This window comes from Mycobacterium sp. IDUB_37, assembly GCF_055419245.1.
Map to the genome: position 1 here is coordinate 720,839 of NZ_JBVAXG010000003.1, position 54,054 is coordinate 774,892.

The following is a 54,054-nucleotide window of genomic DNA, read 5'->3' on the forward strand; positions in this document are numbered from 1 at the left end:
CTGGTCACCAGGACCGAGACGGGTCCCAGTTCGCTGCGAACCTTGCCGAACGCCTCTTCGACGGCAACCCGGTCGGTGACGTCGGCGCCGAGGCCCAAAGCCGTCGCCCCCTGCGCGCGCAGGTCCTCGGTGACCCGTTGCGCTGCTTGCTCATTCACGTCGAGGACCGCAACGCGAAGGCCGCGCCGGCCCAGTTCGTGACAGGTCGCCTCACCGATGCCGGACCCACCGCCGGTCACCACCGCCACCTTGCTCATGTGTCGCCCATCCATCCTCTCTGCTCTACTCGTAGACGACCCGCACGGTCGGACTGGTTGGCAGGGCCTGACACGTCAGCACCCAACCGTCCTCGACCTCGTCGTCCTCGAGTGCATCGTTGTTGAGCATCCGGGCGCTACCTTCAGTCAATTGCGCCATACACGTTCCACAGGAACCGATTTCACATGACGACGGCGGGCTCAGCCCCGCCATCCGCGCGGTCTGCAGCAGCGTCTCACCCGCTTCATAAGGCACAGTCGTGGTGCGCTTGTTCAACCGGATGGTCACCGTTTCGGTGACCGCAGTGGCAGACTCAGTCGCGCTCGCGGGGATCTCGTGCATTACTTTCACAGTATCAACTACTTGCGACTAGTATCAAGTACTAGATACACGTGCCATCAGCGCTCGGCGTGGTCGGTGAAGAACTCGTGGCCGGTGCCCTTTTCGACGACCCGGCCGAGCAGTTCACGCAGCGTCTCCTTCTCGTCATCGCTGAGTACGCCGAAGACCTGGTCGTGAGCCGCAACGGCGTCGCCGACCACCGTGGAGACCACGGCATGTCCTTCATCGGTCAGGAAGGCCTGCAGGATGCGCTTGTGCTGCGGATCCTGCCTTCGCTCCACCAGACCGCGTCGCTCCAGTGCCGTCAGAGCCAGCTGGACTCCCTGCGGACTGATCAGCAGACGCCGGGCCAACTCGGCGCCGGAAAGTCCCGGCTCGTTGGACAGTTGGCGCAGCACACCGACTTGGGCCGTACTGACGCCGTGCACGCTGATCGCGTCATTCACGGTGGTCAACGAGAAGTAGAAGGCCTGCTTGAGCAGCCACAGAATGTTTTCGGTGAGTTCCATCCGCGTCCCCTTACACCCCGGCGACCGGCGTCTTGTGGATCTGCCCATCTTTCATGACGAACGGGACCTCGAGCGTGGTGGCGATATCGCGGGACGGATCCCCCGGCACCGCGATGATGTCGGCAAGATAGCCGGGAGCCAGTCGGCCGAGTTCGTGGTCGGCCTCGATGAGTTCGGCGGACACTACGGTGGCGGCCCGGATTGCCTGCATCGGCGTCATTCCGCGTGCGACCAGCGCGCCGAGTTCCTTGGCGTTCTGCCCGTGCGGGATGGCCGGCGCATCGGAACCGCACGCGATGCGGACGCCGGCAGCAATCGCTTTGGGCAGCATCGCCTTTGCTTGCGGGAAAACCTCAAGGGCCTTCTTGCGCAACTCCGGCGCGATCCGGTCGATCGCCATCGCATCGGTCAAGTACGTGGTGGAAACCAGGAACGTGCCGTGGTCGACCATCATTTGGATGGTGTCGTCGCTGGCCAGGAAGCCGTGCTCGATACAGTCGATGCCGGCGCGGATGCACGCCCGCACCGCAGAATCCCCGACCGCATGCGCAGCCACCCGCACCCCGGCGCGATGAGCTTCGTCGGCGATCGCGGCGAACTCGGCGTCCGAATACTGCTGTGCCCCAGGGGCAGTGCTGTGCGACATGACCCCGCCCGACGCGGACACCTTGATCAACTTGGCGCCGTGCCGGATTTGGTAACGGACACAAGCGATTACATCGGGTACGCCGTTGGCGATGCCCTCGGCCACCGAGAGCGGCATGATGCCGGGAGCCAGCCGCTGGAACACCGTCGGATCCAGATGACCCCCGTAAGGGGTGACCGCGTGGCCGGCCGGGTAGATGCGCGGACCCGGGTGCCAGCCCTGGTCGATGGCCCGCTGCAACGCCACGTCCAGCAGGTAGCCACCGGTTTTCACCATCAGCCCCAGGTTGCGCACCGTGGTGAAACCCGCGTCCAGCGTAGTGCGGGCGTTGACCGCGCCGCGCAGCGTTCGGTAGGCCGGATCGTCCTGAACACCGTGCATCGGCGACGGCAAGCCCTCCGGCCCACCGGGACCGCCGATGAGCAGGTTGAGTTCCATGTCCATCAGTCCCGGCAGCAGGGTGACATCGCCGAGGTCGAGCACTGTCGCCGAATCAGGCAGCGGCCCTTCGGGATTGACGGCAGAAATGCGCTGCCCATCGACCACCACCACCGCCGGTGACCGCACCTGCAGAGTGTCGACGTCTGCCCAGCGCGCGGCTTTGAGGACGGTTACATCGCTCACGGGATCGGCTCTGCCACGCAGTCGAGGGTGGACGCACCCGAGTCGGGCACCCGCGGCTGCTTCCAGCACTCCACCGGGAACGACACCATGATCATCGAATACAGCAGGTGCATCAGGTTCAGTACGTCATCGGGCAGGTCGTCGAGTGGGAACTTGTCGCAGTAGACCAAGGCCTCCTCTGCGCGTGGGGTTATCGCGTCGTAGAAGGCCTTCATCTCGGTCATCGTGCTCGCCAGCCGCTTGGCGTAGCGCTCCGCTTCAGTGGGCAGACACCAGGGCGCGAACGGCTCCAGATCGGCGAATTCGCCAGGCAATAAAGCAGTCATCGCACTCAAACCCCTGCTGCCGAGGTGCGCCGGTACTCCTCGATCCAAGATGCCGTCTCCTTGTGTAGATGACGCAGCAGAATCTCCTGGTCGTTGAGGACGAACCGGTCCACCGCCCGCGACTCGAGCATGCCCTGGGTGGCCTCGAGCGTGTTGGCGTCCTGTAGTCCGTACTCCTTGAACGACACCGCCGCCAGTTCCTGCGCTACCCGTTCACGCGGAGTGCGTGGCTGCGGGAAATACAGAGTGCCTTCGAAGATGTGGCTGTTGAACGACGTCGGCCAATAGTGGTAAGTCAGATACCAGCCCTGCCCCCAGAACAAGATCACGAAGTTGGGGAAGAGCTGAAACGAATCAAGCCCCCACGGATCGCATTTCGCCGGGTTCAAACCGGCCGGCATTTCGCCCAGGTCGGGCTTGTCCCACGGGCCGAAAAGGCCGCTCTGGCAGATGTCTTCGATGGGCTTGCGCATATCGTCGGCCATCTCCCAGGCCCGCACCCCCGAGGTGCTGACCAACCGGTGCGGGCCGTCCAGGCGGTAGTGCGGCGCCTCGAAACCCGCCTGGGCAGCGGCCTTTGAGTACGCGGTGGGCGACTGGTTCGCATGCAGCACGGGTGCGTGATAGAACTCCTGGAACGCATCCATGTAGAGCTTCCAGTTCGCCTTCACCTCCGAGCGGTAGTACCAGCGGGACGTCATGGTGCCGAAGGGGTAGCCCTCGAGGTCCGTGATCATCGGACCCAGGAATTCACGCAGGGATTGTTCGGGCACCTTCGCGAAGTTGACGAAGATAAAGCCTTCCCAGACTTCACAATGCACCGGCACCAGACCGTAGCGGCTCTTGTCGAGGTTGAAGAATTCCCCCTCCTGCTGGACGAACGTCAGGTTACCGTCCAGGTCATACCGCCAGGCGTGGTACTTGCAGGTGAACTGGCGACACACGCCGCTGGTCTCTTCCAGCGGCATGTCGTTCCACACCAACTTGTTGCCCCGGTGCCGGCAGACGTTGTGGTATGCCTTGATCTCCCCGGATGCCGTGCGCACCAGAATGATTGACGTGTTGACGACCTTGAGCTCTTTGGTGAAGTAGCTGCCCTTGCGCCGAAGTTGTTCGACGCGGCCGACATTGAGCCACGCGCGTTTGAAGATCGCCGCGCGCTCCAACTCGTAGATGTCGGGGTTGATGGAATCCTCGTAGGACACCGGGTCGATGCCCAGTTCGGGGTAGTGCTGGGTCCAGCTGCCCTCCGGCGGCTTGGGAAATCGAGGCACGGTCGCTCCTGTCCGTTCCGGTCGCGCACGGGCCCGTCAACGCTCGAGGCCACTCGAAGCCACTCAATCACCCCACGCGCGGCATCCGTCGGAACCCGACGGTATATGCTCGGAGCGTCAATCGCAAGTAGTTGATACTGGTGCGGAGGTGCGCATGCCCGGAGTGTTGAACGTCGTCTCGCCTCATACCGAGGAGACGATCGCCGAGATCGCTGCCGCGGGACCGGCCGACGTCGAGGCGGCGGTTGCGGCCGCTCGCTCAGCGTTCGACTCCGGCCCCTGGGGCGGGTCCGAACCCGAGCAGCGAATCGCCACAGTCCGTCGACTCGCCGACGTCTATGACCAGCGGCGAAAGGAGATGGCCGGCACCATCAGCGCAGAGATCGGTGCCCCGATCACCTTCGCGCAGCGGGCCCAGGTCGGACTGCCAGCGATGATGATCCGGGCTTTCTGCGACCTGGCCGACAACCACCCATGGCAACAGAATCGGTCCGGGTTCTTCGGCGCCGACGTGCTCGTCCGCAAGGAACCCGTAGGGGTGGTCGCGGCGATCGTGCCCTGGAACATGCCGCAATTCCTCATCGTCACCAAGCTGGTGCCCGCGCTCCTTGCCGGCTGCACGGTGGTGCTGAAACCCGCACCCGAATCACCCTTGGACGCATTGCTTTTGGCCGAGATGCTGGACGAGATCGACCTGCCCGCGGGGGTGGTGAGTGTGCTGCCCGGCGACGGCGCCGTCGGCGAACTGCTGGTCAAGCATCCCGGGGTGGACAAGATCTCGTTCACCGGATCAACCGCAGCGGGGCGATCCGTCGCCACCGCAGCGGGCGCCAATCTCACCCGGGTCAGCCTCGAACTCGGCGGAAAATCCGCGGCCATCATCCTCGAGGATGCCCCGCCGGAGAAGGTGGCCGCCGGCGTGCGGTCGGCCAGCCTGTCCAACAGCGGCCAGATCTGCAATGCACTGACCCGGGTGCTGGTGCCCGAAGGCCGCCACGACGACTACGTCGATGCGCTCGCCACCGAAATGGGCAAGATCCGGGTGGGCGATCCGGCCGATCCCGCGACCCAGATGGGCCCGCTGGTCTCAGCCCGCCAGCAACGCCGCGTCCGGGACTACATCGAGGTCGGGCAACAGCAGGGCGCCCGACTGGTCCTCGGCGGAACCGAGTTGCCCAACGGAGTCGACCGCGGCTGGTACGTGCGGCCTACCTTGTTCGCCGGCGCCGACAACACCATGCGCATCGCGCGCGAAGAGATCTTCGGACCGGTCATCACCGTCATCCCGTACCGCGATGAGGACGACGCCGTGGCCATCGCCAACGACTCCGATTACGGTCTGGCCGGATCGGTGTGGACCGGTGACATCGAACGCGCGTTGGCGATCGCCGCCCGCATCCGCACCGGCACGCTGGGCATCAACCAGGGCTACACCATGGATCCCTTTGCGCCGTTCGGCGGCGTGAAGGGCAGCGGATATGGTCGCGAACTGGGGCCCGAAGGGCTTGACGGCTACCTGGACTCCAAATCGATTGCGATTTTGCCAGGTACGTGATCGCCGAGATGGGCCGCGACGGCCGCGATGACTTCTGCTATCGCCCTGGCACTGTCGCCGCCCAACGGGGCGATGCTGGCGAATCCGTGTGGGAGTGAGTCGAATTGGCGGTGCTGCACCGGAACGCCCGCCCGACGCAGAGCCGCTGCGTATTCATTGCCTTCGTCACGCAGCGGATCGAAACCGCCGGTGAAGACCAGTGCGGGCGCCAGGCCGGCGAGGTCGGCCTTGAGCGGCGACACCCGGGCGTCGTCAGCCGCGAATTCGGTGCCGCCGAGAAAAGAGTCGGTGAACCAGTCGATCTCCGACTTGGAGATGAAGAACCCATCGGAGAACAACGCCCGCGAGCGAGTGTGGCCGGAGAGGTTGAGGGCCGGGTACAGCAGCAGCTGCAGCGCCGGTTGCGGAAGGCCTTCGTCGCGACTGTGCAGTGCGACGAGCGCGGCCAAGGTTCCGCCCGCACTATCGCCGCCGATAGCGATTCGGGACGCGCCCAGTTCGTCGGCATGTTCCACGGCCCATCGATAGGCCGCCACGCAGTCCTCTACCGCGGCCGGGGCCTTGTGTTCGGGCGCCAGTCGGTACTCGACTGACAAGACTTGTACGGCGGCGTCCCGGCAGATCATCCTGCACAGCCCGTCGTGCGATTCGATGTCGCCCACCACAAAACCGCCGCCATGAAAAAAGACGAGCAGTGGTGCCGAGGCCTTGCCGATCGGTCGGTAGTGCCGGGTCCGCAAATCACCTGCGGGGCCGGGAATTACGACATCTGTGGTCGGAATGGTGAACTTGGGCGCCATCACCACGTGCGAGTTCCGCATCAGAGCGCGCGCGGTTTCCGGATCGCCCGACGCTCCGAGGCCGCCGGTACCTGAGAGTCGCTGCGCGGCCAGCAGGAGCTGAGCGGTGACGTCCAGGGTGTTGCCGTCGACCGTGATCCGTTTGCCGCCGGCCAGCAGACGCTGCACCCGACTCGGGATCCGCGGCAAGACCATGACTCCGATACGCAGCCCCGCGTTGGTCACCGCGACGGGGCGGGCTTGGGAACGACGCTTGCGTGCCATTGTTACCTCCTTCGCCGCGCCGCCCCTCAACTTACACGGAACATATATTTGGTTCGTTCACTGCGGGCGCGGCGAGACGAACGGCACCAACACGTCATCGACAAGTTGCACGATCAGCTCGTCGTTGATCGGGTCGCCGGTCACCAGCAGGCGGTGCCACAACACGCTCTGGCCCAACTCGCGGGCGATCTCGACCGGCACGTCGGCGCGCACATCGCCGCGGGCCACGCCCCTTGCCAACAGATCGGTCATTTCTTTTTTCCGCCAACCGATTACGTCGGTGCGGAATGCCTCGGCGAGTTCGGAATCGTGTGCGGCCGCACCGATCGCGGCCCGGATGACGGCAGCTTGTGCACCGGTGAACAACGCGGCCCAGCCGCGCAGGATCGTCAGCATGTCCTCGCGGTAACTGCCGGTGTCCCGATGCGGGATCGCGGCGACAGCGGTACGCAACAACGTGTCGCGCACCAGCGCCCGACTGTCCGGCCACCGCCGATAGAGCACCGGCTTGCTGGTGCCCGCAGCGGCGGCGACGGCCTCCATGGTGACGCCCGCCGCGCCCTGTTCGACCACGAGTCTCAGCACCGCGTCCCCGATCGCCTTGTCGAGTTCCTCGCCGTGCCGTCGCCGCATCATCGCCCTTCCAAGAAACGATTGCGTTTCTTCGTTCTGCGCCGTAACCTCGCATCCCAAGAAACGTTATCGTATCTTGGAGGCTCTTATGCAGGCTCGCCCGGTTCTATTTCCGCTGCGCTCGCCGGACACCGCGACCGTGCGCTTCACCAGCGCCCCGCACCACCGTCGTCGCGTCACCATCGACCACGCGGCACTGACCGGCATCACGCCGACGATGTTGCTCGATTGGTTCACCCATCTGGACGGAACCATGCGATACGGCGGCGAGGTCATCGACCGTTACCTCGCCTGGCACCCGATCGATCACATTCACTGGGAGTTGGCCAAGCAGGCACCGGGGGGCGGGGCGGCCGAGGGCGCACGCTTTCGCATCGTGGAGGCCTTCGGCGCCAAGCCGGAGTTCAAAGTCGACGTCGTCGACCGGGTGGAGAAATTGGACGAGACGGGCATTCGCCTGGTGACCAGGTTCGCCGGCGCGATACTCATCCAGCTCGAACACACCTGGTCGGCGGGCACCGACGGTACGCACTACGTCACGGTGCTCGACATCGGGGCGCGGTCCCCAGTGTTGCTGCCGATCAACCGCATTCTGCGCAGACGATTCTCCGACGAGATGGTGCGCGCGTGGATCACGCACAACATCGAAGAGGTCGGACAGCTGGAATACCTACTCCCCGAACTCAACGCGTCCGCGCCAAGGAAGCAACAAGAATCCGTCTAGCGCACTCGGCCAATCTCAACGTGTCCCGCTTATCCGACTTACCAAGGAGACACGATGAAGGCCAAGAAGTGCATCGCGGCAGCAGGATTCGCCCTGGGCGCGCTCGCGGTTTCCACCGGAGTCGCCCACGCCGGCGGCGCGGCGGCCCCGGTGGGCTTCTGGGCCACCGTCAACGGATCGGAGCAGTTGCTGGTGAGCCAGAGCGGGTGCTCGCTGGCCGACGGTGCCGGAGTACCGACCACCTCGGGCTCGTGCTCCTGGAACCCCTCATCGCGTGGCGGCATCCTGACCATCATGAGCAGCCAGACGCGCAAGCCGGCGCCGGTCTACTTCAACGTCGTCTGGGTGAATCAGTCGACCATCTCCGTCGAGGGAGACGTGTTCTATCGGCGGTAGGCCCGAACCGCTCGACTTAGGGTGGTGGCCATGGGCACTTTTCTGATCCTCGGCGGCACCGGCAAGGTCGGCCGCCGGGTGGCCCGCAGCCTGCAGCGTGACGGCCACGACGCCCGCTCGGTCAGTCGGTCGACGCAGATCTCTTTCGACTGGAGGCAACCGCAGACCTGGTCGTCGGCGGTGCGCGACACCGACGGCGTCTTCATCGTCGGCCCGGGTTCTGCGACCGACTGGAGCCCGTTGCTCGCAGAATTCCTGGACTGCGCGGCTGCTGCCGGCAACCGGCACGCGGTGCTGCTATCTGCCCGCGGCGTCGAATTCCTGCCCGACGGCAACGTCGCACGTGCCGAACAGGCGCTGTCCGCCGGCCCCCTGCCGTGGACGATCCTGCGACCTTCCCACTTCGCCCAGAACTTCACCGAGGCGATGGTGCGGTCGACGGCCGGATCGTGGCACCAGTGGGAGGCGGCGCCGAACCGTTCATCGATGTTGAGGACATCGCCGACGTCACCGCCCACGTCTTCGTCAACGGCGCCGCGATTGAAGCGACGGTGGACCTGTCCGGCCCTGCAGCACTCACCTTCGACGAGGCCGCACGGATTCTGTCCGGTGTCACCGGCAAGAAACTCGTCTTTGAAGATCAGCCGGACGCCGCGCACCAGGCCGCCCTGCGCGCCACCGGCACGCCGGAGGAGTACATCCGGTGGCGCTCGGCCATGCTCGGTGGAATCCGCAACCACCAAGACGCCTACATCAGCAGCGGTGTCGCCGACCTGCTCGGTCGTTCCGCGACCGACTTCGCAACATGGGCACGCCGGGAGGGCGCGCAAGCCGTCGAGGCGTGACGCAGGCCCCTTGACGTTCGAGGCGCGCCATCTCCGGCGCGTGTACGGTGGAGACATAAGTTAAATGCACTAACTAATTTGTGTTTCTACTGAAAGGACTTGGACTGTGACTCGAACCGATAACGACTCGTGGGACCTGGCATCAAGTGTCGGAGCGACCGCAACGGCCGTCGCCGCATCGCGAGCCATGGCCTCGGCAGGCCCTGAGCCGCTGCTGGATGACCCCTGGGCCGACCCGCTCGTCCGCGCCGTCGGCATCGACACCTTCGTCAAGCTCATCGACGACGAGATCGGGCCGATCGACGATCCCCTGCTTAACCGCCAGACGATGAACGAGCAGATCACGGTGCGCACCCGGTTCTTCGACGACTTCTTCAAGCGGGCGGCCGAAGCCGGCATCCGGCAGGCAGTGATTCTTGCCTCCGGCCTGGACACCCGGGCCTACCGACTGTCCTGGCCGGCCGGCACGGTGATCTACGAGATCGACCAACCCGAAGTCATCGCTTTCAAGACGCAGAAGCTGGCGGACTTGGGCGCGGAGCCCACCGCCCAGCGCCACGCTGTGGCGATCGATCTGCGCGACGACTGGCCTTCGGCGTTGCGGTGCGCCGGCTTCGACGCCCAACAGCCGACGGCGTGGATCGCCGAGGGCCTGCTGGTCTACTTGCCACCCGAGGCACAGGATCGCTTGTTCGACAACATCCTGGCCCTCTCGGCACCGGGCAGCCGAATCGCCTCCGAGCACATGGACCTGCGCAACATCCCGTCGGACTGGGCGGAGAAACTCACCGAGCGGTCCCGGCGCATCGGCTCCAACATCAACCTGGCCGACCTGTTCTACACCGGTGCGCGCAACACTGCGGCCGAGTACCTCGGCAAGCGCGGCTGGCAGGTGGACATCCGATCAACCGAGCAAGCCTATGCCGCGCACGGTTTCACGGTGCCCGACGACGAGTTGGCCTCGTTCGGTGACGACTCCGGATACTTGACGGCAGAATTGACCGAAAGGCAATCGACTCGCCGCTGAGTCACCGACTAGCGGCGACGAACATGCCCACGGCTGCCACGATCAACACCGCGTCGATCAGTAAGTCGTAGGTACGAGGCCGGATTCGGCGCACAATAGGGCGAGCGAGGAACGGGCCGATCATCAGGGCGGTGCCAATGATCAAGCCCCGGATGATGACATCGCTTGTGAGTGCGCCGAATTGGCCGAAGGTGACCATCTTGCCGACGTACAGCACCAGCGAGCTTGCGGCCTCGGTTCCGAGGAAGGCGCCTCCGCTGAGTCCATAACCGGTGAAGACCGGCACGCTCAGCGGACCGGTGGACAGAATCAAACCGGTCAGAAATCCTATGATGGCACCGGCGATAGCCAACTGCCACAGTCGAACTCGCCAGTTCCGAGCGGCCACAAAATGTCGTATCGGGATCATCACCACGAAGAACGCCCCGAGTACGCCCTCGACCAGGTTGGGCGAGATCGTCAGCAATGTGTGCGCACCGAGTACTGCCGCCGGCGTCCCCGGCGCTGCGTAAGCCAGCACCGCCCGCCAGTCGATGCGCCGCCACCACGCGGCCACCCGCCCGAAATTGTTCATTACGGCGGCGATGCCCATGATCGGCACGGCGACGCGAGGCCCGTAAACGTAGACAAGGGGCGGTAACAGCACCAGCGAGGATCCGGTGCCCACCAGTCCGCCGAGCACGCCGGCCAGCAACGCGAGCAGGAACAACGCGATCAGAGCGAACACGGGAGGACCTTCTCGTCGGCCCGGGGCGCACCCCCGGCGATTCCTCCAGGCTATTGGCCGCCGGTGAAGTTAGACGGCCACGGGTGCGCGGTGCTTGGTGAAGCGCAGCGCCTCGTCGTTGACCTTGCCCCGCCGGATCATCTGAATGTCGAGCAAGTAGTTCTGCTTGAGCCGCCACGGTGCCCGGGCGCCGCCCTTCGGAAGCGAGTCCAAGGCGCGAAGCACGTATCCGGGGGTGAATTCCATCAGCGGACGCTCGTCGACGGAGTCGCCCGGATGCTCGGGCACGAAGGTGTCAAAACCGTTGTCGTCCATGTAGTTCAGCACGCGGCAGAAGAACTCGGAGACCAAGTCGGCCTTGAGTGTCCACGAGGCGTTCGTGTAGCCGATGGTGAAAGCCATGTTGGGCACGCCTGAGAGCATCATGCCCTTGTAGGCCATGGTCGTAGTCAGGTCAACCGGCTGACCGTTGCGGCGAATCGCGGCACCACCGAACAGGCGGAGGTTCAAACCGGTTGCGGTAACGATGATGTCAGCGTCGATGTGTTCACCCGAGGTCAGCTGGATACCGGTCTCGGTGAAGCGTTCGATGGTGTCGGTGACCACATCGGCCTTGCCCTTGCGGATCGTCTTGAACAGATCGCCGTTGGGCGCCAAGCAGAGTCGCTCGTCCCACGGGTTATACCGGGGATTGAAGTGCTTTTTGACGTCATAGCCCTCGGGCAGGCGACGCTCGGCCATGGTCAGCAACGTCTTGCGCATGAACCCGGGGTAGCGGCGCGAAAGCTGGTATTGGAAGGTCGAAAACAGGATCGCCTTCCACCGATTGGCCACGTGCGCCGCCTTGGGCGGCAGATACTTGTTGGCCTGGACGGCGAATGGGTCGACGGTAGGCAGCGTCCCGATGAAGGTGGGCGAGCGCTGCAGCATCGTCACGTGACCCGAACCCGAATTGGTCAGCGCCGGAATGAGAGTCACCGCGGTGGCCCCGGATCCGATCACCACGATCTTCTTGCCCGCGTAGTCGAGGTCTTCCGGCCAGTGCTGCGGGTGGATGATCGGCCCGGCGAAGTCCTCCGAGCCGGGGAACTCCGGCGAGTAACCCTGGTCGTAGTTGTAGTAACCACTGGCGGCGAACAGAAAAGAACTGGTGAGCTCGACGGTCTCGCCACCCTTGTCGACGGTGACGGTCCAGCGGTTCTCTTCGTCGGACCACTCCGCGGCCGTCACTGTGTGCGCGGGGCGGATGTGCTTGTCGATGCCGTACTCGGCGACGGTTTCCTTCAGGTAGTTCAGGATGTCGGGCCCATCGGCAATGGCTTTCGCCGATTCCCACGGCTTGAAGCGGAAGCCCAGCGTGTACATGTCGGAGTCCGACCGGATGCCCGGGTACTTGAACAGGTCCCAGGTGCCGCCGATGTTCTCCCGGCGCTCGAGGATGGCGTAGGTCTTGGAAGGACTGCGGTCCTGCAGATGCCATGCGGCGCTGATACCGGAAATGCCTGCGCCGACGATCAACACGTCGAGGTGTTCGCTCATGGGCTGACGTTATCAACGGTGTGTTGACCGAGTCAACGTGATGTCAATCAACTCGACGTTGGGTCAAGGTCGTGGGTCTCAGTTCTGGACTGTCGGGCGGATGGTCATGTCGCTGATTTCAACCTCGGCCGGTTGACCGATGGCGAATGCGATCGCCTCGGCGACGGCATCGGGCGCGAGGCCGAATTCGTCCATGCTCTGCCGAATCTTGTCGCGCAGCCCGAGGTCATCAATTGAGCTGTCGAGGCCGGTCCGCACGAAGCCGGGCGAAATCGATGTGGTTTTCACGGTGCCGTCCGTGGATTCCTGTCGCAGCGCTTCCATGACAGTCCGGACCGCATTCTTGGTTGCGGCGTACACACCGAGATCCGGGGTGATCTTGAGTCCCGCCGTTGACACCGTGGTGACGAAGTGGCCCTGTCCCTGCTGCCTGAATTGCGTTAAGGCGGCGGTGATCCCGTGCAGAACACCACGAAGATTGACGTCGATCATCGCCGACCAGCCGTCGACGTCCCCGTCGGCAATCGGGCCGATCTTGCTGATGCCGGCATTGCTCACCAGTACGTCGAGTCGTCCGAACCGCTCAACCGCGAGCGCGACAAACCGGCGGACATCGTCGAGTCGCGTGACATCGACCCCGCAGCTCACCGCGGACCCGCCCGCTTCGCCGATCTCATGCGCGAGCTGATCGAGCCGTTCGCAGCGGCGGGCACCGAGTACGACTGACGCGCCGCGGCCGGCGAGTAGCCGCGCTGTCGCCTCGCCGATCCCGCTGCTGGCGCCGGTGATGGCGACGACTTTTCCGGAGATCACTGACATCTCTACGGCTCCGTTTCGACTAAAGTGGATACGTGTCCGCTTAGCTCTTCACGCTAACGGACACGTGTCCGTTTAGTCAAAAGGACGGTGGTGCAACCGTTGACATCCCCGCGGCGTCGCGCCGATGCCGAGCACAATCGGGCGCGCATCGTCGAGGCCGCCCGCGCTCACGTCGTCGCTTCGAATGACTTCAAGCTCAACGAGATTGCCAAGGCTGCCGGTGTGGGCCAAGGCACCCTCTACCGCCACTTCGCGAGCCGGGAGGCACTGCTCACGGAGGTCTACCGCGCCGACGTTGACGCGCTGGTCGCGGCCGCACCCGACCTGCTCGCCCAGTACCCTCCGGTGCAGGCATTGGCGCACTGGTTCCGTGCGGTAGCCGGCTACGCAAGGCTGAAGCGCGGCGTATTCACCGCGGTGACGGCGCAGGTGCAAACGGATCTGGCCAGCAGCAGCGAGGGCCTGATCGGCGACGCCATCAGTCAGATGCTCGACGCCGGCAAGGCCGACGGGCAGATCCGAGAGGACGCCGGTGCGCGAGACGTCATCCTGCTGCTCGGCTGCCTGACCCGATTGGATGAATCCGAGTGGGACGCCCGGGCGCAGCGTCTGCTCGACGTCATCCTCGATGGGTTGCGCCGGCATGCAATTTGATTGCGCTGAGCCGGGCTTTTCTTCCGCCTGATCGCAACGTTGTCCACCCAGACGAACGCGGCGAATTCCCGTCATCGAGGCTTTTGACCAGCGGTTTCAGCGGTTGCACGACGGGTCTCCGATGTCTTTTCTCCGCGCAGTCAGGCAGCGGCCACCTAGGCGCATTGCCTTGCCGCCGCCGCGTGTATACGGTCGACTACAGATCGCATGTATACAGTCGACTACACGCGGAACACTTGGGAAGGGCAGATGCCATGAGTAACGACGTTCGTGTGGTGAAGCTGGGCGAGAACATCGGCGCCCGTGTCGATGGCGTGCGACTTGGTGAACTCGACGCCGACACCGCCGCGGCTGTCAATCAAGCGCTGATCACCCACAAGGTGGTGTTCTTCCGCGGGCAGCACCATCTCGACGACGACTCTCACTACGCCTTCGCCGAGAGCCTGGGCGTACCCACGACTCCGCACCCGACGCTGAAGTTCGAGGGAAGCAAGGTCATGCGACTCGAAGCCGTCGGTGGCAGCGGCGCCAACCAGTGGCACACCGACGTCACCTTTGTCGACCGCCCGCCGAAGGCCTCCATCCTGCGGGCCGTCGAGTTGCCCTCCTACGGTGGCACCACCACCTGGGCTTCCACCGTCAGTGCCTATCAGCAGCTACCGCAGCCGTTGAAGGAGTTGGCGGAGAATCTTTGGGCAACGCACAACAATGCGTTCGACTACGCACAGATCGATCCCGCCAAACTGGCCGCAGCACAAGCCAATCCCGAGGCGATGCTGAAGTACGCGGCCGAATTCCAGTCCACCCGTTTCGAAACGCAGCACCCGGTGGTTCGAGTGCATCCAGAGACCGGCGAAAAGTCTTTGCTCCTAGGGTCTTTCGCCAAGTCCTTTCTCGGTCTCAACAGCGCGGAGTCACAGGCGCTGTATCGGATCTTCCAGGACCGAATCACCTGGCTGGAGAACACGATTCGGTGGAACTGGGAACTCGGCGATGTCGCCATGTGGGACAACCGGGCCACCCAGCATTACGCCGTCTCGGACTTCGGCGACCAACCCCGTCGCGTGCACCGGATCACGCTGGCCGGCGACATCCCAGTCAGCGTCCGCGGTGAACGCAGCCGGGCCGTCCAGGGCGACGCCAGCGAATATTCGGTGATCGATACACCGAAAGTGCTTGCCGCGTAGGCAATCAACGCGACACTATGTTGCGTTGGGGAGTAACGAGACCATCGAGTCGATGAGCTCCTCCGCGGTGAACTGCCACTTGTCCCATACCCGGTGGCCGCTCGACTCCAGGCCCGCGATGCCGTGGGCACTGGTCAGCAGCAGCGGCCCGTATCGTCGAGCCTGGTCGAGTCCGACAACACGGCCGAGGATGTCGAGGAACAGATCCCACGTCCGTTCGGCCGCCTGGACCGCCGGCGTCGGATCGCTGGACGGCGTGGTGAACATGAGGCGATACAGGTGAGGTTGGCTGCGCCCGATCGTTGTCAGCGACAGCAGGGCCGCCCGCAGCGAGCGCACCGGCGCATCGTCGCTGTTGGCCAGGTCTTCGAGGGTGTCCCCTAGTCGGCTCACCGCGTCCGCAGCAAGAACCGTGAGCAGAGTTTCCTTGTCGGCGAAGTGGCGGTACGGCGCGGAGCGCGAGACACCTGCGCGAGCGCCGACCTCGCGCAACGTCACCGCCTCTGGTCCACCTTCGTCCAGCAGCGTTGCGGCGGCGTCGAGCAGTCCCTGCCGGGTAGCGGCAGCAGTTTCGGATCGCCTTCCCACCGTCAGGAGCATAAGCCCCGCGCATTTCAGTTGACAACGTCAACTCAGCTGATAGGTTGAGATGACAGCGTCAACCGAAATTAATCGGAAAGTTGGAGATCGCGATGGCTGCTTCGACCGAGTCCGACCGCCGACAGCTTGTCGTGGTGACCGGCGCTTCGACCGGGATAGGCGCGGCCAGCGCACGAGAGTTCGCGGCCCGGGGGTATCACGTCTTGGCTGGGGTTCGCCGCGCGGTCGACGGCGATGCCCTCCGGGCCGATCGGATCGAGCCCCACATCCTCGATATCACTGACGAAACACATGTGACCGCGATCGCCGCGCGCATCGCCGACGACCCGCTGCGGCGACCGCTGCGCGCGCTGATCAACAACGCCGGCATCGCGGTCAATGCGCCCGTCGAAGTGCTGCCATTGGCAGAGTGGCGAAAGCTGTTCGAAGTCAACCTGTTCGGACACGTCGCAATGACTCAAGCGCTGCTGCCGGCGCTGCTGCGCAGTTCGGGCACCATCGTCAACGTCAGTTCTGTCGGCGGGAAAGTCGCCATGTCCACCTACGGCCCCTACGCGGGTTCGAAGTTCGCCCTCGAAGCTGTCAGCGATGCCCTGCGCCGGGAGGTAGCACCATCCGGGGTCAAGGTCGTCGTAGTGGAGCCCGGCGCCGTCAAGACGGGAATGGCCGAAAGTGCCGTGGCGTCCGCCGATCGGAACGGCGCCGCCATGACGACGGACCAAATCAATCGTTACGCCGAACTGACTGCTGCCATCTCGGCACAACAACGATCCTCCACCCGCTACGGCGTCTCCGCCGAACGGGTCGCGAAGGTGATCGCCCGGGCAGCGACCGCGTCGAATCCACGAACCCGCTACACCACCGGATTCGACGCGGCGCTGATCGTTCGGTTGACCCGGGTGGCCTCCGACCGATTTCTCGACCGGGCTTTGCGACTGGGCCTTCGATCGCGGTCAGGCAGCTACCAGGTCGTCGATCTGGTTGATCGCTGACGTGGCGCCCTCGACCATGCCCATGTCCAGCACCTTCTGCAGCGCTTCGGCGGACTCATAAATGCCCACGTAAACCACGCGGGTGCCACCGTCGTGCTCAGCGAAGGTGTAGATGTTCTTCGACACCGGCAGATCCGGGTTGGGATTGAACTCCTCGTCGGCGAAACCATCGTCGAAGGAGAAGCTTGCCGGCTCGTCGACGGCGGTGATCTGCCAATATCCGGCGTACTTCTCACCCTCCGGGCCAGTCATGAAGTAGTTCGTGCGGCCGCCGGGCGTGAGGTCGTGGTCGACGAACGTCGCCGGAAACTCCGGCGGCCCCCAGATTTTCTCCAGCTGACGCGGGTCGGCGTAGATCTGCCAAATTCGCTGCACTGGAGCGGCGAAGTCGGCGGTAATGGTCAGCGTCAGGTTTTCGAGGTCCTGCTGGACGTCGGTCACGGGCATGGTTCAGTCCTCCTTGATTGAGTCGGATGCGATGAGTTCGTCGATGCGTGCGACCCGATCCCGCCAAACCTGTTCCAGTTCAGAGAGCATCGATGCCACTGACCGCACTGCCGCCACCTCACCGCTGGCCAGCTGTTCGCGGCCGCTGCGTCGCTTGGTGAGAAGGCCGGCCTTCTCCAAGACGGCGACATGCTTCTGCACCGCCGCGAAGCTCACCTGGTACTTCGTCGCGAGTGCGGAAACCGAGTGCTCCCCGGTCAACACACGGCGCATGATGTCACGCCGGGTGCGATCGGCAAGCGCGTGGAACAGGGCGTCTGCCCGGTCCTCGACATCCACGGTCACCTCTCCAACATACAACCGATCGGTTGTATGTTGTCAAGGCTCGTCCTATCTCGAGGCCGCGCCGGTGGTCCGCAGAATGGCTTCGGCAGTGCGACGGCCGCTGACCAGTGCACCTTGAATCGAGGCGGTGTCCCGATGGTCGCCGCACACCCAGACTCCGGAGGAGGTGCGGATCGGGCGGCGTACGGACAGCGGCGCGGGCTGCGCCGGGAGCGCGTCCCTGATGACATGGCGCTTCAGCAGTCGCCACCCGCGGTGGTCGCCCTGCAGGATGTCTGCGGCGTGTTCCCGCATCACAATTTCCTCCGGCACGACGCCATCTGATTCCACCAACGCCGACGCCGCAATCAGGTGCTGCCCCGGCGGCGCATACGTTGGCGCGGCAGCACTGATCACCGCCGTATTCAGGACCGGCCCCGGCGGATCACGGCGGGCGTCTACCCGCAGCATCGGGGGACCGGAAATTACCTGGTCGGTTGCCCACCAATCGGTTACCACCCCGTGCGTCTGCGGCAACGCCACGGTTGTCAGCGACGCGGCCGCGACTGCTTCTGTTGCGACGACCACCTGCCGCGCCCATATGCTGCCGTCCTCGCCGTGAACCCGCCAGCCCTCCACGCCGCGTTCGATGCGGACCGCTTTCTGGCCAAGCGCTATCCGTCCTTCGATCCTCGCGGCCAGCTGGCGCGGCAGGGCCTGCATGCCGTCGGCCGGCAATGCCGGTACTCCCAGCAGGAACATCCGGGCGAGCAGTAAGGCGAATGCGTTAGAGCTCGAACCAGTGGCCTCGAGCAGCACACCCGCCAAGAATCGATCGACGACCCTGCGCAATTCGCCGCGAACACCCGCTCTGTCCAACGCCTTTCGCAGATTGCGATCCGGGCGGTCTGGCGCCTTCAGCGTGCTCGGTCGCAACGCAGGCGAGGCCCATTTCGCGATGGACACCAGGTCACGAGGTTTCAACCCGCCGGAAGCCAGCATGGCGGGTACCCGGCGCGGGTTGCGCAGCGGATGCACCCACGCCGCTGAACCCGCGTCGCGGCGGACCACGACGCCGGCATCGAACGACTGCAGGCGTAGCTCTGACAGGTCGACCGCGCGTTGTAGCTCGGGGTAAGCCGGGTTGAGCACTTGAAAGCCCCGATCGCAGCGGAACCCGTCGATGACGTCGGTGCGGACTCGGCCGCCGACCGCGTCATCGGCTTCCCAGACCCGCACCTCGCGTCCGGCCTCGGCTAGCACTGTGGCGCAGCGTAATCCGGCCAATCCGGCACCGATCACCAGTACTCCTGTTTCGTCCATATCAGCTCAATTCGTATCTGCGCCGGAATCGGAAGCCATCGCGGCAGCGGGGTCGACGACCATACCGCGATGCATGACACGGTCCCCGACCACGCCGTCGTGGTCGGCTCGGTGCATGACGCAGCGGTTGTCCCACATCACGATGTCACCCGCCGACCACGCGTGCCGGTAGATGTTGTCGTCGCGTGTCGAATGTCGGAACAGGGCAGAGACGGTTGCCTCCGCTTGCTCACGAGACATGCCACTCACCGCGGCGCAACGCTGTGGGGTCGACAGGTACAGCGCGACACGCCCGGATATCGGATGCGGCAGAAAGATTGGGTGCACCGCGCATGTTTCTTGCGCCGAGTCGAGTTCCAGGCCGGTCATGATGTGGGTGATGGTGCACCCGTCGAGTCGGTCGCGGACGTCGTCTGGCAATGCGTCGTAGGCCGCGTACTGATCGGTGAACAGGGTGTGCCCACCCTGCTCCGGAACCTTGACGGCACGTAATGCCGTATAGGTCGGCGGGTTTCGCACGTAACTGGTGTCGGTATGGAAGCTCGAACGGGGCGGCCGGGCACGACCTACGTTGGTGACCAGATTGAGGTCCGGAAATCCCGGCACCGGCACTTCGCCGGCAGTGAATACCGTTTGCCCGAATCTGCGCAGAAACCGTAGGAAGACGCTGTCGTCGACATCTTGCGTCGGTATAACGATGACACCATAGTGAGCAAGCAGCAGACGTAGTTCCTGTAACTCACGCTGATTCAGGGTGTCGATCCTCGCGTCGAAGACCTCTGCCCCAAGGGGTTTCAGTGCGGCGAAGTCAAGCACGGCGCCCCCTTGATGCCCAACTCGCGAAGTTGGTCGGCGAACAGGTCGGGGAGGTCGATGCCGGACGCCGCCGCCATTACCGCAACGACGCTGGATGGGGCGAACGAGCAGTAGAGGCCGGCCTCGAGGAACCACGGCTGGCCGTCGGGATCGATGCGAAAGTCGAACAGGCTGTAGTGGCGGCAGCCCAGAGCGCGGTGGCAGCGCCGCGCTGCTTCCCAAACCACGGATGTGATCGGGTCGTCGGTGGGCACAATCCACGCGTGGCTGGTGTCTTTGGCGACAAGGTACAGCTCGTCGTCGTCGGTGCGCCGCAACTTGTCGTCGCGGCCGCGGATCGGTTTGGTCGTCGCGTCGACCGCGTATTCTTCCAGCGGCAGGCAGATCAACTCGCCGTCGCGAACGACGATGCCGCAGCGCACTTCTCGTCCCAGCTCGACATAGTTTTCGACGAGTGCGAAACCAGCATGTCCGAGGGCCAGGTCGAGCGCCGCATCGAGTTCCGCCGGTTCGCGCACCAGGGACACTCCGACCGAGTTGTCCGCGCTGACCGGCTTGACGACTACAGGCAACGGCTGGGTTGATCGTTCGCCGGCCGCCACCACCTGTCCGGCCGGCACCGCGACACCCGCCGCCGCGACGAGCGCCCGCGTTAACGCCTTGTCCGCAGCGATCGCCATCACCTCGGGCGGGTTGCCCAGGTAGGGCAGGCCCACTGCATCCAGTAGCCGGCGGTAGGAGGTCATGCCAGGCAGGCAGAACATCTGCGGCACAACCACATCCACCCGCAACGAGCGCAAGTGCTCGATGGCCTTCGAGATCGGCAGCGCCACCGCAGATCGCAGCGCGTCGGCACCGAGGTCAAGGGGGAACCGCCACGTTCCGTCCGGTGAGACGTACGCCAGATGCGCGTTGTAACAGTCAGTGTCGGCGAGCGCATCGAGACAAGCGCGGGCATACAAGCGCGACAGGTCGGCGTGGAAATCGTCGACGGCCGACCCGACAAGATGCAGCACCGACACGCGCGCTGGTGCGGTCATCAATCCCCACCGATCTCGACGAGTTTGCCGATGTTGAAATCGATTCGGCTCCAGCCTTTTCGGTGCCGAAGATTGGACCAGAGCAGTGCCGGTATCTGTAGATGGTGGACCATCAGAAACGGGATCGGGTCCCACCAGCAGAAGATCGCGTCTTTGCCGCGGAGGATGGTCTCGAGCCTGCCCAGCCCGGGTTGCGTGAGTAGGCGCCAGATCTCGTGGTAGATCCAGTAGGTGGGCCGCGCGCCTGGGTTGGGTGTGATGAGCGGGTGTCCGTCGTCGAGATAAGCGGCGGCGACGTCCGGGTGGTCGTAGAACATGGTGATCGCCGAATGGGTACGCGGATTGCATTCGATGGCGTACGCGTGACCGTCTGCCGCCTCGATGAAGTCGAAGGACACCTGCCCGGTAAGGTCAAGACTGCTGACGACAGTCTCTACCCAGGAACGAATTTCGGGTTTGTCGACGTTGGCGTAGTTGACCTGGGAGGCCGAAGACTCACAGCATCCGTAGACCTGCAATCTGCCGCGCAGCGCGGTTCCGTGCGTGCAGAACTCCCGCCCCTCGATGAACTCCTGCAGGACCCACGGATCGTCCGCGGAGATCGCCAGAGAACGGGCGAATTCCGCATTGCGCTGCGGTGTGCGACTCGAGAGTCGGGTCAAGTCCATCCGACTGACCGGGTCGTATGCGATCCGTTTCAGAATGTAGCTGCGGCCGTCGGGAAAGGCGAAGTCCACGACCTGCTGGGCGCTCGTGATCCGATGGGTATCAGGGACCCTTAGTCCCAAAGCTGCAGCAGTCGAAGCGAATTCGGCCTTGTCGTCGAGCAGCTTGATCGTGTCGGTATCGACGTGGACGACCTTGCAGACGCCGTCGAGAAAAGTGCGCACCCGAGCATCGGGCACGCTGCCGGCCGGGCTGGACACCGGTACGAAGACGTCGACATTCTCGTACCGAATTATCCGGAGCAGTGCCTGGGCGTAGCCAGGCGCCGTCGGCTCCGGCACGCAGTAGAACGTGTCCACGGCGCGAGAGAATCTGTGGCCGGTGAACCTGTACTTCGCGGTTTCAACGAGGATCACCCGATGTCCGGCCAGGTGGAAAGACCTGGCCAACTGCAGCGCTTTCGTCATCTTGCCGCCGCTGACCAGTATGGTCCGGCGAGCACTTGCGCGGGTGCAGTTGAGTGGAGGCCGCCTGCGGCTCAGCAACGCCACCGCCACCAGCGCGAGATCGACCGGAAGCGTTACGAAGAGGGCCAGCAGGACGGCCAAAGTCCGGCCAACGTTGGCATCCACGATCCGGTGTACCCGAACACCGGCCGTGGTCCTGCTGTCCAGACTGGCCGTCACTGCTGCGGCACCTTGGCAACACCCGCGGGGACGTCCGCGAAAACATCAATACCGTCTCCTCCTCGAGGGAACTCGAGGCAGATCTTCTTGTGCAGCAACAATGTGTCCGCCAACTCGTCTGTAGTCACGTCGTTGAGGAACCGGCATTGCCCGATCGGATCAGGAATCGCGGCACGAAGCAGCCCGTCACGGGTCCGCAGGATGGATGCGGTCGCCTGCTCGAGGAGTTGCGCCGTCAAATGCTCGCTGTCCAGGGCCAATCCCAAGTCACTCATCACGCCCAGCACGCGGTCTCGGTCGTCGACCGAGAGATACCCGCGCTGCTCGGCGAGCGTGGTCGACAACGCCATGTCGATGTTGATGGCGTGACCGTGAAAGAAGGGCGTAGGCGGGACGAGTTCCAATGTCGGACTCCACGTGTGGCCGAAAGCGATTACTCGGTCCAGATCGATCTCGTGCAGGTTGGGCACCTCGAGGTCAAGCATCGTGGCGATCGCCTGGTAGGTGAGATGGTGACCTACGGCCCGCAATTGGGGCGTGCCGTCAAGGTGGCCGAAGCGGGTCCGCAGCAGGTCGGCGCCGTGCCGTTCGAGCAACTCGAAGATTTCCGCGTTTCCGACGATGGCGATCTTGATCAACTCCGCCATTCCATTGCGCACCTGATCCTCGGGCAACGTCTTGAGGAAGGAGAAGTCAAGGAACACCTTCTGCGAAGCGTGGTAGGCGCCCAGCCTGTTCTTGTGCTTGCCGTGGTTGACCGCGACCTTGATCGAGACGCTCGCGTCGATGAGGCCGATCAGTGTGGTCGGGATTCGGATGTACGGGGTATTGCGCCGGTAACTGGCGCAGGCGAATCCCGCCACGTCAGTGGTCAGTCCACCGCCCACAACCAACACCGGTTCGGTGCGTACCAGCCCGAAGGCGTTGAACTGGGCCACAATCCACTCGAAAGTCTCCAGCGACTTCGCGGTCTCCCGGATCTGCACCGGAACCACGGTGAGCTCGATCCCGTGGTGGTCGAAGTAGGTCCGAATCGCTTCGCCGTAGATCTGACACACGATGTCGTCGACCACCATCAGCACCCGACCATACGGCCGGTAACTGTCGGCGAGGTCCGTGGAGTCAAGCGCAAAGATGCCATCCACATACTGCAGGTCGTACTCGATCCGCTCATAGCCTTCGACGTGAAATGTCCTGTCGTCAGCCGTTACTCGGGCTTGGAGATTGCTCACGGTGCTACCCCTCAGGTCTGGATGATCAGGACGCGACGAAGCCGAAAACGGTCCCCGGGTCCAGAGATTCGACGATCTGGATCGCGGCCGTGAACTCGCTCTTGTCGGTGTTCTCGTTCGGAAAGGCGATGCACGGGATGCCCGCTGTCACCGCTGCCGCAACGCCGCCGACGTTGTCCTCTATCGCAACGACGTCGTCGGCACGCTCACCGAGTTGTTCGAGCGCGAACAGGTACGCCGCCGGGCTTGGCTTGGTCGCCGACACCGAGTCCTTGTCGACGATGAGGTCGAATGTCTCGGCGCTGATGTCGGGCTGCAACGCCGATAACAGGGCTTCGACATTGCCCTGGGATGTGGTGGTCACGAAGCCGAGTTTGTAATCGTTTTTCTTTGCTTCGGTGACAACATCGAGGACGCCGGGTCGCAGCGAGACGGACGATTCGCCGAGCAACCTTTGAAAGTTGTCTGTCTTCAGCGCGTGTACGGCGGCAGCGTCGACGTCCTCCCTACGATCTTCCGCGTAGTCGCGGATACGGTCGGCACCACCGTTTGAGCCGAGCATCCCGATGTAGTCGTCGCGCGACCATTCCCAGTCGAGCCCGGAGGTCGCGAACGCTTCATTGAAAGCCTGCCGCTGCAGTTCCGAAGTGTCGGCCAGGGTGCTGATTGATCCGAAGAGGACAGCTGACATGAGATTCCTTCTGTAACGGGTTGCTTGGTTGACGACTCGCGCCGACTGCTGAATCCCCCGTTCACTACTGGTCTAAACGTCCATTATCGAACTAAGTGGATACTACTGGGGGTACAGTTCACTTAGCTGGAAACCCGCCGCTGCGGCGTGCGGACGCCTTCTTCTTGCACGAAGGGCGGCACGACGCCCCGTAGAATTCCGACGAATCGGTCACCGGTGAGATACCTAGCCCACGGGTGCCCAGCCAAGAGAGGCCATTGCGATCGACGTGACGCGGCAGACATGACACCCGCACCGGTGAACAAGGCGACGGACAGCGCCGAGGACGCGCGAGTTGCGCGGACCCGCGTGGACGTCGCACGTGCCGCTCTGGAAGTTCTCACCGCCGAAGGGTCCGAGGCGGTCACTCATGCGCGGGTCGCCGAGATCGCCAGGTATTCGAAGACGACGCTGTATACGCATTGGCCCGCGCGTATCGACCTGATCACCATGGCGATCGAGGCCCTCGGCGACATGCCGCACCACCAACGCACCGGCGACCTACGCGCGGACGTCATCGCGGAACTCCAGGTGTTCCGCAAAGGAATCCTCGATCTGCGACTCGACCGCGTGGTCGCCAGCATGGCGCAATGGGCGTCGGACGAGCAGATGCGGCAGGTCCGGGACAAGGTCAACACCGACGGTCAGCACCAGATGTACGCCATGCTCGGCGAGGTGTTCTCGGGCGCGGCGCTGGATGCGGCCGTCTCCATGCTTACCGGGGTGGTCGCGTGCCCGTCGCTGATGTTCGGCACCCTGCCCGAGGACGACATCATCGAAGCGGCCGTCGACATCGTCCTGAACAGTGCCCGCACGCCCAATTGAGTCTCACGTCGAGACCAAGGCTCGTACCGTGAAGAGATGGTGATGACTGTGCCTGTCTCGAAGACGGTGAGCGCGGTTCGGCGTGACCTGGAGAGCAAGCTGTTCGCGATGGTGGCCGGGCCGGAAGGACCGGCCAACCGGGAGCGCATCCACCACACCCCCGGCGACCGGTGGTTCGCCGAAGACCGGCCCATCCGGCGCGTACACGCCGATGCGTCGATGTTCGTCGGCGGCTTACGAGCACTGCTGCTGCAGTCGCTACATCCATTGGCCATGGCCGGCGTCGCGGAACACTCGGACTACCGAGGCGATCCGTGGGGACGGCTGCAACGCACCAGCACCTTCCTGGCGGAGACGTCGTTTGGTTGTGCAGCCGACGCCCAACGCGCCGTCGACCGGGTCCGGCGCATCCACCAGTACGTGCACGGCATCGCAGCCGATGGCCGTCCGTATCACGCGTCGGATCCGCACCTGCTCGAATGGGTTCACATCGCCGAAGTGGACAGCTTCCTGCTCGCTTATCAGAGGTATGGCGCAGCCCCGTTCGACCAAGCCGGACGGGACGGTTATGTGGCCGACATGGCCGTCGTGGCAACCGCGCTGGGCGTGCCGGAGCCGCCCCGGACCGAGAAAGAACTGCGCGACCGGATTCACGCCTACCGGCCTGAACTGCGAAGCACGCAGTCCGCCCGCGACGCCGCCCGGTTTCTGCTGCTGACCCCGCCGCTGGCACTGCCGGCCAGACCCGTCTACGGCGTGCTGGCCGCGACCGCCGTCGGAATGTTGCCGTGGTGGGCGCGCTTTCCTCTCCGCCTGCCCTACACACCCGTATTCGAGGCGACCGTGACCCGTACCGCCGGCCGGGTGCTCGTCGGAAGTATTCGCTGGGTCTTGACCCCGGCCAGTCAACTCGCCGAGCAGGGCGACAGCATCAGCGACCCCGCGGCGGGATAGAGCGGTAGGAGCCCGGCCCCGTTAGGCTGCTAGCCGTCGACTCAGGCGGCGAAGGGTGCAAATGACCGAGAACCAGGGCAACAATCCGCCGGACGGCCAGGCGGGCAGCTATCCACCGCCCGGTGGGTATCCGCCGCCACCGCAGGGTGGGTATCCGCCACCGCAGGGTGGGTACCCGCCGCCACCGCCCACCGCATATCCCCCGCCTCCGCCGGGCGGATATGCACCTCCGCCACCGGGCGCGCCGTACGGGGCGCCACCGCCTCCCACGCCCCAGAAGAAATCCATCGGCAAGAGGATCATCGGGGCGCTTGTTGCCGTCGTGCTGGTGATCGCGGTGAAGGTCGGTCTGGGCATGGTGTTGCACCGTCACCACGATGGGCCGTCCAGCAGCAACGGTTTCGACTACGCGGTCGGCACCTGCCTGAATCTCACCAAAACCGGTATCTCCGTCAAGCCGAGCGACGTGAAGGTAGAACCGTGTTCGTCTCCGACGGCATTGTCGAAGGTCGCAAAGAAGTACAAGGGCAAGAAGAACTGCCCCAACGACAACTACGGAACTTTGGAGGGCGGTGGCAGCGGCCTCTGCCTCGAAGACAATCTGACGGTCGGTAGCTGCTATCACCAGGCCGTGATTTCCCACATGTTCGCCTCGACTGCCTGCAAACCCGGTGTGCTGAGCAACGATCCGACATTCAAGGTTGCCCTACGGCGCGACGGGGTCGACGACACCAGCTTGTGCAGCGAGGAGCAACAGGCGGTCAATTTTCCCGACCCGCCGCTGACCTACTGCATGGATGTCCTGGAACGAAGCCGTTAGCGGTTGTCGTCGACTCAGCCGGCACCCTTGCCGTTGTCGACCCGGTAGACAGCGCCGTGAATCGCCGCGGCATCGTCACTGGCGAGGAACGCGATCACGTTGGCAACGTCGACGGGCTGCATGAAGCCGCGCGGTGACGCCGAACGCATGATCAAGTCATAGTTCGGGTTCTCCGGCGCGGTGAACTGCTCGATCTGCGGAGTCAGCATGCCGCCCGGACATACCGCGTTCACACGCAACCGATCCGCCGAATATTCCACTGCCAGAGCGCGAGTCAATCCGATCAACCCGTGTTTAGCCGAGCAGTAGCCGGCCGAGTACGCCTGGCCCTCGACACCGGCGATCGAAGCGACATTGACGATATTGCCGCCGCGGGCCAGCAGGTGCGGAAGCGCGGCCCGGCACAGGAAGAACGGCCCGTTCAGGTTGACGGCGAGGTCGTCGGCCCAGTCGTCGTCGCTCATCGACTCGGTTCGGCGCATCTGGTGTCGCCCAGCAATATTGATCAATACATCAAGGCCGCCGTACTGCTTGACACACTGTTCGACGGCACCGCGGCAGGCCTGTGCCGACGCTACGTCGACCGACGTGTAAGCACCGGTTTCGACGTCAGCGAATACCCCGGCGAGCTTATCGACGTCCCGTGCGATGCCGAAAACGGTTGCGCCCCTGCGAGAAAGTAGACGTGCAGTTTCCGCGCCCAAGCCCGACGATGCGCCGGTCACTATGACGATCTTGTTCTGCAGCGCTGTCACGGCTGCGGCCCCCTAGCTCTTGGTCAGTTCGGCGTATCGAGCGACGTGTTGATCGGTGGTGCCGAACTCGTACTGAATGGCGGTGAGCCGCTTGAAGTAGTGGCCGATTGCCAACTCTTCGGTCATCCCCATCCCGCCGTGTAGTTGCACTGCCTGCTGGCCGATGAACCGCGCCGCGCGACCGACGGTCGCCTTCGCGGCGGAAACGGCACGAGCCCGAGATGTTTCGTCGGATTCGAGGTTGAGGATCGCGAGATAGACCGCGGCGACGGACTGCTCGAGTTCCATATACATATCGACCATGCGATGCTGCAGCACCTGAAAGTGACCGATCGGCTGGCCGAACTGCTGGCGTTGCTTGCAATACTCGACGGTGTCCGCCAACACCTTTCGCATGCAGCCGACCGCCTCGGAGCAGATAGCCGCTGCGCCTTCGTCGCGCGCTCGAGCCACCGAAGACCAAGCCTGACCCTGCTCGCCGAGCATCGCTTCCGCCGGGAGTCGTAGATCGGTGAACACGATGTCGGCGGCACGCCGGTCGTCGATCGTTCTGTAGCCGTGCAATTCGATGCCTGCTGCGCCAATCTCGGTGACAAACAACGAAATTCCATCGACTGTGCGTGCGGTGATCATCAGGTGGGTGGCCAGTGGCGCGGCCACGGCCATCATCTTCTGGCCGGTCAGCACCCAGCCGTCACCGTCGCGTTCGGCCTGGGTCGACACGTCCTGCCAGCGATCAGCCGAGGCCGGCTCCGTAGCGGCCAAGGCCACAATCGCGGTGCCGTCGATGACCTTTTCCAGCAGCGCGATCGCCGCCGGTCCGCCTGCGCGGTGCAATAGTCCGCCGGCGACGACGACCGCGTCGATGTACGGTTCGATCACCAGCGCATGGCCGAGTGCTTCCGTGATCACCATGAGTTCGATTGCGCCGCCGTCGATTCCGCCGACATCTTCCGGAAAAATGGCTCCGAGAATGCCCAGCTCGGTAGCGAAGCCGCGCCAAATGTCGGGCTGCCAGCCGATACCGGTCTTCGCCGCGGCACGGCTCTTCTCGAGGTTGTAGCGGACAGCCAGAAACTTCGTCAGCCCGTCGCGCAGCAGGTCTTGCTCATCGGTCAAATTGAAGTCCATCTAAAGCCCCAGTGCCGCCTTCGCGAGAATATTTCGCTGAATCTCGTTGCTGCCTGCATAGATTGAGCCAGCCCGGTCGTTGAAATAGCGCAGCGGTGCCACCGCCTGCCACGGCTGGCCCAACGCGTACCCATCGGCGGGCGGTTCGAACTCCGCGACGCGACCGCCCGGTACGGTGACATGCGGTTGGTACGCACGCCCCCACGGGCCGGCCGCTTCCAGCGCGAGTTCGGTGAGTGCCTGGCTGAGTTCGGTGCTCAGGATCTTCAGCATCGAGGACGCCGCGCCGGGGTTACCGCCTTGCGCCACAGCCGCAAGCACCCGGTATTCCAGGATCTCCAACACCTCGGCGCGAATCCGCGCGTCCGCCAGCTTGCGGGCGAAGGCCGTATCGTCGGCCAGGCTGCCGCCACCGGGCCCGGGTTGATCCTTGGCCGCTTCGCCGATCTCCTCAGCCATCACCTGCAGACCCGGCGCCACCGCACCGCCGCCGCGCTCGAACTCCAACAGATACTTGGCGACAGTCCAGCCCTCGTCGATCTCGCCGAGGACATTGCCTTTGGGCACCCGGACGTCGTCGAAGAACACCTGGTTCTGCACTTCTTCGCCCGACGTCATCACCAGCGGGCGAATGGTGACTCCCGGTGCCGTCATGTCGATGAGCACGAAGGTGATGCCCTGTTGTTTCTTCGCCGTGCGAGAGGTGCGCACCAGTGCGAACATCCAATTCGCTTCGCCGGCATGGGTTGTCCAGATTTTGCTGCCGGTGCATACCAAGTCGTCACCGTCGGATATGGCGGCCATCGACAACGCAGCCAAGTCCGACCCTGCCTCGGGTTCGGAGTACCCCTGGCAGAAGAACACCTCGCCAGTGAGGATCCGCGGCAAGAAGTAGTCCTTCTGCGCGTCGGTTCCGTACCGGATGATCGCGTGCGCGACCATCCGAATTCCCATCGGAGACAAAGACGGAGCGCCCGCCAGCATCGATTCCCGGGCGAAGATGTAGTGCTGCGTCAGGCTCCACTTACAGCCGCCGTATTCGACCGGCCAAGCGGGCGCCGCCCAGCCACGCTCGTGCAGAATCCCCTGCCACGCCATGCTCGCCTCGTGGTCGGCGTAGACACTCGTCATCAACCGACCAGCGCGGCGGAGTTCGGGGGTCAGCTTCTGGTCGAGGAAGTTCCGGACCTCGTCGCGGAAGTCCAACTCGTCCTGCGCCCATTGCAGATCCATGATTTCGCCAGCCTAGGCGTTGAACCTATTTCGACGCAGTCGCGGCGGCTTCGCCGATCGCATCGGCGCCGAACAGCGCTTGACTGAGTACCCGCAACACATCCTGGTCCGCCGGCGAGTAATAAACGAATGTCCCCTCGCGCCTGCCCTTGACCAGACCGGCCAGCCGCAACTTCGCCAGATGCTGGCTGACCACCGTGGGCGCCGTGTCAGCCAACTCCGCGAGGCAGGCCACCGACGTCTCGCCCTGCAACAGAGCCCACAACACCTTGATCCGAGTCGGGTCACTGAGCATCCGGAACGCGTCGGCGGCGCGGCTCACCTGCTCGTCGGTGGGCATGGTGAATCCGTCAACCGATGTATGCACCGCTCCACTTTACCGCTGACCTGCTTAATCGAGAGTAGAGCAGTATTTGCACTTGCGAATATGCACGACTACGCAGCTATAGTGCCCGAGTGAGCTGCAGCGTCCCACCATCCACTCCCTGCCTGGCCGATGATCATTCGGTCCGCTCCTGGCGCGCGCCCCGGTCCAGCGCCTGGTCGCTAACCGAGGTCCGCTGGGCGCTGACCGCGACCACGCTGTTCGGGGTGGGGCTGGCAGCACAACTGCTCGGCGCCCCGGGCTGGCTGTACTGGGCGGCTTATCTGGCCTGCTATCTCAGCGGCGGGTGGGAGCCGGGGCTCGCCGGGATCGAAGCTTTGAAGAACAAGACCCTCGACGTCGATCTGCTCATGGTTATTGCCGCCCTCGGCGCCGCGGCGATCGGTCAGGTCTTCGACGGCGCACTGCTCATCGTCATCTTCGCCACCTCCGGTGCTCTCGAGGCCGTCGCGACCAAACGCACCGAGGAGTCGGTGCGTGGGCTGCTCGACCTGGCCCCGGAGACCGCGGCCCGCATCGCCCCGAATGGCGAAGAGGAGGTGGTGTACACCGCGACACTCGGCATCGGTGATGTGCTGGTCATTCGTCCCGGCGAACGCATCGGCGGCGACGGGGTCGTGATCACCGGCAACAGCGAGGTCGATCAAGCCACCATCACCGGCGAACCCTTGCCGGTGGGCAAATCCGGCGGCGACGACGTGTTCGCCGGCACCGTCAACGGCACCGGCACGCTGCAGGTGCGGGTCACGCGGCCGGCTGCCGACAGCGTCATCGCCCGCATCGTGGCAATGGTCGCCGAGGCCAGCGCCAATAAGGCCCGAATGCAGTTATTCATCGAAAGGATCGAGCAGCGCTACTCCGTCGGCATGGTGACGGCCACTGTCGCGCTGTTCGTCATACAGCTGCTGTTCGGAACGGATCTCCGATCCGCGTTGCTTCGCGCCATGACTTTCATGATCGTGGCCTCACCCTGCGCGCTGGTGCTTTCCACCATGCCGCCGCTGTTGGCATCCATCGCCAACGCCGGGCGTCACGGAGTGCTCGTCAAATCTGCCGTCGTCCTGGAAAGGCTGGCCGGCGTCTCCTGCGTCGCCTTCGACAAGACCGGAACCTTGACCGAAGGCGCACCTCGGCTCACCCAGATCTCGGTACTGCCGGGGACCGGACTCAGCGAACCTGCCGTGCTGTCGTTGGCCGCCAGTGCGGAGAATCCGTCCGAGCACCCGCTGGCCCGGGCCATTGTGGCGGCGGCCCGCGACGCAAAGATCCCGCTGCGGCCAGTGACCGACTTCGCCGCCAATCCAGGTCACGGGGTCCGAGCCAGTATCGGCGAGGACCTCGTCGAAGTCAGCCGGCCCTGCCTGCTCGCAGCAGACGACCCGGCCGCCCGGGAAATCGTCAGCGACCTCGAACAGAGCGGCCAAACCGCGGTCGTGCTGTGCGTCAACGGCACCCCCACCGCGGTGCTCGGCCTGGCCGACCGACCGCGTTCCGGAGCCGCCACGGCCGTGGCACGCCTGGCCGCGCTAACCGGCAACCCGCCAGTGCTGCTGACCGGCGACAACGCTGCTGCCGCCACCCGTCTGGCCCGCGGAATGGACATCGACGACGTCCGCGCCGGGCTGCTTCCCGAGCACAAGGTCGCCGCGGTCCGCGAGTTGGAGGCGGGCGGCGCACGGGTGATGCTGGTCGGCGATGGGGTTAATGACGCTCCGGCCATGGCGGCGGCTCACGTCGCGGTCGCGATGGGCCGCAGTGGCGCCGACCTGACGTTGGAAACCGCAGACGCCGTCATCACCCGGGACGACTTGGCCACGCTGCCTGCCGTCATCTCACTCGCCCGCCGCGCGCGTCGCGTGGTGGCCGCGAACCTCAGCATCGCCGCGGTCTTCATTGCCGTGCTGGTGACCTGGGATCTCCTGGGACAGCTGCCGCTGCCACTGGGCGTGGCTGGGCACGAAGGTTCCACCATCCTGGTCGGCCTCAATGGGCTACGGCTCTTGCGGGACCGGGCGTGGCCGAACTCGCGGCCGGCCGGGCATTCACCCTTCGCTATGCAGTAGGTGATCTGGTTGCGTGATCCAGCCGGCAGGCACTGCGGTCGACAATGCAAACTGCACAAATCGCCCAATTGCCGCCGTGGCAGCGCGAATTGGGCACCACTGCAACGTGTAGGGCATGAAATGGGCTGGCGCAGTGGGCAATAGCGGATAGCTGACGGCCGGCCCGGCAACGGATCTGGATGTGAGTATCCAGCCGATCTCCTGCTGCGCGGTCCACCGACTCGCCGACAGATCGGTGTCGGCGATTTCGACGACGGGTGGCGACAATCCTGCCGCTTCGAGTGCCTGCCGGAGTCCCGTGGACCAGGCCGGAAAGAGATCCTCGCTGTGCAGGCCGACCGCTTCACTTTCGAGGTCGATCAGATTCACCGATTCGCTTGCGGCCAAACGGTGATCGGGCCTGACTCCGACGACCAGTTGCTCCGCGCAGAAGACTTCGCCGATGATGCCCGGAGGTTCTGGAACCAGGCTCGCGGTAATGGCCACGTCGACTTTGCCGTCCGGAATCGCGGTCTGCAGATCAGGCAGCCACATCCGTCGTACCGTCACCGAGACTTCGGGCGCCTCCCTCTTGAACGCGGCGAGGAGGTGGGGCGCCAGCGCGGGTGCGACCGGTGGTGCGATGCCGAGGCGAACCGTTCCCGCCTCACCACCGGCGATCCGTCGTACCGCCGCTCCGGCGCCGCGGACGTCTTCGAGAATTCCCTGCGCGCGGCCGAGCATCTCCACACCGGCTTCGGTCAGCGCTACCCTGCGGGTGGTGCGGGTGAGCAACGGGGTGCCCAGTTCACGCTCCAGCCGGCGCACCAAGTCACTGAGGGTCGGCTGGCTGACGTGTATTTTCTGGGCCGCGCGTCCAAAATGCAGCTCAGTGGCCGCTGCTACGAAGGCCTCCAACTGGCGGAGTTCCACGGGGGAGAGTTTATGCGGGCCGGACGGTTCTCCGATGCCGGTGATTGATCGGAATTCCTGATAGCGGTTATCGAGCATCGCCTCTTTTTCGGCTCGCGCTTCTCCTAGAAAATGGGTCATGTAACCCATTTAGTCGGAGAAAGGCCTCCCATGCCCGCGTTCAGCACGCGCTACCACACCGCGACCATCGACGGACTCAATGTCTTCTATCGTGAGGCGGGCGATCCAGCCAACCCCACTCTGCTTCTGCTGCATGGCTTTCCGTCGAGCTCGCACATGTTTCGCAATCTCATTGACTCGCTGTCGGACAGCTTCTACCTGGTGGCGCCGGATCACATCGGATTCGGGCGCTCGGCTATGCCGTCGGTGAATCAGTTCACGTACAGCTTCGACCGACTGACCGAGATCACCGAAAAGCTCATCACCCACCTCGGCCTCGACCGCTTTGCGATCTACATTCACGATTACGGCGCACCGATCGGGCTGCGGATCGCCTCGGCCCACCCGGAGCGGATCACCGCGATCATCACTCAGAGCGGCAACGCTTACCTCGAGGGATTCACGCCGTTTTGGGACATCTTGTTCGCGCATGCCAAAGACCGCGCCGCGAACGAGAACGGCGTTCGCGAATACTTCACGGCCGAGCGGACCCATTGGCAGTACACCCACGGCGTGCCACAGGATCGGTTGGACCGGATCTCCCCTGACGCGTGGCTGCAGGACCAAGCCGGCCTGGATCGCAAGGGAAACGACGCGATTCAGTTGCAGCTGTTCTGGGATTACCAGTTCAATCTCGATTCATACCCCAAGTTTCAGGAGTACTTCCGGACGCACCAACCGCCGCTGCTGGTGACCTGGGGCAAGAACGATGAGATCTTCGGCGCCCCAGGGGCCGAGGCATATCGGCGCGACCTTCCGAACGGCGAATTCCATCTGCTCGATGCGGGACACTTCGCGCTCGAGAGCCATGGAGACGAGGTCAGCGGCTACATCAGGGATTTCATGACGAACCTCTGACCGGGGCGGGGCCTACCAGGGGATTGGTCCGTGGGCCGAGAAGAATCCCCCGGTAAGGCCGTCCGGCGCGGCTTGCGCCATTTCCACGATGATCCGTGCGCCCTCCTCAACGGTCTGGATTCCGGTCCGGCCGTTGAGATCGGTATTTGTGTAACCGGGTTCGACGGAGTTGATGCGCATGGCCGGAAATTGCTTGGCGAACTGCACGGTGATCATGTTCACCGCCGACTTCGACGCCGGGTAGGCGACGCCGTTGTAGAACCGGATGGGGCTTTCGGGCGCCGCCGAGAGGCTCAACGAGCCCAGTCCGCTACTCACATTCACCACCACCGGTGCCGATGACTGCTGCAGCAACGGCAGGAAAGCGTGTGTGACACGGACGATTCCGAAAACGTTGGTGTCGAATATCTCGCGCATCATGTCGCCAGTCACAGCCTCGGCCCCGATGACGGAGTTGTTGTCACCGCGGCCTTCGACCCCGGCATTGTTGACCAGCACGTCGAGCCCACCCAGCTGCTCAACGAGTTTCGCTGCGACGCGGACTGATTCGTCGTTTGTGACGTCGAGTTCCACCAGCCGCGCGCCGAGTTGCTGGGCTGCTTGCTGGCCACGCTCGGGGTCACGGCAGCCGAGATAGACGGTGTGCCCGGCCGCGATCAGCTGACGAGCGGTTTCGTAGCCCAGACCCTTGTTGGCTCCGGTGATCAGTGTCGTTGTCATTGTGCGACTCCTAACTTCCTCACGATCGAGTGTCGGCGCGTCTACGGCGTTGTGGGTATGCCCGGCTCAGCCGGGGTACTGGCAAACCCACCCTGGCTCCGATGGTCGCGACCCGCGACAGGACTACCCTGATTCGGTGACCAGCGGTGACGCGCTCGGTGAGTACCTCAAGCTGCGCCGCAGTCAAGTGCGTCCGGAAGACGTCGGGGTTGTCCCCGGCCCCCGCCGGCGCGTCAAAGGTTTGCGCCGAGAGGAACTCGCATCTCTGGCCGGCATCAGCGCCGACTACTACCTGCGTATCGAGCAGGGACGCAACGTCAATCCGTCGCCGCAAATCCTCGATGCGCTGGCACGCGCGCTTCGGATGGACGCGGCGGCCACCGCGCACCTGCATCGACTCGCCCGCGACGACCGGCACACATTCAGCGGCGCCGAACAGGTCAGCGGGCAGATCGTCAGCCTGATCGACCAGCTTTCGGTGCCGGCATACGTCGTCGGGAGGTGCCTGGACTGTCTCGCCGCGAATCCGCTCGCCGGCGCGCTGTCGCCGAGCCTCACGCCCGGGACCAATCTGCTACGACAGCTGTTCCTCGATCCTGCCGACCGGGCGCTGCACCTCGACTGGGAGAGCGCCGCGGCGGGCGTTGTGGGCGGTCTGCGCCAAGTTGCCGGCGGTGAAGCCAAAGATCCACGACTGGATGCCCTCGTCGACGAACTCTGCTTGAGCAGTCCGGAGTTCCAGACGTACTGGAACCGAGCAGAAGTGGGCTACCGACCTGCCGGCACCAGCCACATGCACCACCCTCAAGTGGGCGAATTGCATTTGCTCCGGAACAGATTCACCATCCCCGACTCCGAAGGTCAGCACCTGCAGATCTATCACGCTTCGCCCGGAACCGACACCGCCGACAAACTCGCCTTGCTGGCGCGAATGCAACCGAGTCAGTCCGGATGAATGTCGCCGCCATACAGCGTCGCCGTCAGCCGTTACGGTTGCTCATGAGATGACACGCAATGACCCGCTCTACCGGATTCTGCGGCTACCTGTGCCGGTGGTGTCGCTGCGCAACATCGTGATCGTTGCCGCGTTGTCCGTCATCGGGTTGGTAATTGCCCTCGGTGCGTGGGTGTGGATCGGCGTCACCAATGACCAATACAGCCAACTCGACAGGCGGCTGGACTCGGTCAGCAGCCTGGGCGACGTGCGCACGTTACTGCTCAGCACGCCGCGCTCGCCCTCGGATCAGCCCGTCCCGGATGACAGCCTGGTCCGGACGGTGCGATGGAGCAACTCGACCGTGTCGGTGCCGGGCGACATCGTCCTGCCCGCGCTGCCGCTCGGCTACGCCACCACAACGATCAACGGTGCCCCGTACCGAGTCCGCACCTTCACCGCAGGGCCGGCAACCGTCGCGCTCGGCGCCCCGCTGGCCGGGGCTGAACATCGGATTGATCAGCTGCACCTGCGCGTGCTGCTCATCTGCGGAAGCGTCATCGTCGGCACCTTCATAGTGGGCAGCGCGATGTGGTTGATCATGATCAACCCGTTTCGGCTGCTGGCCCAGCAAGCTCGCGCAATCAACGCCCAGTCCAACCCCGACGAGGTCCAGGTACGCGGGGTTTGGGAGGCGGTGGAGATCGCCGAGGCAGTCGAGGGCATGCTCGCCCGCATCGGTGACGAACAGCAGCGCACGAAAGCCGCGTTGGATTCGGCCCGTGACTTCGCCTCAGTCGCTTCCCATGAATTGCGGACGCCGCTGACCGCGATGCGCACCAATCTCGAGGTGCTAACGACCCTCGAGTTGCCCGCCAAGCAGCGCGACGAGGTACTCGCCGACGTCATGCGCACCCAGAACCGCATCGAAGCCACCCTGGCGGCCTTGGAGCGGCTGGCACAGGGCCAGACCATCACGTCAGACGACTTCGTGCCGGTCGACATCACCGATCTGCTGGATCGCGCCGCACACGACGCAGTCCGGGTGTATCCCGACCTGTCGGTGTCGCTGCTGCCCTCGCCCACGGTGCTGATGCTGGGACTGCCCGCCGGTTTGCGGCTTGCGGTGGACAACGCGATTGCCAATGCGGTCAAGCACGGCCACGCCAGCCAGGTACAGCTTTCCGCGATCAGCTCCCGCGATGGAGTGCAGATCGCGATTGACGACGACGGCACCGGCGTCCCCGAACACGAGCGCGCGGCCGTCTTCGCCCGGTTCTCCCGGGGATCGACGGCATCGCAATCCGGTTCCGGCCTCGGGCTGGCACTGGTCGCCCAGCAGGCAGAACTGCACGGTGGCAGCGCGTCGCTGCACGCGAGTTCGCTTGGTGGGGCCAGGCTGCTGCTTCAGCTACCGGGTCCACGACCTCGCAACGAGGGCACGTACGTCTGATCCGCAAACGCCGGTCAGTTGCGGGCTCGTTGCATGACCCGCAGTAAAGTGCGGCCGGGGTGTAGCTTCGAAATTGCGGGCATCCGTCGCGGCAAACCGAGCAACCGCGCGCGGACCGGGGGCACCTGATCATCGCTGAAGGACGGCCAGTATGGGCCATTACAAGGCCAATCTGCGTGACATCGAATTCAACCTGTTCGAAGTTCTCGCGCTCGACAAGGTTCTCGCGGGCGGCGAGTACGGCGAACTCACCGGCGAGACCGTGCGCGACATGCTCGCCGAAGCAGTTCGCCAAGCCGAAGGACCGATGGCGCAACCGTTCTCGGCCACCGACCGCCAGCCACCCACTTTCGATCCCAGCACTCATTCCGTGACGCTGCCGGAAGCTTTCAAAGCCGCCGTGCACCTCTGGCAGGACAACGAGTGGACCCGCATCGGCATAAGCGAAGACATCGGCGGCACCCCGGCGCCGCCACCGCTGACGTGTGCGGTCAGCGAACTGCTCTTCGGCAGCCTCCCCGCCGCGTTCTTCTACCTTGTCGGGCCCGCCATGCTCGAGGTGCTCTACCGCAACGGGAACGAACAGCAGAAACGCTGGGCCGCGCTCGGGGTAGAGCGCAACTGGGGTGCCACCATGGTGCTCACCGAACCCGACGCCGGGTCCGATGTCGGCGCTGCCCGCAGCAAGGCAATCGACCAGGGCGACGGCACCTGGCATATCGACGGCGTCAAGCGGTTCATCACCTCGGGTGACTCAGACGACCTGTTCGAAAATATCGCCCACCTGGTTTTGGCACGCCCTGTCGGCGCCGGCCCGGGCACTAAGGGCCTCAGTCTCTTCCTGGTGCCGAAGTATCTCCCCGACGCGGAGACCGGTGCACCCGGCGCCCGCAACGGCGTCTTCGTCACCGGGCTCGAACACAAGATGGGCCTGACCGCCTCGGCAACCTGCGAATTGAGCTTCGGCCAACACGATGTGCCCGCCGTAGGCTGGCTCGTCGGTGACACCCACAACGGTATCGCGCAAATGTTTCAGATCATGCAGTTCGCTCGAATGATGGTGGGAGTCAAGTCGATTGCCACCCTTTCCGCCGGCTATCTCAACGCTCTGGACTTCGCCAAGTCGCGCGTCCAGGGCCCCGACATCACTCGCATGACCGACAAGACCGCCCCGCGCATCCCCATCATCAACCACCCGGACGTGCGTCGCTCGCTGATGACCCAAAAGGCCTACGCCGAAGGCCTGCGCGCTCTGTACATGTTCGCTGCCGCACATCATGACGACACCACTGCGGCCATCGCCACCGGCGCCGATCCGACCATGGCCGCTCGCGTCTACGACCTGCTGCTACCCGTCATCAAAGGGGTGGGGTCCGAACGTGGATACCAGTGCCTCGCCGAATCACTGCAAACCCTTGGTGGCTCAGGCTATTTGCAGGACTACCCGATGGAGCAGTACCTACGCGACGCCAAGATCGACTCGCTCTACGAGGGCACTACCGCCATTCAGGCGCAAGACTTGTTGTTCCGCAAGATATTTCGCGATGGTGGGGACGCGCTCAACTTCGTACTGTCTCGCGTCGCGGAATTTCTGAACACTCCCCCCGCTGAAATTAGCGCGGGTCGTGTGCAACTCGCGCTGGCGCTCGACGCGGTGCGGGCGATGACAGAAAACTTGGTCAAATACTTTGGCAGCGCGCAGAACGATCCCTCTCAGCTGTACCGGATCGGGCTGGTTTCAGTACCGTTTATGCTCGCGCTCGGCGACTTGCTGATCGGCTGGCTGCTGCTCGCACACGCCGAAATTGCCTCTACTGCTCTACAAGAAGCGACCTCGACCTCGAAGGACGACGGGTTCTATCGTGGCAAGATTGCCGCGGCCGCGTTCTTTGCTCAAATGATCTTGCCTCGGTTGAGTTCCGACCGGCAGGTCATCGCCAACATCGACGCGGAGATCATGGATCCACACGCGCTTGAGTTCTAGGTTTTCGAATGCTTCGAGAAGAGCGAAAAGAACTGGTAACCAGGGTCATTCGGCCCGACAACGCCTCTCGGCGTGTCTCTGACTATCGGATGTGGGAAGTCCAGCACTGACGGGTCAGTGACGCGCGCCCAGTCGGTGACGATCATCCGTTCGGTGAAACCCCATTTACCGTCGCGCTTTTCGTACTTGTCCAGATAGCGTCCGCCGATGGCGACATCGACTTCTCGATCTCCCACAACGAACGTGTGCATAGCGATGTTGTAGATCTCGCCTTCAGCAATGAGGCCGCTGATCGTGAAATTCGTTGTGGTGATGTTGTGTTGCATCGCCTGGAGATATGGCCGGGCGGCTTCGAGCTTGTCGAAGAAGTCGTCGACGCCACCCGTCGAGAATCCGCCGTGATGGTCCGCGGCACCGTGGTGATACAGACTGCGCAGTGCAACGCTGTCGCCTCGATCGACGGCGCGACAGTAGGCATGTACGAGCTTGCGCAGCTGGTACTCGTCGAGCATCTCGGCCAGAAGCACGTCGGCTGACGTCATCGCGTCGCGATCACGCCGAGTCTGTGGCGGCCGCCCTTCGCTTGCCTCCGGGAATTCGGTCGACCACGCGCCCCAGCCTGACGACGGTGTTCTCCAGGGGGTCGACGATCTCGGCGATGCGCTGCACGGTCGGCAGGGCGCGAGCGATCGTGGCAGCATCTTCGGCCAGCCTCTCGGCATGGGTGTCGATGCCTTGCGCCGCCTGCGTCAGCGTCGTAATTTCGGCAGCAATCTCGCCCGCGTTGCGGTTGATACCCGCCGCGCTCTCGGTCAGGTCAGCGATGTTGTCTGCGATGAACTGAATTGACCGGCGCAACTCCACCACGTCGTTAAGCGCCGAATCCGCTCGGTCGATCAGTTTGATCAAGGAATTGACGCGTCGGCCCGTCCCTTCAGCGGCTTGGCGGGTCCAGTTGAACAATGCGAAGGGTGACGTCACTAGGGACAGATCCATGGCCAAAGCTTCCTTGCTCCGGTAGGGCTCGATGTTGGCATCGTATGCGATGGAATCGTCGGTGAACCGCGCGGACGTGTTCGATCCGGTTCTGCGGCGCAGACAGCGCACGCAAATTTGAATTCTTCGTCAACTTTGCTGGCGCAGACGTCGTCGCCGGTCGTAATCTCTCTGCACCCACCGCAACAAGGAGGTTGAGTGGTTATGTCGATCCGCATTGTTCTGGCTGTCGTAGCCGCAGTTCTCGGTGTTCTAGGAGCCGGTCTGACCGTCGCTCCCACCGCCCAGGCAGACCCGCCGTATGCCAGCTGCAAGGCCGCTGCCGCCGATGGCCGATACAACATCCCAAAGGGAGACCCCGCCTACAGTTCGAAACTGGACCGCGATGGTGACGGGATTGCCTGCGAGTCGCACTAACGCCCCGTGAGTATCGAAGCGGTAGTACTGATCTGGATTTTCTGTGCAGGTCTAGGCGCAGCAATCATGAAGTCCAAGAACCGCAGCTGGACCGAGGGCGCGCTGCTCGGCGGCCTGCTGGGAGTGCTTGGCGTCATCATCGCTCTTTGCTCACGTACCGGATTGCCGAGCACTCCGTTACCCGGGGTGGTATCCCGATCCCGATGGGAGCGGTCAGCAGCGATTCTGGGATGGCCGATTGTGGAGCGACTTGCCGTCGCGAGCTGTGGACAGCAGCGTCCCGAAAGCTGTCGAACGCGGGTTGGTGCAGGCCGCTACCAAGCAATGTCCAGACTGCGCCGAAACCATCCTGGCTGCTGCCAAGGTCTGCAAGCACTGCAGATACCGTTTCACCCCCACCAGCACATCAGCGGCGGAGCAGGAACCCCTCCCGAAGATGCCGAAGCCGGCGGTTCCGCTGGGGAAGTCGACAAAGGTGGTGTGCCACAAGTGCCAGCACGTCCAGAAGGTCCCGATGAGCGAAACTACATTCCAGTGTGAGGAATGCGGGACGCGGCTGAAACGCCGAACGACCGCAAGCTAGGCGGAGTCGCCTGTGCCATCAAAGTGGTCACGATGACCGGATCGTCTGCGAGCCCCTCGCGCCTGACCCCGGCAAAGGTCCGCAACATCGTTGTCATGTTGGTGATCTTGGTTGTTGCTCTGCTGACCGTTCTAGGTGGCAATGGGGACGACTCGGGGGGCGGTAGCAACACGAGCACCGTTGTCCCCACAATCGGCTACAACAGCCGCATCCCAGTCAGCAGTCCTGTCCCCACCACAACCCGCAGTCCCGCATCCACGCTCACGCCAGTCTCGACTAACGTGCCGCCCCACTACGAGAACTGCTCCGATGCCCTAGCCGACGGCAGGAGCAACATCCCTCGAGGGGATCCCGACTACGACCCGACGCTAGACCGGGATCGCGATGGCTGGGCCTGCGAGAAGCGGTAAGCCGGACTTTCCGCAGGTGAGATACCGCAGGTTCAAAATGCAATGGGCCCTAATCGCGGGTTATCCCCATACGGATCAGTGCTTTTCGGCGAACACGTCGGGACGACACACCTCCCGATCCTTGGACTCCGGGCCTAATGCCCCGTGAATTCGTCCATGGAGTTGTAGACGCCGACGCGCCGGAGGTAGAAATCGCGTAACCGGATCGGCAGCACGGCGGTGAGCACCTTGTTCATCTTCGACGTCCACGGCATCACGACGAAGGGATCACCGTTCAGCATCGCCTTCCAGGTCCGCTCGACGACTTCCTCCTGTTCGAGCATCGGAGTGAACAAGATGCCCTTGGCACCGTCGAACATGCCGGTGTTGATGTAGGTCGGGCAGACGGTGGTGATCTTGACCTGCTCATGGCCGGCTTGCTCGAGCTCGAGCCGCACCGAGTCGGAAAAGCCGATCGCCGCCCACTTCGAGGCGGAGTACGCGGCCATGCGGGGGATGGCGTTCAGCCCCGCCGACGAGGCGATGTTGACGAGGCGACACTCCGCGCCGGACTCGATCATGGCCGCCAGGAATTCCCGTGCCACCAGCATGGGGCCGATGGAATTGACTTCCATGGTGAGCGTGAAGTCCTTCGGATTGTTCTCCCAGAAGTAGCCGTTGCCGCGCACGATGCCGGCGTTGTTGAACAGCACATGCACCGTGCCGACGTCTGCACGAACCTGCTCGGCGGCCGCGGCCACCCGGTCCTGCGAGGTGACGTCGACGGTGGCGTAGTGGATCGTGCCGCCGGCCGCTTCCAATTCGGCCGCCGTCTCCTTCAGCTTTACCTCATTGGCGTCCCAAAGGATCACCGCAGCGGCGCCCTCCTTAACGGCCTCGGTGGCGAACAGCTTGCCGAGGCCCATCGCGGCGCCGGTAACTAGGACATTGGTCCCCTTGACGGACTGCATTTGCTGATCTCCTCTGGGCGTCTTTGGTGAAGGTCTGATAGCTCTTATACCCGTTCGGTCGCGAAGGGCACGACGCCCGCCCCATTTCGTCACCGTTCTCATACATTCGCTCCGTGGCTCGACTAACAAGATTCGCTCCCCTTGAGCACGGGTAATGCCTCGAGGGGACCGGAGTCCGGCCATGGACAGAGTCATTCGACGTCCTGGTCATTGGTGGCGGCATTGGGGACGGAGTAGCGCGTGCCCGAAGGCGACACCGTTTACGCGTTAGCACGCAAGCTCGAAGCTGCCCTGCGGGATCGCATCCTGACTGACGCAGACTTGCGCGTGCCGGCCTATGCCACTGCCGACATCGTCGGACGGACGGTGCTCCAACATGTCACGCATGGCAAGCATTTGCTGACCCGACTCTCAGGCGATCTCACGCTGCACACGCATTTGAAGATGTCCGGTTCGTGGACGATTTCGCAGCAGGGCCGCCGGTTGCCTTCATCGGTGATGCCCGACGTCCGCGTGATCCTGCGGACCGACGGGCCCGCGGCCTATGGGATTCGGCTTCCCGTCGTCGAACTGCTCCGCACCCGGGACGAGGTGTCCGCTGTCGGCCATCTCGGCCCGGATCCCCTGCGCGACGACTGGGACATTGCCGAGGCGACGCGGAGAGTCACCGCTGTACCGGACCGACCACTCGTCGCAGCCCTACTCGACCAGCGCTGCGTGGCCGGGTTCGGCAACCTGTGGGCGAATGAATTGTGTTTCCTACGCGGGCTGAATCCGTGGACGCCAGTGCGCGAGGTCGACGCACGCGCGTTATTGAACGTCGGGTCGCGTGCCCTGCGCCATTCGGCAACTGTCCCCGGTGCAATGCAGGTCACCACCGGAGTGCGGCGCAAAGGTGAGCAGCACTGGGTGGCTGGGCGCGCGGGCCGACCATGCCTGCGATGCGGCACCGAGGTCCAGGTGGTTGCCGAGATACCGAACGACCCGGAACGACGTCGAACCTGGTGGTGTCCGCATTGCCAGCCAGGTCCGGCAGCGCCGGATCAGCCCGGTTCTCCGCCAGGCCGATAGCCAGCGAGGAAGACTCGTACCGCGGACCGCACATGGTGATCGACGTCGATGGTGGACTCTACTTGCGGACCGCCGCAGAATAGCGCCTGGTCAATGCCTCGGCCGACCACAAGAAACGCAAAATGCTCTGCGGCAACGCTTGGTTCGCGCACCTCCATCAGGCCGCGCTGGTCCAGCCGGGCAAAGCATGCAGCGAAGGCTGCCAGCATCCGGCCCTGGACTCGGTCGTAATAGAGCGCAGCTAACTCGGGCAAGCGGTTGGCCTCACCGATCACCAATCGGCGCAGCTGAACCACCGGCTCCTGCAGCACCGCACGCAGGTAGTCAGCGGCCAGGTCGATCAGATCCCCGGATAGATCGGTTGTCTCCGCGAGGATCGCCGTCCGCTCCACAAACACAGCAACCGTGGTCTCGAGGGCCTCGTTGACGATTGCCAGCAGCAGCTCGTGCTTGTCGCCGAAGTGTTTGTACACGGTCTGCTTTGACACTTCGGCCGACGCCGCGATCGCGTCGACACTGGCGCCCTGATAGCCCTGACTCAGGAAGAGCTCACGGCCCGCCGACAGGATGGTCATTCGCTTCAGGGCTGAACGGCCCAATGGCTCGGTCATCTTGACCCCTCGAAGAGTACTGGACAGTCTAGTTCCAAGCGGTAAGGTCCCAATCAGTACTGCACGGTCTAGTTCTATTATGCCTCGGAGGCTCCTCATGACCACCACCGATTGCCCACCTCTGCCGGTCCGCGTCACGAAATCGCTACTTGGCTACGGCGTCATCGCGGGTCCCGTTTATGTTCTGTCGGTGGCGACCCAGGCGGCCACGCGGGACGGATTTGATCCCACTCGGCATGCCGCCAGCCAGCTCGCCAACGGCGACCTCGGGTGGATACAGGTCACTACCTTTCTGGTCACCGGCGCGATGACGATTGCGGCGGCCGTCGGGATCCGCCGCGCGCTCGGCGGCGGCCGGCGCCCCACCTGGGCGGCCGGTCTGCTGGGCGGCTATGGGCTCGGTTTGATGCTCGCTGCGATCTTCCGTGCCGACCCGTCGGACGGCTTTCCGCCCGGCACACCATCGGGCTTTGGTGAGCCGAGTTGGCACGGCATGACGCATTTCGCCGTCGCCGGTGTCGGCTTCATCTGCCTGGTCGCCGCGTGTTTTGTGCTCGGCGGATGGTTCTCACGGGAGGCCGGTGGCGCCGGGTGGGCGTGGTTCTCGCGCGTGGCCGGCCTGCTGTTCGCAGCCACCTTCCTCGCGCTGGCCTCCGGAACCGGTGGCACCGCCTCAATCTTGGCGTTTACCGCGGCCGTCGTGGTGGTCTGGGCCTGGCTGACGGCAGTCTCGGTCAGTTTGTATCGCCGCGCCGGGTAGGTCGTCGTGTACTCGTCACGAAGTCTGGGCGCTACTGTGCACTGATCGGCCTCATCGAGCAGGCCGATAGAAAAGTTGAGCAGAGATTCATGACCACAGCAGAAGCGCTGGCGCTCGAATCGCGGGTCGGCCATTACTACCAGATGGACAACACCTACGTGGTGGGCCGCGAGAAGGTTCGCGAGTACGCCCGCGCCGTTCAGGATTACCACCCCGCCCACTGGGACGTCGCCGCTGCCGCTGACCTGGGATATTCGGGTCTGGTGGCACCGCTGACGTTCACTTCCGTGCCGGGCATGACCTGCAACCGCCGCATGTTCGAATCGGTGGTCGTCGGTTATGACAGCTACCTGCAGACCGAAGAGGTCTTCGAGCAACACCGCCCGATCGTCGACGGCGACGAACTGCACATCGACGTCGAATTCACGTCGCTGCGCAGGGTCGCCGGTCGAGACATGATCACGGTGACCAACACCTTCACCGATGCGGCCGGGGAGCGCGTACACACGCTGCATACAACGGTCGTGGGCCTGACCGCCGAGGACCTCGATCCGAAGGTTAAGGCCGCCGTGCATCGCGCGATGATGCACGACTTCGCCATGCTCGGAACCGGCGAATCCGAAGCCGGCTACGAGAAGACGGTCCGCCCCCAGGGCGAGATTCGGATCGCCGATGGGGGCACAACCCGCACTCCAGGGACCCCGTCGTTCGATGACGTGCAGGTAGGCGATGAGTTACCGGGGCACCACGCCCGACTGTCTCGCGGCGACCTGGTGAACTATGCCGGCGTGGCGGGCGATGCCAACCCGATTCACTGGGACGAAAACCTTGCCAGGCTGGCCGGACTGCCCGATGTCATCGCGCACGGAATGCTCACCATGGGTCTGGGTGCCGGATTCGCGTCCGCATGGACTGGCGACCCCGGTGCGGTCACTCGCTACGCGGTGCGGCTGTCGGCGCCGGCGATCGTGTCATTGGCCGACGGCGCCGACATCGAATTCACCGGCAAGATCAAGTCGCTGGACCCGGAGACTCGCAGTGGTGTCGTGATCGTCGCCGCGAAGTCCGATGGCAAGAAGATCTTCGGCCTGGCGACGTTGAACGTCCGCTTCCGCTGACGTTGCGCGTGGTCTGCACGCGCAACGACAGCTACAACCGGTCGATGATGGCTTTGGCCGATCGGAGATTCATTCCGGTCTCTTGCACGAGCGCTTGGATGGCCCCGACCTTGTTTCCCTGCAATACAAGCCGGCGCACGGCGGGACTGACCAAGTCCTCGCTGGGCTCCCCTTCGTAGGCGACCGGAATTGGAATCCCGTAGCTGCGCACCGCTCGCTCCAACAGCGCGATGCGCTTTTCCAAATCTGCGAGCCGCCCGTCCAGGTTGTCGCCACCGTTTGAACCCTTGAACATGTCCATGGCGACGAGTCTGCTCACTTGGTTTCTGTACGAGTCAGGCGGGCAAGCACGCGGAGGAAGACTGCGCGCTCTTCGGCCGTCAATTCGGAGAGTAATCGTTCCTCACCGCGTTGGATTTCGGACTGCACGGCGTTCTTGGCTGCGCGACCGGCCGGGGTGATCTCCAGCAGACGGACCCGCCGATCGTCGGGGTCGGGGCGGCGTTCGATGTGACCGCGCTGCTGCAACTCGTCGAGCGTGCCGATGATCCTCGTTTTGTCCGCGCCGATGGTCTCTGCCAGAGCGGCCTGCGTGCGGACCGGTGATCTGTCCAGAGCGTTCAGCACTACATAGCCCCACATGCTCATGTCGTGGGCGGCGAGGATCGGTAGTTCGGCTGCGACGAGATCTTGGAGCAGCGGATGCAGCATCGCCGCGAGGTCGTCCCGCCGGGGCTTCGGTGCCATCGCCATATGTTAAGCATTGCCATATTATATGCATCTGCTTACGATAAGCGTATGACTACTATTGATCTGGATGTCCGCCCCTACCACCGCATCGCTGTGTTGAATTCCATCGAGGTCGTCGGCGCCGTGCGTTCGGCGGATCTCGACGCGCCCACCCCCTGCGCCGGCTGGAACCTGGCCGACCTGCTTGCGCATATGACCGCTCAGCATCGTGGATTCGCTGCGGCTGCGAGGGGATTCGGAGCGGACCCTGACGTGTGGCGAGTGGAAGAGGTGATGGCCTCGATTACCGCCGACCCCGCTGGCACCTACGCGGGCGCCGCTCATGACGTCCTGGCGGCCTTCGCCGACGACGCGGCGCTCGCTGCGTCGTTTGCGCTTCCCGACTTCGGGCCGAACGCCGTGTTCCCCGGTGCTCTCGCGATAGGTTTCCACTTCATCGACTACGTGGTGCACGGCTGGGATGTCGCCAAATCACTCGGAGTGGCCTACGCCCTGCCCGACGAGGTCGTAGACGCCGCGTTGCCGTTGGCGCTGGCAGTACCCGACGGCGATTTTCGCGAGACGCCGGAAGCGCCCTTCGCGCGCGCCGTTGATTCCCCGAGTGCGACGAACCTGGACCGGATCTTGCGCCACCTGGGCCGCAGTCCGGGCAGGTAGGGGGATGCCGCCGGCTCGGATTCGGCGGCCGAAAGTTGTCGTAGGTGGCGGTGGCCCGTCCACCCATCCAACCCCCCGGACCAATCGGCGAACGCGCCGACTGGTGGTGGTACGCACCGTTCCAACCCCAACCACCACCCACCAACAACTAGGTCGCTCAACGAAATCCGATGGCGGCGGGCCTAAACCGCGGACAAACTTGCACTAGAGTTCGTCCAGGTTCATTCGGCAAGCCGCGGAGGGCGCCATGTCTTTGATTGCGCTCGAAGAGCACTACGCCTGGGACCCCGCCAGCGCCGACAACGTCGTCGGCACCTGGTTGCGGTCCAACAATGAGCTTGCCTACCAGCGGTTGTACGACCGTGGACCACTGCGTCTGGAACAGATGGATGCCGCCGGCATCGACTTTCAGATCCTGTCGCTGTTCGACCCCGGCGTGCAGGAAATGAGCGACGTGGCGTCAGCCATCGATCTGGCCCGCCGCGCCAACGATGATCTCGCCGAGACGGTGCGCGAAAATCCCAGCCGCTTCGGGGGTTTCGCGACGCTGGCAACGCAGGACCCCTCCGCCGCGGCGACCGAGTTGGAGCGGGCCGTTGGTGAGCTTGGCCTGGTCGGCGCGCTCATCAACGGGCGTTCCGAAGGACGGTATCTCGACGATCCGGCATACGAGGATCTTTTCGAGTGTGCACAGCGGCTGAACGTTCCGATCTATCTGCACCCCACCACACCGCATCCAGCCGTCATGCAGGCCTGGTTCGACCCGTATGTCGACGACGGTCTGCACCTGGCGTCCTGGGGATTCGCCGCCGAGGCCGGGACGCACGTGCTGCGGCTGATCTACTCGGGCTTGTTCGACAAGTTCCCGCGGCTACAGATGATCATCGGCCACCTCGGCGAGATGCTGCCGTTCGCCGCGTACCGAATCGACCGTTACTACGGCCTTGGTGGCACCGGCACCCGCAGCCTGCAGCGGCTGCCTTCGGAATACCTGCGCAGCAACTTCCACGTCACCACCAGCGGTAACTTCTGCCCAGCGGCATTTGCCTGCACGCTCGAAGTGATGGGCGCCGAGCGGGTGATGTTCTCAGTGGACTACCCGATGGACGACAACCAGGCCGGTGCTGAGTTCATGGCGTCCTACCCGATGGACGACGCCGTACGCCGGAATGTGGCTTCGGAGAACGCGGTCCGGCTCTTCGGTGACCGGATTCCGAAACACCTGGGCGCGTAGTTCGGGCTAGAGATCGAAGACCTGACCGTCGCGCGCGACGGTCACCTTGCCGGAGTAGTTCTTGCCGATGGCATTGAGCCACTGGGAGTCTGGCAAGTCAGTGGGCGAATAATGGCTCAAGACAACGTGTTTAGCCTTGGCTGCTGAGGCGACCTCACCGACCTGCTCCGCGGAAGTGTGTGAGTTCACCAGATAATTCGGCGGAAACCTGTTGCCGTAGTACGCATCGTCGAGGCTGAACTGCGCCTCATGCACCAGGATGTCGGTGTCGTGGGCGAGGGTGATCAGGTTGTCGGATTTCGTGGTATCACCCGAGAAGGTCACGGATCGACCGAGTTTCTTCAGGTCGAAGCGGAACGCGAATGCCGGATAGACGTCGTAGTGCGATACCAAGGTCGCGGTGACCGTCACGTTGTCGTCCGACATGACGGGGAACGGGTCAGTTTTGGGCGACCGGTTCCGGTAGTCCGACCCTGGCGGCACCGCGATCTCGATCACCTTGGCGAGTTTCTCGATGTCGTCGGTGCCCATATCGCGGATGAAGATGTTGTTGGTGTAGGCAAAAGCCTGCTGCAGCGCCTTGGTGGTCGCGGCCAGGCCCGGCGTCGGGTCGCCCGGGTCGATGAGGGCGGGATCCGGATTGCCGACCTGGCTCGACGGCAATCCACCCGCGGGACCGGGACCGTAGACGGTGACCGGCGCTTTCCCCTTCGATGCCGTGTACCCACCAGAGGCGAAAAAGCTGAAGTAATCAACGATGTGGTCGGTGTGCAGATGGGTGATGAACATGGATTTCAGGCTGTCGAATCGCAGCCCAGCGTTGGTGAAGGCGTTCAAAGATCCTAGACCACAATCGATTTGGTAGACGTCACCACCGATCTTGAGCGCCGTCGAGATACCGATCCGGTTGGGCACCGGTGGGGGCCCGGCCTGCACACCGAGAGTGATCAGCGCATTCTCAGGCAGCGCGGCGGGCGTCTTCGCGGGGGTCGGCGAATCGCAGGCCGATGCGGTGAGGGCGACCCCGCCCAGCACCGCGGACATCGAGGCGAGCATGGATCGCCTCGAGAGCCCCTCCGACCCGTGCGCGCAACCGCAGCCCTCGTGGACGACAGTCCCCGGACCCGGCGTGTCAGGCACGATGCCGGGGGTCGTAGTTGGACAACGGCGGCAGCGGGGCTTCGGCGGCAAAGTCGCTGTCGGAGAACGTATATCGGTACCACGGCGCGTCATCACAGCGCCCCAGATGCGGTCTGAGGTTACTGAAGGCGCGGTAGATCACCTTGTACGGTTGCCCGTTGTAGTGCTGCAGGATCTCCTTCCACGTCCGGGGGGCCTGGCGAATCAACGCATCCATATCGGCGGTGAGTTCGGATTCCGTCATCACCACCACGTCCGGCGGCGGATCGCCCAGCACGAAGACGGTGCTGCGGTCGAAGTGCGACCGGGTGAACTGTGGCCCCAGCGGGATGGTGCAATCCATGCCCATTTTCGACGCCGTGCCGGGGGCGACGTCCGAGCCGATCATCGGATCGACGGTCATGGTGTTGCAGCCCGGAATGATGAGGGTGTCCAGGTGGGGCATGAAGCGGAAGGCCATCGCAAACTTCACCGCGTTGTCGTCCCAGATATCGATGTCCTCGTCGAACACCATCGCGATCTTCGGTAACGCCAACTTCGAGCAGGTCAGCATGATTCCGAGCGCCTGCTTGGCGTCGCCCGCGCCGTTGGGCTTGATCTTGGCGTAGGCGATGTTGGAGAGCCCGCCCAGATCGCATCGCACCTCTTTGACGTTGATGCCGGCGAACTTCAAGGCGCCGAAGATATCAGATTCCAAGGCCGGCAACTGCAGCATGTTGTCGGTGTACCAGGGATGCTGGCCACCGATGGTCGCGTGCTGGTAGATGCCGCCTTTTCGGTAGGTCATCCCTTTCACCACCGCGCGGTAGTTCTTCTTGATGCCGCCGCCGTACATGCCGGTGAACTCGCCGTAGGGACCCTCGTCGTGCGTGAGGCCCTCGGTCGCCATGAGTTCGCACTCCAGCACGATCTCGGCGTTCGCGGGCACCAACACGTCGATCGTCTCGCACTTGACGAGCTTGGCCGGGTGGCCGTAGAAGCTGCCCAGCACTTCGAAATCGTCGGTGTCCGGCGGAACACCCGTCAGTGACGCCACCTTGTCGACGATCGGCCCACCGATAACGATGGCCACCTCGAGGTTCTGCCCTTTCGCTTGCGCCGCAATGGCATTGATGCGTTGACGGTGCGACGTGCACGTCATGTCGAACATCTTCTCGTTCTTGGATCGGAACATGCTGCGGTAGATGCCCCAGTCGTAAACCCCCGTGTCCGGGTGCTTGCTGATCACCAAGTTGTCGTTGGTGAACGCATGTCCGTCGCGGTCGTGGTGCAGAAAAAGCGGTAGCCGGGTGAGGTCGACGTCATCACCGGTGAGGATGACGTCCTTACATGGTGCGGTGTCGACGATTTCGGGTTTGATGCGGCCTTTGGCGCGCTCGCTCATCACGGAACCGCTTTGCGTCTTGTCGCAGCCGAGGCCCCACGCTGTCTGCTCTTGATTCGAGTACGCGTTGGCCAGGAACTGAAACTCGCAGTCGGTGACGTTCTCGACCAGCACGGCAGTCATCGGATTCGCCTCCATCACTGCAGGCAATTCGTCGACGCGCTTTTCCTCGGCGATGCGGACGAGCATGCCCGCCTTTTCCATCTCGTCGACGAACTCGCTCAGGCTCTGCTGCGGCATGTGGTGCCCCCTACTCGAATGCCGTTGTGGCTTCGCCGGTTTCGACGTAGTCGCGCAAGTGGTGCAAGAGCACACCCCAGGTGGTGTTGCACTTGCGGAAGTTGCCGTGCGTGCCGGGCCATCCGGCGTGGACATGCTCGACGAGCGTGCGGCCGTCGTCGGTCGGGATCAGCGTGAACGTCGCCGTGGTGCCGACCGAGTCTCCCGGTCCTCGACTGCAGCGCCACTCGACCGTGCGAGGTCCCTCCGAAGTGATTACTTCCCAACCGAATTCGGGATGATCCGCGAACCGGAACACCCACTCACCGCCGACGTCGCCAGTGCCGTCCACCGACGGGGTGTGCCAGGCGCTCAGCCCGTCGCGGGTGGTCAAGGCATCGAAAACCCGCGCGGGTGGCGCCGCGATCTTGATCTCATGATGAATTTCCGGCATTGAACACCTTTCGTCGGTTCACGGAGCCGGTTGATCCAGTTCCGGAAAGTCGTAATCGCGCCAGCCCGGGACATCGGCAACTTCGACGAATTCCGCGCCGTGCTCGGCCATAGATGGCCCGCATGCGTCTCCGGCGATCCTGACCACGGTGCCGTACGGATAGGTCGCATCGATACCGATCGCCGAGCCGGTGCGACGGTCCGGCGGGAGCGATTCGTCGAGCGTCGGATCCAGCGGGCCACCGGGAAGGTTGTCGACAACGATGACATCGCGTGCCGGCTGGGACCGGAACGCAAGCGCCCACTCGACCTCTTCGGAACTCTGCACGTCGATATCGGGGTCGACGACGATCACCGTCTTGGGACGCACATTCGATCCCATGGCGGTCAACAGCGCGTTGCGGGCTTCGCCGGTGAATCGTGGACGCATGGACATGATCACCCGGAAATTGACGCCGCCCGACGGGGGGATCGCCACCCGCTCGATCGTCGGGAACGTGGTCCGCATGGACTTCAGAAACGACGCTTCGAACGCCAGTTGCTTCAGGACGTGGTTCTCGGTGGTGGGCTTGCCGGTCAACAGTGCCTGGAAGAACGGGTTGTTTCGATGAGTGAGCGCCAAAGGACGGGCGATCGGCTTCATCGACCCGGGCGTGAAATAGCCCGTGTACTCCCCCAGCGGCCCTTCCATCACCGTCTGAGTGAAGTCCACCTCAAATTCGAGGACGAACTCGGCGTGCGCGGGTACCTCGAGGTCGATGGTCCGGCACTTCACCAGTTCGACGGGCGCGCCGCGCAGGCCCCCGGCGACCTCGAAGTCGTTGGTGTCGTCGGGCACCTGGATGGGTCCGGTGTAGGCCAGCATCGGATCCACGCCGATCACCAAAGCAGCGTGAAAGGTGCTGTGGCCCTTGGCTACCGACTTGGCAAGATGCTTGCCGAACCGGTGATTCGGCATGGCCAGAAACGACAGGGTGTGTGCGTCGATGATCTGGAACCGGTAGTGGCCGATATCCGGAATCCCGGTGTCGGGGTCCCGGCTGACCACGATCCCCGGCGTGATGTACGGGCCGCCGTCGTCCGGGCTGTATCGGGGCACCGGCAACGTCGAAAGATCGATGTCGTCCCCGAGGATCACGTTCTCGTGGACCGGGGCATCGTCAACCACCACCGGCGGGATGCGATGCGCCAACCCGTTGAGGATGTTCTCCATGACGTTGGTCTCGTCGCTGCCGTAAGCGATGAGCGCCTTGGCGCGCGAGTTGTACACCCCGCCGACCAAAGGGAATTCAGTGCCATTGTTGGTGAACACCACTGCCGGACCGGAAACGGACGCGCTCTTGCGCAGCGCTTTGCCGACCTCGAGCTCCAGGGCGACGGGCCTATCGACATCAATGAGCTCACCCCGCGCGCGCAGCGCGTCAAGGAACGCCCGGAAATCCTGAAACGCCACGGGTAATGCCTCATACTCTCTGCGTGGTGATTGCCAGCGAAGTCAAGGAATACCGTGTCGACCTTACCGGGGCAAGATGTATCCACTACGCGAAGTTGCGATGACGTTGTCAGACTCAAACTTTCGACGCTTCGCCGTCGGTGTTTACGGTGCCGACGGCGTGTCTGCGGCAACGTTGCTGCTACAGGAACGCGCTGACGTTGACGTCAACGTGTTGCTACTCGCGGCGTACACCGGTGCAGCACGGGGCCGCACATTCCGCGCCGAGGATGTCGCCGCAGCGCAGCGCCGGATCGGGCAGTGGCAACAGGACGTGGTTCGACCTTTGCGCGCCCTGCGTATTCGGCTGCGGTCGGGTCCGCCGCCGGCACCGAACGGCGCTGCGGAGCAGTTGCGGGAGCGGGTGAAGGCATTGGAACTCGACGCCGAACTCATCGAACTGGACGAGTTGACTCTTGTAGCGGCTGAGCTCGACGCGCCGGCGGCGGCCGCCGGTACAGCCACTAGGCGAAGTGCGGCGGCCATGGAAGTGGTGGTGGCCGAAAGCGCCGGCCGCCCGCCGTCAGCCGAAGAGGATCGAGCGATATCCCTAATCGCTGCTGCAGCAGCACAATACGCCGAGGAACAGTAGATGAGACGGGTAATCGTGGCGATCAC

Annotated in this window: 61 protein-coding genes and 3 pseudogenes (2 of these 64 only partly in view); 28 read left to right on the plus strand and 36 right to left on the minus strand. The window is 64.0% G+C overall.

Annotated elements, in window-relative coordinates:
• From ACZY1I_RS14025 to ACZY1I_RS14050, 6 genes and pseudogenes are all read right to left on the minus strand, one after another.
• Nucleotides 1-257, minus strand: the start of a protein-coding gene (locus tag ACZY1I_RS14025) for an SDR family NAD(P)-dependent oxidoreductase (protein ID WP_463754994.1). The gene continues 487 nt to the left of window position 1, outside the view; only the first 257 of its 744 coding nucleotides appear in the window; its start codon is at nt 255-257; its stop codon lies beyond the left edge, outside the window.
• A 25-nt stretch (nt 258-282) separates the two neighbouring features.
• Nucleotides 283-549, minus strand: a pseudogene (locus ACZY1I_RS14030) (2Fe-2S iron-sulfur cluster-binding protein); the annotation flags it as partial.
• 107 nt (nt 550-656) lie between these two features.
• On the minus strand, nt 657-1,109 hold the full coding sequence (locus tag ACZY1I_RS14035) for a MarR family winged helix-turn-helix transcriptional regulator (RefSeq protein ID WP_463754995.1): 453 nt from the start codon (nt 1,107-1,109) through the stop codon (nt 657-659).
• Nucleotides 1,110-1,119: 10 nt separating this feature from the next.
• On the minus strand, nt 1,120-2,379 hold the full coding sequence (locus tag ACZY1I_RS14040) for a metal-dependent hydrolase family protein (RefSeq protein WP_463754996.1): 1,260 nt from the start codon (nt 2,377-2,379) through the stop codon (nt 1,120-1,122).
• Complete coding sequence (locus ACZY1I_RS14045) at nt 2,376-2,705, minus strand: hypothetical protein (protein WP_463754997.1); 330 nt, start codon at nt 2,703-2,705, stop codon at nt 2,376-2,378. The genes ACZY1I_RS14040 and ACZY1I_RS14045 overlap by 4 nt, the downstream gene beginning before the upstream one ends.
• Before the next feature lie 5 nt (nt 2,706-2,710).
• On the minus strand, nt 2,711-3,979 hold the full coding sequence (locus ACZY1I_RS14050) for an aromatic ring-hydroxylating oxygenase subunit alpha (RefSeq protein ID WP_463754998.1): 1,269 nt from the start codon (nt 3,977-3,979) through the stop codon (nt 2,711-2,713).
• A gap of 154 nt (nt 3,980-4,133) precedes the next feature.
• Between ACZY1I_RS14050 and ACZY1I_RS14055 the strand changes: the two genes are divergently transcribed.
• The gene (locus ACZY1I_RS14055) at nt 4,134-5,534 is read left to right on the plus strand and encodes an aldehyde dehydrogenase (protein ID WP_463754999.1); all 1,401 of its coding nucleotides are present in this window, start codon (nt 4,134-4,136) and stop codon (nt 5,532-5,534) included.
• On the opposite strand, the gene ACZY1I_RS14060 is transcribed toward ACZY1I_RS14055, so the two are convergent.
• Together ACZY1I_RS14060 and ACZY1I_RS14065 are read right to left on the minus strand one after the other, a co-directional pair.
• On the minus strand, nt 5,492-6,598 hold the full coding sequence (locus ACZY1I_RS14060) for an alpha/beta hydrolase (protein ID WP_463755000.1): 1,107 nt from the start codon (nt 6,596-6,598) through the stop codon (nt 5,492-5,494). The two genes, ACZY1I_RS14055 and ACZY1I_RS14060, sit on opposite strands and share 43 nt — an antisense overlap.
• A 57-nt stretch (nt 6,599-6,655) precedes the next feature.
• Nucleotides 6,656-7,231, minus strand: a complete 576-nt coding sequence (locus ACZY1I_RS14065; protein ID WP_463755135.1) for a TetR/AcrR family transcriptional regulator — start codon at nt 7,229-7,231, stop codon at nt 6,656-6,658.
• Between the two features lie 88 nt (nt 7,232-7,319).
• Between ACZY1I_RS14065 and ACZY1I_RS14070 the strand changes: the two genes are divergently transcribed.
• The 5 genes and pseudogenes from ACZY1I_RS14070 (at nt 7,320) to ACZY1I_RS14090 (ending at nt 10,223) form a co-directional block, all read left to right on the plus strand.
• Nucleotides 7,320-7,955, plus strand: a complete 636-nt coding sequence (locus tag ACZY1I_RS14070) for a hypothetical protein (protein WP_463755001.1) — start codon at nt 7,320-7,322, stop codon at nt 7,953-7,955.
• Nucleotides 7,956-8,009: 54 nt separating this feature from the next.
• Nucleotides 8,010-8,351 carry a hypothetical protein gene (locus tag ACZY1I_RS14075; RefSeq protein ID WP_463755002.1) on the plus strand — a complete coding sequence of 114 codons (342 nt, stop codon included), beginning with the start codon at nt 8,010-8,012 and terminating at the stop codon, nt 8,349-8,351.
• Nucleotides 8,352-8,381: 30 nt separating this feature from the next.
• Nucleotides 8,382-8,753: pseudogene (locus tag ACZY1I_RS14080) on the plus strand (SDR family oxidoreductase); the annotation flags it as partial.
• Between the two features lie 47 nt (nt 8,754-8,800).
• The gene (locus ACZY1I_RS14085) at nt 8,801-9,196 is read left to right on the plus strand and encodes a Rossmann-fold NAD(P)-binding domain-containing protein (RefSeq protein WP_463755141.1); all 396 of its coding nucleotides are present in this window, start codon (nt 8,801-8,803) and stop codon (nt 9,194-9,196) included.
• A gap of 106 nt (nt 9,197-9,302) precedes the next feature.
• Entirely contained in the window at nt 9,303-10,223 is a 921-nt protein-coding gene (locus tag ACZY1I_RS14090) for a class I SAM-dependent methyltransferase (protein WP_463755003.1), read from the plus strand.
• A gap of 1 nt (nt 10,224) precedes the next feature.
• On the opposite strand, the gene ACZY1I_RS14095 is transcribed toward ACZY1I_RS14090, so the two are convergent.
• From ACZY1I_RS14095 to ACZY1I_RS14105, 3 genes are all read right to left on the minus strand, one after another.
• Nucleotides 10,225-10,950: a sulfite exporter TauE/SafE family protein gene (locus tag ACZY1I_RS14095; protein ID WP_463755004.1), complete on the minus strand. Its 726-nt coding sequence runs from the start codon at nt 10,948-10,950 to the stop codon at nt 10,225-10,227.
• A 69-nt stretch (nt 10,951-11,019) separates the two neighbouring features.
• Nucleotides 11,020-12,489, minus strand: a complete 1,470-nt coding sequence (locus ACZY1I_RS14100) for a flavin-containing monooxygenase (protein WP_463755006.1) — start codon at nt 12,487-12,489, stop codon at nt 11,020-11,022.
• Nucleotides 12,490-12,567: 78 nt separating this feature from the next.
• Complete coding sequence (locus ACZY1I_RS14105) at nt 12,568-13,308, minus strand: SDR family oxidoreductase (RefSeq protein WP_463755007.1); 741 nt, start codon at nt 13,306-13,308, stop codon at nt 12,568-12,570.
• Nucleotides 13,309-13,407: 99 nt separating this feature from the next.
• On the opposite strand from ACZY1I_RS14105, the gene ACZY1I_RS14110 reads away from it, so the two are divergent.
• Both ACZY1I_RS14110 and ACZY1I_RS14115 read left to right on the plus strand, forming a co-directional pair.
• Nucleotides 13,408-13,962, plus strand: coding sequence for a TetR/AcrR family transcriptional regulator (locus ACZY1I_RS14110; protein ID WP_463755008.1), 555 nt, complete (start codon nt 13,408-13,410; stop codon nt 13,960-13,962).
• 254 nt (nt 13,963-14,216) lie between these two features.
• The gene (locus ACZY1I_RS14115; protein ID WP_463755009.1) at nt 14,217-15,149 is read left to right on the plus strand and encodes a TauD/TfdA dioxygenase family protein; all 933 of its coding nucleotides are present in this window, start codon (nt 14,217-14,219) and stop codon (nt 15,147-15,149) included.
• Nucleotides 15,150-15,164: 15 nt separating this feature from the next.
• Here the strand turns inward: ACZY1I_RS14115 and ACZY1I_RS14120 are convergent, their stop codons facing one another.
• Complete coding sequence (locus ACZY1I_RS14120; RefSeq protein WP_463755010.1) at nt 15,165-15,737, minus strand: TetR/AcrR family transcriptional regulator; 573 nt, start codon at nt 15,735-15,737, stop codon at nt 15,165-15,167.
• Nucleotides 15,738-15,841: 104 nt separating this feature from the next.
• Between ACZY1I_RS14120 and ACZY1I_RS14125 the strand changes: the two genes are divergently transcribed.
• On the plus strand, nt 15,842-16,741 hold the full coding sequence (locus ACZY1I_RS14125; RefSeq protein ID WP_463755011.1) for an SDR family oxidoreductase: 900 nt from the start codon (nt 15,842-15,844) through the stop codon (nt 16,739-16,741).
• Here ACZY1I_RS14125 and ACZY1I_RS14130 read toward each other — a convergent pair.
• From ACZY1I_RS14130 to ACZY1I_RS14165, 8 genes are read right to left on the minus strand one after another with little or no spacing between them, the layout of a single operon-like run.
• A complete protein-coding gene (locus tag ACZY1I_RS14130) occupies nt 16,703-17,188 on the minus strand; it encodes an SRPBCC family protein (protein ID WP_463755012.1) in 486 nt (161 codons plus the stop codon). The two genes, ACZY1I_RS14125 and ACZY1I_RS14130, sit on opposite strands and share 39 nt — an antisense overlap.
• Nucleotides 17,189-17,191: 3 nt before the next feature.
• A complete protein-coding gene (locus ACZY1I_RS14135) occupies nt 17,192-17,533 on the minus strand; it encodes an ArsR/SmtB family transcription factor (RefSeq protein WP_463755013.1) in 342 nt (113 codons plus the stop codon).
• Between the two features lie 45 nt (nt 17,534-17,578).
• Complete coding sequence (locus ACZY1I_RS14140; protein WP_463755014.1) at nt 17,579-18,835, minus strand: FAD-dependent oxidoreductase; 1,257 nt, start codon at nt 18,833-18,835, stop codon at nt 17,579-17,581.
• 6 nt (nt 18,836-18,841) lie between these two features.
• The gene (locus ACZY1I_RS14145) at nt 18,842-19,651 is read right to left on the minus strand and encodes a TauD/TfdA dioxygenase family protein (RefSeq protein ID WP_463755015.1); all 810 of its coding nucleotides are present in this window, start codon (nt 19,649-19,651) and stop codon (nt 18,842-18,844) included.
• Nucleotides 19,630-20,691, minus strand: a complete 1,062-nt coding sequence (locus tag ACZY1I_RS14150) for a D-alanine--D-alanine ligase family protein (RefSeq protein WP_463755016.1) — start codon at nt 20,689-20,691, stop codon at nt 19,630-19,632. The genes ACZY1I_RS14145 and ACZY1I_RS14150 overlap by 22 nt, the downstream gene beginning before the upstream one ends.
• Nucleotides 20,691-22,043 carry an ATP-grasp domain-containing protein gene (locus ACZY1I_RS14155; RefSeq protein ID WP_463755017.1) on the minus strand — a complete coding sequence of 451 codons (1,353 nt, stop codon included), beginning with the start codon at nt 22,041-22,043 and terminating at the stop codon, nt 20,691-20,693. Before ACZY1I_RS14155 ends, ACZY1I_RS14150 begins: the two co-directional genes overlap by 1 nt.
• A complete protein-coding gene (locus tag ACZY1I_RS14160) occupies nt 22,040-23,275 on the minus strand; it encodes a sedoheptulose 7-phosphate cyclase (protein WP_463755018.1) in 1,236 nt (411 codons plus the stop codon). Before ACZY1I_RS14160 ends, ACZY1I_RS14155 begins: the two co-directional genes overlap by 4 nt.
• Nucleotides 23,276-23,300: 25 nt before the next feature.
• Nucleotides 23,301-23,966 (minus strand): HAD-IA family hydrolase, encoded by a 666-nt coding sequence (locus ACZY1I_RS14165; RefSeq protein WP_463755019.1) that lies wholly within the window; start codon nt 23,964-23,966, stop codon nt 23,301-23,303.
• Nucleotides 23,967-24,248: 282 nt separating this feature from the next.
• Here ACZY1I_RS14165 and ACZY1I_RS14170 point away from each other — a divergent pair, with 282 nt between their 5' ends.
• The 3 genes from ACZY1I_RS14170 to ACZY1I_RS14180 all read left to right on the plus strand — a co-directional run bounded on the left by ACZY1I_RS14170 (nt 24,249) and on the right by ACZY1I_RS14180 (nt 26,604).
• The gene (locus ACZY1I_RS14170; RefSeq protein WP_463755020.1) at nt 24,249-24,830 is read left to right on the plus strand and encodes a TetR/AcrR family transcriptional regulator; all 582 of its coding nucleotides are present in this window, start codon (nt 24,249-24,251) and stop codon (nt 24,828-24,830) included.
• 42 nt (nt 24,831-24,872) lie between these two features.
• The gene (locus ACZY1I_RS14175; RefSeq protein WP_463755021.1) at nt 24,873-25,784 is read left to right on the plus strand and encodes an oxygenase MpaB family protein; all 912 of its coding nucleotides are present in this window, start codon (nt 24,873-24,875) and stop codon (nt 25,782-25,784) included.
• A gap of 61 nt (nt 25,785-25,845) precedes the next feature.
• Nucleotides 25,846-26,604 carry an LppU/SCO3897 family protein gene (locus ACZY1I_RS14180; RefSeq protein ID WP_463755022.1) on the plus strand — a complete coding sequence of 253 codons (759 nt, stop codon included), beginning with the start codon at nt 25,846-25,848 and terminating at the stop codon, nt 26,602-26,604.
• 14 nt (nt 26,605-26,618) lie between these two features.
• On the opposite strand, the gene ACZY1I_RS14185 is transcribed toward ACZY1I_RS14180, so the two are convergent.
• Genes ACZY1I_RS14185 through ACZY1I_RS14200 form a run of 4 tightly spaced genes read right to left on the minus strand, consistent with a single transcriptional unit; the run spans nt 26,619 to nt 30,090 of the window.
• Nucleotides 26,619-27,359: an SDR family NAD(P)-dependent oxidoreductase gene (locus ACZY1I_RS14185; protein WP_463755023.1), complete on the minus strand. Its 741-nt coding sequence runs from the start codon at nt 27,357-27,359 to the stop codon at nt 26,619-26,621.
• 12 nt (nt 27,360-27,371) lie between these two features.
• On the minus strand, nt 27,372-28,490 hold the full coding sequence (locus ACZY1I_RS14190; RefSeq protein WP_463755024.1) for an acyl-CoA dehydrogenase family protein: 1,119 nt from the start codon (nt 28,488-28,490) through the stop codon (nt 27,372-27,374).
• Entirely contained in the window at nt 28,491-29,723 is a 1,233-nt protein-coding gene (locus ACZY1I_RS14195; RefSeq protein WP_463755025.1) for an acyl-CoA dehydrogenase family protein, read from the minus strand. It abuts the gene before it with no gap.
• 25 nt (nt 29,724-29,748) lie between these two features.
• Complete coding sequence (locus tag ACZY1I_RS14200; protein ID WP_463755026.1) at nt 29,749-30,090, minus strand: ArsR/SmtB family transcription factor; 342 nt, start codon at nt 30,088-30,090, stop codon at nt 29,749-29,751.
• 122 nt (nt 30,091-30,212) lie between these two features.
• On the opposite strand from ACZY1I_RS14200, the gene ACZY1I_RS14205 reads away from it, so the two are divergent.
• Nucleotides 30,213-32,171, plus strand: coding sequence for a heavy metal translocating P-type ATPase (locus ACZY1I_RS14205; protein WP_463755136.1), 1,959 nt, complete (start codon nt 30,213-30,215; stop codon nt 32,169-32,171).
• On the opposite strand, the gene ACZY1I_RS14210 is transcribed toward ACZY1I_RS14205, so the two are convergent.
• Nucleotides 32,151-33,083, minus strand: coding sequence for a LysR family transcriptional regulator (locus ACZY1I_RS14210; RefSeq protein ID WP_463755027.1), 933 nt, complete (start codon nt 33,081-33,083; stop codon nt 32,151-32,153). The genes ACZY1I_RS14205 and ACZY1I_RS14210 overlap by 21 nt on opposite strands.
• A 150-nt stretch (nt 33,084-33,233) precedes the next feature.
• On the opposite strand from ACZY1I_RS14210, the gene ACZY1I_RS14215 reads away from it, so the two are divergent.
• A complete protein-coding gene (locus ACZY1I_RS14215; RefSeq protein WP_463755028.1) occupies nt 33,234-34,100 on the plus strand; it encodes an alpha/beta fold hydrolase in 867 nt (288 codons plus the stop codon).
• A gap of 12 nt (nt 34,101-34,112) precedes the next feature.
• Here the strand turns inward: ACZY1I_RS14215 and ACZY1I_RS14220 are convergent, their stop codons facing one another.
• Nucleotides 34,113-34,820: an SDR family NAD(P)-dependent oxidoreductase gene (locus ACZY1I_RS14220; RefSeq protein ID WP_463755029.1), complete on the minus strand. Its 708-nt coding sequence runs from the start codon at nt 34,818-34,820 to the stop codon at nt 34,113-34,115.
• Between the two features lie 136 nt (nt 34,821-34,956).
• Between ACZY1I_RS14220 and ACZY1I_RS14225 the strand changes: the two genes are divergently transcribed.
• The 3 genes from ACZY1I_RS14225 (at nt 34,957) to ACZY1I_RS14235 (ending at nt 39,191) form a co-directional block, all read left to right on the plus strand.
• Nucleotides 34,957-35,775: a helix-turn-helix domain-containing protein gene (locus tag ACZY1I_RS14225; RefSeq protein WP_463755030.1), complete on the plus strand. Its 819-nt coding sequence runs from the start codon at nt 34,957-34,959 to the stop codon at nt 35,773-35,775.
• 91 nt (nt 35,776-35,866) lie between these two features.
• Nucleotides 35,867-37,207 carry a sensor histidine kinase gene (locus tag ACZY1I_RS14230; RefSeq protein WP_463755137.1) on the plus strand — a complete coding sequence of 447 codons (1,341 nt, stop codon included), beginning with the start codon at nt 35,867-35,869 and terminating at the stop codon, nt 37,205-37,207.
• A gap of 151 nt (nt 37,208-37,358) precedes the next feature.
• Nucleotides 37,359-39,191, plus strand: coding sequence for an acyl-CoA dehydrogenase (locus tag ACZY1I_RS14235; protein WP_463755032.1), 1,833 nt, complete (start codon nt 37,359-37,361; stop codon nt 39,189-39,191).
• Here the strand turns inward: ACZY1I_RS14235 and ACZY1I_RS14240 are convergent.
• Together ACZY1I_RS14240 and ACZY1I_RS14245 are read right to left on the minus strand one after the other, a co-directional pair.
• The gene (locus ACZY1I_RS14240; protein ID WP_463755033.1) at nt 39,188-39,733 is read right to left on the minus strand and encodes a nuclear transport factor 2 family protein; all 546 of its coding nucleotides are present in this window, start codon (nt 39,731-39,733) and stop codon (nt 39,188-39,190) included. The two genes, ACZY1I_RS14235 and ACZY1I_RS14240, sit on opposite strands and share 4 nt — an antisense overlap.
• A 10-nt stretch (nt 39,734-39,743) precedes the next feature.
• Nucleotides 39,744-40,187, minus strand: coding sequence for a hypothetical protein (locus ACZY1I_RS14245; protein WP_463755034.1), 444 nt, complete (start codon nt 40,185-40,187; stop codon nt 39,744-39,746).
• Nucleotides 40,188-40,391: 204 nt separating this feature from the next.
• On the opposite strand from ACZY1I_RS14245, the gene ACZY1I_RS14250 reads away from it, so the two are divergent.
• From ACZY1I_RS14250 to ACZY1I_RS14260, 3 genes are all read left to right on the plus strand, one after another.
• Nucleotides 40,392-40,604, plus strand: coding sequence for an excalibur calcium-binding domain-containing protein (locus ACZY1I_RS14250; RefSeq protein WP_463755035.1), 213 nt, complete (start codon nt 40,392-40,394; stop codon nt 40,602-40,604).
• Between the two features lie 127 nt (nt 40,605-40,731).
• A complete protein-coding gene (locus ACZY1I_RS14255) occupies nt 40,732-41,187 on the plus strand; it encodes a DUF2510 domain-containing protein (RefSeq protein WP_463755036.1) in 456 nt (151 codons plus the stop codon).
• Between the two features lie 32 nt (nt 41,188-41,219).
• Nucleotides 41,220-41,597 carry an excalibur calcium-binding domain-containing protein gene (locus ACZY1I_RS14260; RefSeq protein ID WP_463755037.1) on the plus strand — a complete coding sequence of 126 codons (378 nt, stop codon included), beginning with the start codon at nt 41,220-41,222 and terminating at the stop codon, nt 41,595-41,597.
• A gap of 134 nt (nt 41,598-41,731) precedes the next feature.
• Here the strand turns inward: ACZY1I_RS14260 and ACZY1I_RS14265 are convergent, their stop codons facing one another.
• Nucleotides 41,732-42,547, minus strand: a complete 816-nt coding sequence (locus ACZY1I_RS14265; protein ID WP_463755038.1) for an SDR family NAD(P)-dependent oxidoreductase — start codon at nt 42,545-42,547, stop codon at nt 41,732-41,734.
• Nucleotides 42,548-42,787: 240 nt separating this feature from the next.
• On the opposite strand from ACZY1I_RS14265, the gene ACZY1I_RS14270 reads away from it, so the two are divergent.
• A complete protein-coding gene (locus tag ACZY1I_RS14270) occupies nt 42,788-43,618 on the plus strand; it encodes a DNA-formamidopyrimidine glycosylase family protein (RefSeq protein ID WP_463755039.1) in 831 nt (276 codons plus the stop codon).
• Here ACZY1I_RS14270 and ACZY1I_RS14275 read toward each other — a convergent pair.
• Nucleotides 43,591-44,229, minus strand: a complete 639-nt coding sequence (locus ACZY1I_RS14275) for a TetR/AcrR family transcriptional regulator (RefSeq protein WP_463755040.1) — start codon at nt 44,227-44,229, stop codon at nt 43,591-43,593. The two genes, ACZY1I_RS14270 and ACZY1I_RS14275, sit on opposite strands and share 28 nt — an antisense overlap.
• Nucleotides 44,230-44,326: 97 nt before the next feature.
• Between ACZY1I_RS14275 and ACZY1I_RS14280 the strand changes: the two genes are divergently transcribed.
• Nucleotides 44,327-44,989 (plus strand): DUF998 domain-containing protein, encoded by a 663-nt coding sequence (locus ACZY1I_RS14280; protein ID WP_463755041.1) that lies wholly within the window; start codon nt 44,327-44,329, stop codon nt 44,987-44,989.
• Nucleotides 44,990-45,078: 89 nt separating this feature from the next.
• Nucleotides 45,079-46,107, plus strand: coding sequence for a fused (3R)-hydroxyacyl-ACP dehydratase subunits HadA/HadB (locus ACZY1I_RS14285; protein ID WP_463755043.1), 1,029 nt, complete (start codon nt 45,079-45,081; stop codon nt 46,105-46,107).
• Between the two features lie 31 nt (nt 46,108-46,138).
• Here the strand turns inward: ACZY1I_RS14285 and ACZY1I_RS14290 are convergent, their stop codons facing one another.
• Nucleotides 46,139-46,426 carry a hypothetical protein gene (locus tag ACZY1I_RS14290; protein ID WP_463755044.1) on the minus strand — a complete coding sequence of 96 codons (288 nt, stop codon included), beginning with the start codon at nt 46,424-46,426 and terminating at the stop codon, nt 46,139-46,141.
• Nucleotides 46,423-46,854 (minus strand): MarR family winged helix-turn-helix transcriptional regulator, encoded by a 432-nt coding sequence (locus ACZY1I_RS14295; RefSeq protein ID WP_463755138.1) that lies wholly within the window; start codon nt 46,852-46,854, stop codon nt 46,423-46,425. The genes ACZY1I_RS14290 and ACZY1I_RS14295 overlap by 4 nt, the downstream gene beginning before the upstream one ends.
• A gap of 51 nt (nt 46,855-46,905) precedes the next feature.
• Here ACZY1I_RS14295 and ACZY1I_RS14300 point away from each other — a divergent pair, with 51 nt between their 5' ends.
• The 3 genes and pseudogenes from ACZY1I_RS14300 to ACZY1I_RS14310 all read left to right on the plus strand — a co-directional run bounded on the left by ACZY1I_RS14300 (nt 46,906) and on the right by ACZY1I_RS14310 (nt 48,748).
• Entirely contained in the window at nt 46,906-47,514 is a 609-nt protein-coding gene (locus ACZY1I_RS14300; protein WP_463755045.1) for a TIGR03086 family metal-binding protein, read from the plus strand.
• A 59-nt stretch (nt 47,515-47,573) separates the two neighbouring features.
• Nucleotides 47,574-47,666: pseudogene (locus ACZY1I_RS14305) on the plus strand (hypothetical protein); the annotation flags it as partial.
• Nucleotides 47,667-47,761: 95 nt separating this feature from the next.
• Nucleotides 47,762-48,748, plus strand: a complete 987-nt coding sequence (locus ACZY1I_RS14310) for an amidohydrolase family protein (RefSeq protein WP_463755046.1) — start codon at nt 47,762-47,764, stop codon at nt 48,746-48,748.
• Nucleotides 48,749-48,754: 6 nt separating this feature from the next.
• On the opposite strand, the gene ACZY1I_RS14315 is transcribed toward ACZY1I_RS14310, so the two are convergent.
• The 4 genes from ACZY1I_RS14315 to ACZY1I_RS14330 all read right to left on the minus strand — a co-directional run bounded on the left by ACZY1I_RS14315 (nt 48,755) and on the right by ACZY1I_RS14330 (nt 53,397).
• Nucleotides 48,755-49,804, minus strand: coding sequence for an MBL fold metallo-hydrolase (locus ACZY1I_RS14315; RefSeq protein WP_463755047.1), 1,050 nt, complete (start codon nt 49,802-49,804; stop codon nt 48,755-48,757).
• 76 nt (nt 49,805-49,880) lie between these two features.
• Nucleotides 49,881-51,512 carry a UbiD family decarboxylase domain-containing protein gene (locus tag ACZY1I_RS14320; protein ID WP_463755048.1) on the minus strand — a complete coding sequence of 544 codons (1,632 nt, stop codon included), beginning with the start codon at nt 51,510-51,512 and terminating at the stop codon, nt 49,881-49,883.
• A gap of 10 nt (nt 51,513-51,522) precedes the next feature.
• Nucleotides 51,523-51,945: an SRPBCC family protein gene (locus ACZY1I_RS14325; RefSeq protein WP_463755049.1), complete on the minus strand. Its 423-nt coding sequence runs from the start codon at nt 51,943-51,945 to the stop codon at nt 51,523-51,525.
• Nucleotides 51,946-51,963: 18 nt separating this feature from the next.
• Nucleotides 51,964-53,397 (minus strand): UbiD family decarboxylase, encoded by a 1,434-nt coding sequence (locus tag ACZY1I_RS14330; protein WP_463755050.1) that lies wholly within the window; start codon nt 53,395-53,397, stop codon nt 51,964-51,966.
• Between the two features lie 100 nt (nt 53,398-53,497).
• Between ACZY1I_RS14330 and ACZY1I_RS14335 the strand changes: the two genes are divergently transcribed.
• Both ACZY1I_RS14335 and ACZY1I_RS14340 read left to right on the plus strand, forming a co-directional pair.
• Nucleotides 53,498-54,028, plus strand: coding sequence for a TIGR02444 family protein (locus ACZY1I_RS14335; protein WP_463755051.1), 531 nt, complete (start codon nt 53,498-53,500; stop codon nt 54,026-54,028).
• On the plus strand, nt 54,029-54,054 hold the beginning of the coding sequence (locus tag ACZY1I_RS14340; protein WP_463755052.1) for a UbiX family flavin prenyltransferase. It continues 556 nt past the right edge of the window; 26 of the gene's 582 nt are visible here — the first part of the coding sequence; its start codon is at nt 54,029-54,031; the stop codon falls past the right edge of the window. It begins immediately after the preceding gene.

What these genes read in the sequence shown, in the direction of transcription:
- ACZY1I_RS14315 (WP_463755047.1), bottom strand. Translation starts at nt 49,804, where the DNA reads ATGCTCGCCTCGATGTCCGCGGTGCTGGGCGGGGTCGCCCTCACCGCA.
- ACZY1I_RS14285 (WP_463755043.1), top strand. Translation starts at nt 45,079, where the DNA reads ATGACCACAGCAGAAGCGCTGGCGCTCGAATCGCGGGTCGGCCATTAC.
- ACZY1I_RS14170 (WP_463755020.1), top strand. Translation starts at nt 24,249, where the DNA reads ATGACACCCGCACCGGTGAACAAGGCGACGGACAGCGCCGAGGACGCG.
- ACZY1I_RS14240 (WP_463755033.1), bottom strand. Translation starts at nt 39,733, where the DNA reads ATGACGTCAGCCGACGTGCTTCTGGCCGAGATGCTCGACGAGTACCAG.
- ACZY1I_RS14280 (WP_463755041.1), top strand. Translation starts at nt 44,327, where the DNA reads ATGACCACCACCGATTGCCCACCTCTGCCGGTCCGCGTCACGAAATCG.
- ACZY1I_RS14150 (WP_463755016.1), bottom strand. Translation starts at nt 20,691, where the DNA reads ATGACCGCACCAGCGCGCGTGTCGGTGCTGCATCTTGTCGGGTCGGCC.
- ACZY1I_RS14035 (WP_463754995.1), bottom strand. Translation starts at nt 1,109, where the DNA reads ATGGAACTCACCGAAAACATTCTGTGGCTGCTCAAGCAGGCCTTCTAC.
- ACZY1I_RS14335 (WP_463755051.1), top strand. Translation starts at nt 53,498, where the DNA reads ATGACGTTGTCAGACTCAAACTTTCGACGCTTCGCCGTCGGTGTTTAC.
- ACZY1I_RS14105 (WP_463755007.1), bottom strand. Translation starts at nt 13,308, where the DNA reads ATGTCAGTGATCTCCGGAAAAGTCGTCGCCATCACCGGCGCCAGCAGC.
- ACZY1I_RS14045 (WP_463754997.1), bottom strand. Translation starts at nt 2,705, where the DNA reads ATGACTGCTTTATTGCCTGGCGAATTCGCCGATCTGGAGCCGTTCGCG.
- ACZY1I_RS14300 (WP_463755045.1), top strand. Translation starts at nt 46,906, where the DNA reads ATGACTACTATTGATCTGGATGTCCGCCCCTACCACCGCATCGCTGTG.
- ACZY1I_RS14260 (WP_463755037.1), top strand. Translation starts at nt 41,220, where the DNA reads ATGACCGGATCGTCTGCGAGCCCCTCGCGCCTGACCCCGGCAAAGGTC.
- ACZY1I_RS14245 (WP_463755034.1), bottom strand. Translation starts at nt 40,187, where the DNA reads ATGGATCTGTCCCTAGTGACGTCACCCTTCGCATTGTTCAACTGGACC.
- ACZY1I_RS14275 (WP_463755040.1), bottom strand. Translation starts at nt 44,229, where the DNA reads ATGACCGAGCCATTGGGCCGTTCAGCCCTGAAGCGAATGACCATCCTG.
- ACZY1I_RS14325 (WP_463755049.1), bottom strand. Translation starts at nt 51,945, where the DNA reads ATGCCGGAAATTCATCATGAGATCAAGATCGCGGCGCCACCCGCGCGG.
- ACZY1I_RS14295 (WP_463755138.1), bottom strand. Translation starts at nt 46,854, where the DNA reads ATGGCACCGAAGCCCCGGCGGGACGACCTCGCGGCGATGCTGCATCCG.
- ACZY1I_RS14100 (WP_463755006.1), bottom strand. Translation starts at nt 12,489, where the DNA reads ATGAGCGAACACCTCGACGTGTTGATCGTCGGCGCAGGCATTTCCGGT.
- ACZY1I_RS14175 (WP_463755021.1), top strand. Translation starts at nt 24,873, where the DNA reads ATGACTGTGCCTGTCTCGAAGACGGTGAGCGCGGTTCGGCGTGACCTG.
- ACZY1I_RS14265 (WP_463755038.1), bottom strand. Translation starts at nt 42,547, where the DNA reads ATGCAGTCCGTCAAGGGGACCAATGTCCTAGTTACCGGCGCCGCGATG.
- ACZY1I_RS14180 (WP_463755022.1), top strand. Translation starts at nt 25,846, where the DNA reads ATGACCGAGAACCAGGGCAACAATCCGCCGGACGGCCAGGCGGGCAGC.
- ACZY1I_RS14065 (WP_463755135.1), bottom strand. Translation starts at nt 7,231, where the DNA reads ATGCGGCGACGGCACGGCGAGGAACTCGACAAGGCGATCGGGGACGCG.
- ACZY1I_RS14125 (WP_463755011.1), top strand. Translation starts at nt 15,842, where the DNA reads ATGGCTGCTTCGACCGAGTCCGACCGCCGACAGCTTGTCGTGGTGACC.
- ACZY1I_RS14195 (WP_463755025.1), bottom strand. Translation starts at nt 29,723, where the DNA reads ATGGATCTGCAATGGGCGCAGGACGAGTTGGACTTCCGCGACGAGGTC.
- ACZY1I_RS14070 (WP_463755001.1), top strand. Translation starts at nt 7,320, where the DNA reads ATGCAGGCTCGCCCGGTTCTATTTCCGCTGCGCTCGCCGGACACCGCG.
- ACZY1I_RS14320 (WP_463755048.1), bottom strand. Translation starts at nt 51,512, where the DNA reads ATGCCGCAGCAGAGCCTGAGCGAGTTCGTCGACGAGATGGAAAAGGCG.
- ACZY1I_RS14055 (WP_463754999.1), top strand. Translation starts at nt 4,134, where the DNA reads ATGCCCGGAGTGTTGAACGTCGTCTCGCCTCATACCGAGGAGACGATC.
- ACZY1I_RS14220 (WP_463755029.1), bottom strand. Translation starts at nt 34,820, where the DNA reads ATGACAACGACACTGATCACCGGAGCCAACAAGGGTCTGGGCTACGAA.
- ACZY1I_RS14310 (WP_463755046.1), top strand. Translation starts at nt 47,762, where the DNA reads ATGTCTTTGATTGCGCTCGAAGAGCACTACGCCTGGGACCCCGCCAGC.
- ACZY1I_RS14060 (WP_463755000.1), bottom strand. Translation starts at nt 6,598, where the DNA reads ATGGCACGCAAGCGTCGTTCCCAAGCCCGCCCCGTCGCGGTGACCAAC.
- ACZY1I_RS14165 (WP_463755019.1), bottom strand. Translation starts at nt 23,966, where the DNA reads ATGTCAGCTGTCCTCTTCGGATCAATCAGCACCCTGGCCGACACTTCG.
- ACZY1I_RS14190 (WP_463755024.1), bottom strand. Translation starts at nt 28,490, where the DNA reads ATGGACTTCAATTTGACCGATGAGCAAGACCTGCTGCGCGACGGGCTG.
- ACZY1I_RS14140 (WP_463755014.1), bottom strand. Translation starts at nt 18,835, where the DNA reads ATGGACGAAACAGGAGTACTGGTGATCGGTGCCGGATTGGCCGGATTA.
- ACZY1I_RS14075 (WP_463755002.1), top strand. Translation starts at nt 8,010, where the DNA reads ATGAAGGCCAAGAAGTGCATCGCGGCAGCAGGATTCGCCCTGGGCGCG.
- ACZY1I_RS14215 (WP_463755028.1), top strand. Translation starts at nt 33,234, where the DNA reads ATGCCCGCGTTCAGCACGCGCTACCACACCGCGACCATCGACGGACTC.
- ACZY1I_RS14235 (WP_463755032.1), top strand. Translation starts at nt 37,359, where the DNA reads ATGGGCCATTACAAGGCCAATCTGCGTGACATCGAATTCAACCTGTTC.
- ACZY1I_RS14115 (WP_463755009.1), top strand. Translation starts at nt 14,217, where the DNA reads ATGAGTAACGACGTTCGTGTGGTGAAGCTGGGCGAGAACATCGGCGCC.
- ACZY1I_RS14250 (WP_463755035.1), top strand. Translation starts at nt 40,392, where the DNA reads ATGTCGATCCGCATTGTTCTGGCTGTCGTAGCCGCAGTTCTCGGTGTT.
- ACZY1I_RS14130 (WP_463755012.1), bottom strand. Translation starts at nt 17,188, where the DNA reads ATGCCCGTGACCGACGTCCAGCAGGACCTCGAAAACCTGACGCTGACC.